Annotated in this window: 50 protein-coding genes and 7 tRNA genes; 31 read left to right on the forward strand and 26 right to left on the reverse strand. The window is 52.0% G+C overall.

From position 1 onward, the window contains the following. Positions 1 to 62 precede the first annotated feature (62 nt). From OGW44_RS10275 to OGW44_RS10290, 4 genes are all read right to left on the reverse strand, one after another. Positions 63 to 138, reverse strand: a tRNA-Lys gene (locus OGW44_RS10275). 4 nt (positions 139 to 142) lie between these two features. Beyond that, positions 143 to 218 (reverse strand) — tRNA-Val (locus tag OGW44_RS10280). 46 nt (positions 219 to 264) lie between these two features. Next, a tRNA-Val gene (locus OGW44_RS10285) sits at positions 265 to 340 on the reverse strand. A gap of 46 nt (positions 341 to 386) precedes the next feature. Beyond that, positions 387 to 462: transfer RNA gene (locus tag OGW44_RS10290), tRNA-Val, on the reverse strand. Positions 463 to 720: 258 nt separating this feature from the next. Between OGW44_RS10290 and gltX the strand changes: the two genes are divergently transcribed. Then, positions 721 to 2,136, forward strand: coding sequence for a glutamate--tRNA ligase (gene gltX, locus OGW44_RS10295; protein ID WP_005130009.1), 1,416 nt, complete (start codon positions 721 to 723; stop codon positions 2,134 to 2,136). 56 nt (positions 2,137 to 2,192) lie between these two features. On the opposite strand, the gene OGW44_RS10300 is transcribed toward gltX, so the two are convergent. Then, the gene (locus OGW44_RS10300) at positions 2,193 to 2,585 is read right to left on the reverse strand and encodes a MerR family transcriptional regulator (protein WP_016153914.1); all 393 of its coding nucleotides are present in this window, start codon (positions 2,583 to 2,585) and stop codon (positions 2,193 to 2,195) included. A gap of 1 nt (position 2,586) precedes the next feature. After that, positions 2,587 to 2,949 carry a YfeC-like transcriptional regulator gene (locus OGW44_RS10305; RefSeq protein ID WP_016153913.1) on the reverse strand — a complete coding sequence of 121 codons (363 nt, stop codon included), beginning with the start codon at positions 2,947 to 2,949 and terminating at the stop codon, positions 2,587 to 2,589. Between the two features lie 221 nt (positions 2,950 to 3,170). On the opposite strand from OGW44_RS10305, the gene OGW44_RS10310 reads away from it, so the two are divergent. Both OGW44_RS10310 and OGW44_RS10315 read left to right on the forward strand, forming a co-directional pair. Then, positions 3,171 to 3,246: transfer RNA gene (locus OGW44_RS10310), tRNA-Ala, on the forward strand. 42 nt (positions 3,247 to 3,288) lie between these two features. Beyond that, a tRNA-Ala gene (locus OGW44_RS10315) sits at positions 3,289 to 3,364 on the forward strand. Between the two features lie 153 nt (positions 3,365 to 3,517). On the opposite strand, the gene nupC is transcribed toward OGW44_RS10315, so the two are convergent. Next, entirely contained in the window at positions 3,518 to 4,720 is a 1,203-nt protein-coding gene (nupC, locus tag OGW44_RS10320; protein WP_016153912.1) for a nucleoside permease NupC, read from the reverse strand. A gap of 273 nt (positions 4,721 to 4,993) precedes the next feature. Here nupC and OGW44_RS25785 point away from each other — a divergent pair, with 273 nt between their 5' ends. The 3 genes from OGW44_RS25785 to OGW44_RS10330 all read left to right on the forward strand — a co-directional run bounded on the left by OGW44_RS25785 (position 4,994) and on the right by OGW44_RS10330 (position 7,934). Then, positions 4,994 to 5,068: a hypothetical protein gene (locus OGW44_RS25785; protein ID WP_423191516.1), complete on the forward strand. Its 75-nt coding sequence runs from the start codon at positions 4,994 to 4,996 to the stop codon at positions 5,066 to 5,068. Beyond that, positions 5,065 to 6,303 carry an Nramp family divalent metal transporter gene (locus OGW44_RS10325; RefSeq protein WP_016153911.1) on the forward strand — a complete coding sequence of 413 codons (1,239 nt, stop codon included), beginning with the start codon at positions 5,065 to 5,067 and terminating at the stop codon, positions 6,301 to 6,303. Before OGW44_RS25785 ends, OGW44_RS10325 begins: the two co-directional genes overlap by 4 nt. An 83-nt stretch (positions 6,304 to 6,386) precedes the next feature. Further along, entirely contained in the window at positions 6,387 to 7,934 is a 1,548-nt protein-coding gene (locus tag OGW44_RS10330) for a BglG family transcription antiterminator (RefSeq protein WP_185654981.1), read from the forward strand. Here OGW44_RS10330 and OGW44_RS10335 read toward each other — a convergent pair. The 5 genes from OGW44_RS10335 to mgrA form a co-directional block, all read right to left on the reverse strand. After that, entirely contained in the window at positions 7,927 to 9,138 is a 1,212-nt protein-coding gene (locus tag OGW44_RS10335) for an N-acetylglucosamine-6-phosphate deacetylase (protein ID WP_103284091.1), read from the reverse strand. The genes OGW44_RS10330 and OGW44_RS10335 overlap by 8 nt on opposite strands. After that, a complete protein-coding gene (locus OGW44_RS10340; RefSeq protein WP_049268933.1) occupies positions 9,131 to 10,483 on the reverse strand; it encodes a class-II fumarase/aspartase family protein in 1,353 nt (450 codons plus the stop codon). The genes OGW44_RS10335 and OGW44_RS10340 overlap by 8 nt, the downstream gene beginning before the upstream one ends. A gap of 16 nt (positions 10,484 to 10,499) precedes the next feature. Continuing rightward, complete coding sequence (locus OGW44_RS10345; protein ID WP_185654982.1) at positions 10,500 to 12,059, reverse strand: PTS transporter subunit EIIC; 1,560 nt, start codon at positions 12,057 to 12,059, stop codon at positions 10,500 to 10,502. 402 nt (positions 12,060 to 12,461) lie between these two features. After that, positions 12,462 to 12,791, reverse strand: a complete 330-nt coding sequence (ypeC, locus tag OGW44_RS10350) for a DUF2502 domain-containing protein YpeC (protein ID WP_016153906.1) — start codon at positions 12,789 to 12,791, stop codon at positions 12,462 to 12,464. A 128-nt stretch (positions 12,792 to 12,919) separates the two neighbouring features. Next, entirely contained in the window at positions 12,920 to 13,918 is a 999-nt protein-coding gene (mgrA, locus tag OGW44_RS10355) for an L-glyceraldehyde 3-phosphate reductase (RefSeq protein ID WP_016153905.1), read from the reverse strand. A 182-nt stretch (positions 13,919 to 14,100) separates the two neighbouring features. On the opposite strand from mgrA, the gene OGW44_RS10360 reads away from it, so the two are divergent. Continuing rightward, a complete protein-coding gene (locus tag OGW44_RS10360; protein WP_047358784.1) occupies positions 14,101 to 15,753 on the forward strand; it encodes an alpha-keto acid decarboxylase family protein in 1,653 nt (550 codons plus the stop codon). Here the strand turns inward: OGW44_RS10360 and OGW44_RS10365 are convergent, their stop codons facing one another. Next, positions 15,754 to 16,989 carry an ion channel protein gene (locus OGW44_RS10365; RefSeq protein WP_185654983.1) on the reverse strand — a complete coding sequence of 412 codons (1,236 nt, stop codon included), beginning with the start codon at positions 16,987 to 16,989 and terminating at the stop codon, positions 15,754 to 15,756. 204 nt (positions 16,990 to 17,193) lie between these two features. Here OGW44_RS10365 and glk point away from each other — a divergent pair, with 204 nt between their 5' ends. The 6 genes from glk to ptsP all read left to right on the forward strand — a co-directional run bounded on the left by glk (position 17,194) and on the right by ptsP (position 24,637). Beyond that, positions 17,194 to 18,159, forward strand: a complete 966-nt coding sequence (gene glk, locus OGW44_RS10370; RefSeq protein WP_016153902.1) for a glucokinase — start codon at positions 17,194 to 17,196, stop codon at positions 18,157 to 18,159. A gap of 221 nt (positions 18,160 to 18,380) precedes the next feature. After that, entirely contained in the window at positions 18,381 to 18,707 is a 327-nt protein-coding gene (locus OGW44_RS10375; RefSeq protein WP_003028254.1) for a PTS fructose transporter subunit IIB, read from the forward strand. A 20-nt stretch (positions 18,708 to 18,727) separates the two neighbouring features. Beyond that, entirely contained in the window at positions 18,728 to 19,975 is a 1,248-nt protein-coding gene (locus OGW44_RS10380) for a PTS fructose transporter subunit IIC (RefSeq protein ID WP_137380934.1), read from the forward strand. Positions 19,976 to 19,992: 17 nt separating this feature from the next. Then, entirely contained in the window at positions 19,993 to 21,078 is a 1,086-nt protein-coding gene (ypdF, locus tag OGW44_RS10385) for an aminopeptidase (RefSeq protein WP_278085780.1), read from the forward strand. After that, positions 21,078 to 22,118, forward strand: coding sequence for an aminopeptidase (ypdE, locus tag OGW44_RS10390; RefSeq protein WP_016153899.1), 1,041 nt, complete (start codon positions 21,078 to 21,080; stop codon positions 22,116 to 22,118). The genes ypdF and ypdE overlap by 1 nt, the downstream gene beginning before the upstream one ends. A 23-nt stretch (positions 22,119 to 22,141) precedes the next feature. After that, positions 22,142 to 24,637 carry a phosphoenolpyruvate--protein phosphotransferase gene (gene ptsP, locus OGW44_RS10395; RefSeq protein WP_053389664.1) on the forward strand — a complete coding sequence of 832 codons (2,496 nt, stop codon included), beginning with the start codon at positions 22,142 to 22,144 and terminating at the stop codon, positions 24,635 to 24,637. 77 nt (positions 24,638 to 24,714) lie between these two features. On the opposite strand, the gene OGW44_RS10400 is transcribed toward ptsP, so the two are convergent. The 4 genes from OGW44_RS10400 to OGW44_RS10415 all read right to left on the reverse strand — a co-directional run bounded on the left by OGW44_RS10400 (position 24,715) and on the right by OGW44_RS10415 (position 28,328). Further along, positions 24,715 to 24,903: a hypothetical protein gene (locus OGW44_RS10400; RefSeq protein ID WP_032931709.1), complete on the reverse strand. Its 189-nt coding sequence runs from the start codon at positions 24,901 to 24,903 to the stop codon at positions 24,715 to 24,717. A 99-nt stretch (positions 24,904 to 25,002) separates the two neighbouring features. Continuing rightward, positions 25,003 to 25,866 (reverse strand): AraC family transcriptional regulator, encoded by an 864-nt coding sequence (locus tag OGW44_RS10405; RefSeq protein WP_075847698.1) that lies wholly within the window; start codon positions 25,864 to 25,866, stop codon positions 25,003 to 25,005. A 15-nt stretch (positions 25,867 to 25,881) separates the two neighbouring features. After that, a complete protein-coding gene (gene ypdB / locus OGW44_RS10410; protein WP_016153896.1) occupies positions 25,882 to 26,616 on the reverse strand; it encodes a two-component system response regulator YpdB in 735 nt (244 codons plus the stop codon). Positions 26,617 to 26,630: 14 nt separating this feature from the next. After that, entirely contained in the window at positions 26,631 to 28,328 is a 1,698-nt protein-coding gene (locus OGW44_RS10415; RefSeq protein ID WP_029139619.1) for a sensor histidine kinase, read from the reverse strand. A 388-nt stretch (positions 28,329 to 28,716) separates the two neighbouring features. Between OGW44_RS10415 and alaC the strand changes: the two genes are divergently transcribed. Further along, entirely contained in the window at positions 28,717 to 29,955 is a 1,239-nt protein-coding gene (alaC, locus tag OGW44_RS10420; protein ID WP_016153894.1) for an alanine transaminase, read from the forward strand. Between the two features lie 65 nt (positions 29,956 to 30,020). On the opposite strand, the gene ypdK is transcribed toward alaC, so the two are convergent. After that, complete coding sequence (ypdK, locus tag OGW44_RS10425) at positions 30,021 to 30,092, reverse strand: membrane protein YpdK (RefSeq protein WP_010723117.1); 72 nt, start codon at positions 30,090 to 30,092, stop codon at positions 30,021 to 30,023. Positions 30,093 to 30,435: 343 nt separating this feature from the next. Here ypdK and OGW44_RS10430 point away from each other — a divergent pair, with 343 nt between their 5' ends. Then, entirely contained in the window at positions 30,436 to 31,050 is a 615-nt protein-coding gene (locus OGW44_RS10430; protein WP_104651192.1) for a lysozyme inhibitor LprI family protein, read from the forward strand. A 41-nt stretch (positions 31,051 to 31,091) separates the two neighbouring features. Here the strand turns inward: OGW44_RS10430 and lpxP are convergent, their stop codons facing one another. Beyond that, positions 31,092 to 32,012, reverse strand: a complete 921-nt coding sequence (gene lpxP, locus OGW44_RS10435; RefSeq protein WP_185654985.1) for a kdo(2)-lipid IV(A) palmitoleoyltransferase — start codon at positions 32,010 to 32,012, stop codon at positions 31,092 to 31,094. A 442-nt stretch (positions 32,013 to 32,454) separates the two neighbouring features. Between lpxP and OGW44_RS10440 the strand changes: the two genes are divergently transcribed. Then, positions 32,455 to 32,697 (forward strand): DUF2545 family protein, encoded by a 243-nt coding sequence (locus tag OGW44_RS10440; protein ID WP_019077325.1) that lies wholly within the window; start codon positions 32,455 to 32,457, stop codon positions 32,695 to 32,697. Between the two features lie 83 nt (positions 32,698 to 32,780). Here the strand turns inward: OGW44_RS10440 and pgtP are convergent, their stop codons facing one another. Continuing rightward, positions 32,781 to 34,172: a phosphoglycerate transporter PgtP gene (pgtP, locus tag OGW44_RS10445; protein WP_016153890.1), complete on the reverse strand. Its 1,392-nt coding sequence runs from the start codon at positions 34,170 to 34,172 to the stop codon at positions 32,781 to 32,783. 421 nt (positions 34,173 to 34,593) lie between these two features. Between pgtP and pgtC the strand changes: the two genes are divergently transcribed. The 3 genes from pgtC to pgtA are packed head-to-tail and all read left to right on the forward strand — an operon-like array spanning position 34,594 to position 39,030. Beyond that, complete coding sequence (pgtC, locus tag OGW44_RS10450; protein ID WP_369707203.1) at positions 34,594 to 35,787, forward strand: phosphoglycerate transport regulator PgtC; 1,194 nt, start codon at positions 34,594 to 34,596, stop codon at positions 35,785 to 35,787. A gap of 11 nt (positions 35,788 to 35,798) precedes the next feature. Then, positions 35,799 to 37,793, forward strand: a complete 1,995-nt coding sequence (pgtB, locus tag OGW44_RS10455) for a two-component system sensor histidine kinase PgtB (RefSeq protein ID WP_172452809.1) — start codon at positions 35,799 to 35,801, stop codon at positions 37,791 to 37,793. After that, positions 37,783 to 39,030, forward strand: coding sequence for a two-component system response regulator PgtA (gene pgtA / locus OGW44_RS10460; protein WP_185654986.1), 1,248 nt, complete (start codon positions 37,783 to 37,785; stop codon positions 39,028 to 39,030). The genes pgtB and pgtA overlap by 11 nt, the downstream gene beginning before the upstream one ends. A gap of 104 nt (positions 39,031 to 39,134) precedes the next feature. Here the strand turns inward: pgtA and OGW44_RS10465 are convergent, their stop codons facing one another. Then, positions 39,135 to 39,674, reverse strand: a complete 540-nt coding sequence (locus OGW44_RS10465) for a DUF2058 domain-containing protein (RefSeq protein WP_185654987.1) — start codon at positions 39,672 to 39,674, stop codon at positions 39,135 to 39,137. Positions 39,675 to 40,048: 374 nt separating this feature from the next. Between OGW44_RS10465 and OGW44_RS10470 the strand changes: the two genes are divergently transcribed. Continuing rightward, positions 40,049 to 41,947: a methyl-accepting chemotaxis protein gene (locus tag OGW44_RS10470; protein ID WP_185654988.1), complete on the forward strand. Its 1,899-nt coding sequence runs from the start codon at positions 40,049 to 40,051 to the stop codon at positions 41,945 to 41,947. 66 nt (positions 41,948 to 42,013) lie between these two features. On the opposite strand, the gene OGW44_RS10475 is transcribed toward OGW44_RS10470, so the two are convergent. Next, positions 42,014 to 43,045 (reverse strand): isoaspartyl peptidase/L-asparaginase family protein, encoded by a 1,032-nt coding sequence (locus tag OGW44_RS10475; RefSeq protein WP_065554069.1) that lies wholly within the window; start codon positions 43,043 to 43,045, stop codon positions 42,014 to 42,016. A gap of 317 nt (positions 43,046 to 43,362) precedes the next feature. On the opposite strand from OGW44_RS10475, the gene OGW44_RS10480 reads away from it, so the two are divergent. Beyond that, positions 43,363 to 43,995 carry an ECs1377 family protein gene (locus OGW44_RS10480; RefSeq protein ID WP_019077318.1) on the forward strand — a complete coding sequence of 211 codons (633 nt, stop codon included), beginning with the start codon at positions 43,363 to 43,365 and terminating at the stop codon, positions 43,993 to 43,995. Between the two features lie 47 nt (positions 43,996 to 44,042). Here OGW44_RS10480 and OGW44_RS10485 read toward each other — a convergent pair. Together OGW44_RS10485 and OGW44_RS10490 are read right to left on the reverse strand one after the other, a co-directional pair. Beyond that, positions 44,043 to 44,114, reverse strand: a tRNA-Arg gene (locus OGW44_RS10485). A 75-nt stretch (positions 44,115 to 44,189) separates the two neighbouring features. After that, the gene (locus OGW44_RS10490) at positions 44,190 to 45,131 is read right to left on the reverse strand and encodes a formate/nitrite transporter family protein (RefSeq protein ID WP_047416338.1); all 942 of its coding nucleotides are present in this window, start codon (positions 45,129 to 45,131) and stop codon (positions 44,190 to 44,192) included. A 288-nt stretch (positions 45,132 to 45,419) separates the two neighbouring features. Here OGW44_RS10490 and mlaA point away from each other — a divergent pair, with 288 nt between their 5' ends. Beyond that, entirely contained in the window at positions 45,420 to 46,175 is a 756-nt protein-coding gene (mlaA, locus tag OGW44_RS10495; RefSeq protein ID WP_003028190.1) for a phospholipid-binding lipoprotein MlaA, read from the forward strand. Positions 46,176 to 46,234: 59 nt separating this feature from the next. Here the strand turns inward: mlaA and fadL are convergent, their stop codons facing one another. Next, positions 46,235 to 47,515: a long-chain fatty acid transporter FadL gene (fadL, locus tag OGW44_RS10500; RefSeq protein WP_016157062.1), complete on the reverse strand. Its 1,281-nt coding sequence runs from the start codon at positions 47,513 to 47,515 to the stop codon at positions 46,235 to 46,237. A gap of 371 nt (positions 47,516 to 47,886) precedes the next feature. Between fadL and OGW44_RS10505 the strand changes: the two genes are divergently transcribed. The 4 genes from OGW44_RS10505 to sixA all read left to right on the forward strand — a co-directional run bounded on the left by OGW44_RS10505 (position 47,887) and on the right by sixA (position 52,499). Next, positions 47,887 to 48,171, forward strand: coding sequence for a YfcZ/YiiS family protein (locus OGW44_RS10505; protein WP_003834838.1), 285 nt, complete (start codon positions 47,887 to 47,889; stop codon positions 48,169 to 48,171). 176 nt (positions 48,172 to 48,347) lie between these two features. Further along, entirely contained in the window at positions 48,348 to 49,658 is a 1,311-nt protein-coding gene (gene fadI / locus OGW44_RS10510) for an acetyl-CoA C-acyltransferase FadI (protein WP_016153879.1), read from the forward strand. Next, complete coding sequence (gene fadJ / locus OGW44_RS10515) at positions 49,658 to 51,805, forward strand: fatty acid oxidation complex subunit alpha FadJ (RefSeq protein ID WP_047500864.1); 2,148 nt, start codon at positions 49,658 to 49,660, stop codon at positions 51,803 to 51,805. Before fadI ends, fadJ begins: the two co-directional genes overlap by 1 nt. A gap of 208 nt (positions 51,806 to 52,013) precedes the next feature. Beyond that, on the forward strand, positions 52,014 to 52,499 hold the full coding sequence (gene sixA / locus OGW44_RS10520) for a phosphohistidine phosphatase SixA (RefSeq protein ID WP_003028179.1): 486 nt from the start codon (positions 52,014 to 52,016) through the stop codon (positions 52,497 to 52,499). An 80-nt stretch (positions 52,500 to 52,579) separates the two neighbouring features. On the opposite strand, the gene smrB is transcribed toward sixA, so the two are convergent. Further along, entirely contained in the window at positions 52,580 to 53,131 is a 552-nt protein-coding gene (gene smrB, locus OGW44_RS10525) for an endonuclease SmrB (protein ID WP_016157059.1), read from the reverse strand. Between the two features lie 166 nt (positions 53,132 to 53,297). On the opposite strand from smrB, the gene prmB reads away from it, so the two are divergent. Genes prmB through OGW44_RS10550 form a run of 5 tightly spaced genes read left to right on the forward strand, consistent with a single transcriptional unit; the run spans position 53,298 to position 57,540 of the window. Then, a complete protein-coding gene (prmB, locus tag OGW44_RS10530; protein WP_003028173.1) occupies positions 53,298 to 54,230 on the forward strand; it encodes a 50S ribosomal protein L3 N(5)-glutamine methyltransferase in 933 nt (310 codons plus the stop codon). Between the two features lie 39 nt (positions 54,231 to 54,269). After that, positions 54,270 to 55,355 carry a chorismate synthase gene (aroC, locus tag OGW44_RS10535; protein ID WP_003028170.1) on the forward strand — a complete coding sequence of 362 codons (1,086 nt, stop codon included), beginning with the start codon at positions 54,270 to 54,272 and terminating at the stop codon, positions 55,353 to 55,355. A 3-nt stretch (positions 55,356 to 55,358) separates the two neighbouring features. Further along, complete coding sequence (mepA, locus tag OGW44_RS10540) at positions 55,359 to 56,183, forward strand: penicillin-insensitive murein endopeptidase (protein ID WP_016153875.1); 825 nt, start codon at positions 55,359 to 55,361, stop codon at positions 56,181 to 56,183. After that, positions 56,183 to 56,992 carry a sulfite exporter TauE/SafE family protein gene (locus tag OGW44_RS10545; RefSeq protein WP_016153874.1) on the forward strand — a complete coding sequence of 270 codons (810 nt, stop codon included), beginning with the start codon at positions 56,183 to 56,185 and terminating at the stop codon, positions 56,990 to 56,992. Before mepA ends, OGW44_RS10545 begins: the two co-directional genes overlap by 1 nt. After that, positions 56,992 to 57,540, forward strand: coding sequence for an elongation factor P hydroxylase (locus OGW44_RS10550; protein WP_016153873.1), 549 nt, complete (start codon positions 56,992 to 56,994; stop codon positions 57,538 to 57,540). Before OGW44_RS10545 ends, OGW44_RS10550 begins: the two co-directional genes overlap by 1 nt. Positions 57,541 to 57,543: the final 3 nt, after the last annotated feature.

Genomic DNA, 57,543 nt, shown 5'->3' on the forward strand with positions numbered 1-57,543 from the left:
GCAGGTTCGAATCTTATAAATTGCAGATAGCAAAAAGGCGCCTTTAGGGCGCCTTTTTACATTGGTGGGTCGTGCAGGATTCGAACCTGCGACCAATTGATTAAAAGTCAACTGCTCTACCAACTGAGCTAACGACCCGAAGTGGTGGGTGATGACGGGATCGAACCGCCGACCCCCTCCTTGTAAGGGAGGTGCTCTCCCAGCTGAGCTAATCACCCACTTCGGTACTTCATATTTTAACAAGAAATCCAGCTGGCGAGAAAGTGGTGGGTGATGACGGGATCGAACCGCCGACCCCCTCCTTGTAAGGGAGGTGCTCTCCCAGCTGAGCTAATCACCCACTTCTCAATTTCTTGTTTTACACGGCGGAGACTACATAAAGTAGTTGGTGGGTGATGACGGGTTCGAACCGCCGACCCCCTCCTTGTAAGGGAGGTGCTCTCCCAGCTGAGCTAATCACCCCCGCTGTGTGGAGTCGCATTATAGGGAGAGTTGAAAATGAGTCAACGCATTTTCTAAAGAAATTGTTCGTTCGTCGTAAATTTAAACAAAACGATCGCAAAACAATCCGTGCGGCATGATTTGTATACGAAAATGGCAAAGCGTAATGTTCCAACCTGAACAACATTGAGGAATCAGACCACGGTGATAGAATACGAGCCTGATAATCTTCCCTGGATTTGCCGGTTGTCGGCATCTTTATAAACGTAAGGCCATTTCATGAAAATCAAAACTCGCTTCGCGCCAAGCCCGACAGGCTACCTGCACGTCGGCGGTGCGCGTACTGCTCTTTATTCCTGGCTTTTTGCACGCAACCATGGCGGTGAGTTTGTGCTGCGTATTGAAGACACCGATCTCGAACGCTCCACTCCGGAAGCTATTGAAGCCATTATGGATGGCATGAATTGGCTGAATCTGGAATGGGATGAAGGCCCGTACTTCCAGACCAAACGTTTTGATCGCTACAACGCGGTGATTGATGAAATGCTGGAAGCAGGCACCGCATATAAATGCTACTGCTCTAAAGAGCGTCTGGACGCGCTGCGCGAAGAGCAGATGGCGAACGGTGAGAAGCCGCGTTACGACGGCCGCTGCCGCCACGGCCACGAGCATCATGCCGCTGATGAACCTTGCGTGGTACGTTTTGCCAACCCGCAGGACGGTTCCGTTATTTTTGACGACCAGATCCGTGGGCCGATCGAATTCAGCAACCAGGAGCTGGATGATTTGATCATTCGCCGTACCGACGGTTCCCCGACCTACAACTTCTGCGTTGTTGTCGACGACTGGGATATGGAAATCACCCACGTTATTCGTGGTGAAGACCATATCAACAACACTCCGCGTCAAATCAATATCCTGAAAGCGCTGAACGCGCCGGTGCCAGTTTACGCACACGTATCAATGATCAACGGTGACGATGGTAAAAAACTCTCCAAACGTCACGGTGCGGTCAGCGTTATGCAATACCGCGACGACGGTTACCTGCCGGAAGCGCTGCTGAACTATCTGGTGCGTCTGGGCTGGTCCAGTGGCGATCAGGAAATTTTCACCCGTGAAGAGATGATCAAACTGTTCTCCCTTGGTGCGGTGAGCAAGTCTGCGAGTGCGTTTAACACTGAAAAACTGCAGTGGCTGAACCATCACTATATTAATGCGCTGGCGCCGGAATATGTAGCAACCCATCTGCAATGGCACATTGAGCAGGAAAATATCGATACTCGCGTAGGCCCGCAGCTGTCAGAGCTGGTTAAACTGCTCGGTGAGCGCTGCAAAACGCTGAAAGAGATGGCGCAGAGCTGCCGCTACTTCTACGAAGACTTTGCCGAGTTCGACGCTGATGCAGCGAAGAAACACCTGCGTCCGGTTGCGCGTCAGCCGCTGGAAGTGGTTCGTGACAAGCTGGCTGCGATTAGCGAGTGGACGGCAGAAAACGTGCACCATGCGATTCAGGCAACGGCTGATGAGCTGGAAGTTGGTATGGGTAAAGTCGGGATGCCGCTGCGCGTAGCCGTTACCGGCGCGGGTCAGTCCCCGGCGTTAGACGTTACGGTGCATGCGATTGGTAAATCCCGCAGCATTGAGCGTATTAATAAAGCGCTGGCGTTTATTGCTGAGCGAGAAAGCCAGCAATAAGACTGATTGACCGATGAAATAACGGCAGGAGCGTATCCTGCCGTTTTTTTTGCCTGTTATTCAGACTCATCAATACCCAAACGAGTAAGAAAAGTGCGAATACCTTCGCGCGAAATATACATCGCCAGCTTTTCTTGTTCCGTTGGGGACATGTTGTCCAGTGCGCTAATTATCTGGCGACACGCGTGGCTGCGTACTACGTGGGTGTATTCTGCCAGCGGTTCTTCAGCCTGATAAACTTCAGGAACTTTGCGAAAAGCGGGAATATTGAGCAGAAACGCGCGGACGCTGGAGTCAATATGAATCAGTCTGGCACGACCACCTTTAACGCCGGGAAACTTTTCGGTAGTCCAGTTTTGTTCTCTGATCCAACGATTGACGGTTTGTTTGGCAACCCCGAGACATTCCGCCAGCTCTTCGGTCGTCATTTTGCTGCGTAATTTTTTCATATTATTTGTTTTCGCGGATCCCTAAACGCTGTAATAAACCCGTAATGCCTTCACGCAGGATCAGTGAGGTAAACATTTTCTGTTCTGTCGGCGTCATTTCTTTAGCGAGCCTAATCAGCAGCGCTTCAACAGAGGTATCGCCGGATAACGATAAGTTATCTGATAAACCTTCGGCTGAACGCTCAGCGCTGCGAATGTATTCACGAACTTGTTCGGTGACGTGAACCAGCCGGGCTTTACCGCCCTGAACGCCTGGTTTTGGTGATGTCGCCCAACCTTCTTTGCGTACCCATTTATTGATGGTCTGTCGGCTGTATCCGGTCAGATTAGCAAGTTCTTCTGGCGTCATCCGTTCCTTGAACATAACGATTCCCTGAATAGTCGTGGGGTTAATTAGTGGTTCATTTTATAGCACCATTTTAGTAGAAACCGTGACGCGTTTAACTACTGAATGCGAGTTGTTACGCAATGTTCTTCATTTGACTGCTTTTTCAGCGATTGAATTCTATGAGTTAATTTTGCCGTTGACACACGCGAAGGGAATTCATATGATGCCGCCCGTCAACTCGACAAGCTTTACGTAATGGGGCTATAGCTCAGCTGGGAGAGCGCTTGCATGGCATGCAAGAGGTCAGCGGTTCGATCCCGCTTAGCTCCACCAAATTTAATCCCAATGAATTTGGTACGTACGTAAAAGCATCGTGGGGCTATAGCTCAGCTGGGAGAGCGCTTGCATGGCATGCAAGAGGTCAGCGGTTCGATCCCGCTTAGCTCCACCAAAATTTAAACCCTCGCTGAAAAGCGGGGGTTTTTTGTTTCTGCATCCTGCCAGTTCTTACTCTTTATCTCTTTGGTTTGCTGAATCGCAGGCATAAAAAAACCGGGGAGAATATGAATCTCCCCGGTCTTATCACTGCGACGTTGTCTTACACTTACAGCACCAGTGCGGCGATAGATGCGGACAGTACGCTCACCAGCGTAGAGCCGTACACCAGCTTCAGACCAAAGCGAGAAACCACGTTACCTTGCTCTTCGTTCAGGCCTTTAATCGCACCGGCGATAATACCGATGGAAGAGAAGTTAGCGAAGGAAACCAGGAACACGGACAGGATGCCTTCTGCGCGCGGGGAGAGCGTAGCGGCGATTTTCTGCAGATCCATCATCGCAACGAATTCGTTGGAAACCAGTTTAGTCGCCATGATACTGCCCACCTGCAGCGCTTCGCTGGACGGCACACCCATTACCCATGCAACCGGGTAGAAGATGTAACCCAGGATGCCCTGGAAAGAGATGCTGTAGCCAAACCAACCGGTCACGGTGGCGAACAGGGCGTTCAGGGCAGCGATCAGTGCGATGAAACCAATCAGCATCGCCGCAACGATAATTGCCACTTTGAAACCAGCCAGAATGTATTCACCCAGCATTTCGAAGAAACTCTGGCCTTCGTGCAGGTTAGACATCTGGATATTTTCTTCGCTGGCATCAACGCGGTAAGGGTTGATCAGCGACAGCACGATAAAGGTGCTGAACATGTTCAGAACCAGCGCCGCAACCACGTATTTCGGCTCAAGCATGGTCATGTACGCGCCGACGATAGACATGGAAACGGTCGACATCGCCGTTGCAGCCATGGTGTACATACGGTTGCGAGACATTTTGCCGAGAATATCTTTATAGGCGATAAAGTTCTCAGACTGACCCAGGATCAGAGAGCTGACGGCGTTGAAGGATTCCAGTTTGCCCATACCGTTTACTTTGGATAACAGGAAACCAATCGCGCGGATGATTACCGGCAGTACGCGGATATGCTGCAAAATACCGATCAGGGCGGAGATGAAGACGATCGGGCAAAGCACTTTCAGGAAGAAGAATGCCAGGCCTTTATCGTTCATGCTACCAAAGACAAAGTTTGTCCCTTCATTAGCAAACCCGAGCAGTTTCTCAAACATCTCGGAGAAGCCTCTCACGAAGCCCAGACCGACATCAGAGTTCAGGAAGAACCATGCCAGTAACACTTCGATAACAAGCAATTGAATAACATAACGAATGCGGATTTTTTTACGGTCACTGCTTACCAGCAGTGCGAGTACCGCAACCACGGCAAGGGCCAGGACAAAATGAAGAACGCGGTCCATATTTGCTCCAAATATGAGGCAGGTTTAGTTTTCGTGCACATTCTATGTAACAACCATAAAGAAAACGAGATCAAACACACACTATAATAAGGACCTGTGACGAGATTCAAAATTAGTGATCGGTGATACACTTCCGTTATGTTTAGTATGGAAGTGAAAAGTTATGTCATTGTGCTATTCTCATAACAATAATTAAACATCTCGCCGGTATTTCCAGAATCCTTATCGATCCATAGACAAACGCTATCAGAGAAATCAACGTCACCCATCAAAATGAATTTGATAATCATTCTCAGGAGGCGTAGCTTGAAACATAGCAAAGGCTATGTTTCTGAGGCACTAAAATGACTAACGATCGCGTTGAGAGTAGCAGTGGGCGGGCAGCGCGCAAGTTGAAGCTCGCATTAATGGGACCTGCGTTCATCGCGGCGATCGGTTATATCGATCCGGGTAACTTCGCCACCAATATCCAGGCAGGGGCCAGCTTTGGTTATCAATTGCTGTGGGTGGTGGTCTGGGCAAACCTGATGGCGATGCTGATTCAGGTGCTGTCGGCAAAACTCGGCATTGCTACGGGGAAAAACCTGGCGGAGCAAATTCGCGATCATTATCCTCGCCCGGTGGTGTGGTTCTACTGGGTGCAGGCAGAAATTATCGCTATGGCAACAGACCTTGCTGAATTTATTGGCGCTGCTATTGGCTTCAAACTGATCCTCGGCGTTTCCTTATTGCAAGGGGCCGTACTCACCGGTATCGCGACGTTCTTAATTCTGATGCTGCAGCGTCGCGGTCAAAAACCGCTGGAAAAGGTGATTGGCGGCCTGCTGCTGTTTGTGGCCGCGGCTTACATTGTGGAGCTGGTTTTTTCCCAACCGAACTTCGCGCAGCTTAGTAAGGGAATGGTGATCCCAAGCCTGCCTAATTCCGAAGCGGTGTTCCTGGCCGCTGGGGTGCTCGGTGCGACTATCATGCCGCACGTCATTTATCTGCACTCTTCCTTAACTCAGCATTTGCACGGCGGAACACGCCAACAGCGCTATGCGGCCACTAAATGGGATGTGGCTATCGCCATGACGATTGCCGGATTTGTCAATCTGGCGATGATGGCGACGGCTGCCGCCGCATTTCATTTTAGCGGGCATACCGGTATTGCCGATCTCGATCAGGCGTATCTGACCCTTGAACCGTTGTTGAGTCACGCTGCAGCGACGGTGTTTGGTTTAAGCCTGGTGGCTGCGGGACTCTCTTCTACCGTGGTCGGTACGCTGGCGGGGCAGGTGGTGATGCAAGGGTTTATCCGTTTTCACATTCCGCTATGGGTACGCCGTACCGTCACCATGATGCCATCATTTATTGTGATTCTAATGGGATTGGATCCGACCCGTATTCTGGTGATGAGTCAGGTGTTGCTCAGTTTTGGTATCGCGCTGGCGCTGGTGCCGCTACTGATCTTCACCAGCGACAGTAAGCTGATGGGGGATCTGGTCAATCGTCGTTGCGTTAAACAGATTGGCTGGGTCATTGTGATACTGGTCGTGGCGCTCAATCTCTGGCTACTGGCAGGCACGGCGATGGGGCTATAATCAACCGTGACTCGCGACGGGTCACGGTTTTAATTGAGCTTTTCCTCTATTATGTGCACTGCATAATTAACTGGCAGGCGTTCATGAATCACTTTGATCTCTCTTTCCTGAAATATCTCCAGGACAACAGTCCGCTCCCCGTTGAAGAGGCTGTCGAGCGTTTCGGTAAAACGCTCTCCACGCTAAAACGGACAATGAAAGAGCTCAATGAACTTCTGCCAGAAAATGTCCAGCTACATCAGGATAATCAGTTTATTACCACCCGGATTGGCTACAGCGAATACCGACAGTTTTTAGCGCGCGTCCAGTTTAATCGCTATATCACTACGGCAGAAGAGAGGGTGAAGGATCTCTTTGTGGCGCTCTGTTTGCACGATGTGGTGAATAAAAATGATTATTACAAAAAATTTTATGTCAGTGCGGGAACGGTAAAAAATGATAATCCCGTCATGATGAGCCTGGTGCAGGAACGCGATCTGATTGTGCAAAGTATCCCGCGTAAGGGCTCCCGGCTTGCGGGGGATGAGTTCCAGCTGCGGCTGGCGGCGTGCATGACGATACTAAAAACGGTTGAAATTGGTGAGGATCACCGACTTATCGCCCACCAGGCCAATGAGCCGACAGGCCGTTCAATTGCCGAACAGTTTCTTCATGAGTGTGCTGCACAGATAAACCAGGCGGCAGACTATTACGAAGAGAAAATCAGTCCGGTCATCGCCCTGGGATATAACGGCAGAAAATACTTACTGGTCTATCTTAGCCTTGCTCTGCACCGTATCCGCAGGGGACACAGAATTACGGAGAGTTCGGCGGCTAAGTTTTTGACCACCTTTCCTTATGGCGTATTGCCTGATGCGGATGAAAATATCTGTCTGGATCTGCTGATTGCTTCACTGACGTTTACTCATCGCCCCTTCACATTATACGACGCCCGGCTGGTCTCTTACGTTAAGCGCACCTGTCACGCTTTAGCCGGATGTCTGGAGAACACCATTCACAATCAGCACGCCTGGTTTGCGGAGATTTATAATTTTATCTATGCCGCCATCATCCAGAATAAATTTCATCTCTGGTTCGATGATAAAAAGCTCCATGATGTCCAGCGACGCTATCCTGAGCTATGGGAACATGTCCAGTATGCGGTGAAAGAGATTGAACATCACTGGCAAACGACCTTTTCTGCTATTCATCTGGCAACGCTGGTGCTGATTATCAAAAAGTATGCGCTCAAAAATCGGGTTGTTGGCGATAAGAAAAAGCGGGTCATTATTGTGACGAACTCGTCAGAGAGTAAGGTCGGCTATTTTAAAGAGATGCTTTTCTCCCGCTTCCATATTGAAATCCCCGCCTGCATCAACATCAATGAGATTGCGCGGCTTCAGCAGCTCGAATTCGACCTGCTGATTACCTTTACAAACAAGATATCGAGTCATCTCCGCTACGCCGGGCTGGATTATGTCAAAGTGAATTTCTGGCTCACGCAGGACGATCTCCTGTTATTACGCGAAAATGGACTTCCCTCCGCGCGCAAAAAAATACCTGCTGAGGACTTTATTCAGCAGGTTCAGGGAATGAGCCAGGAGGCGTTAAAAATTTTTCTTGATACGCATTACAGTGATATTTTTATTTAGCCAGAGGTTGCGAAACGCCGCGACACCAGACGGCTTCCAGGTTTAACTCTGCACCCAACACGAGAATATCGGCATCTTTTCCTGACGTCAGGCTGCCTTTTCTCGCGTCAACACCCGCCAGGATAGCCGGATTAAGGCAGGCAATCTGCGCGGCTGAAACCCAGCCTTTTTCCAGCCTGTCGACCACATTTTTCACGGAGTCCAGAAAGCTCATCTCCAGTTTGCACACTTCGGACCACTCCGTGGGTGAAACCGTTCGGGTCTTTCCGCTGTGGTCAGTGATTTCAAGACAATGATTGTGAATGCGAAACGTCTCCTGGCGCAGGTAATGGTGGAATTCCGATCCTTCGGGAAAATCCACATATCCCAGACAATCGCTGACCATGACCAACCGGCGATCTTTTTTCAACCGATAGAGAATGTCGAACACTTCTGGTCGCAACGTAATCCCGCTCTGCTTTGCCACCTCGGCATACGTATTCTGATGGTACATCAGCGCCCCCACCACGCCAGGCTCCCGGTGATGCAGCCCGCGCATGGCGCTAAAGGCATGGGTAAAGTGGGTTAAACCGGCTTCAATGGCGAGGGTGGTTTCATCAAAGGTGGCGTCGGTATGACCGGCTGACACGGTGACGCCTGACTGGCGTAAATAGCGGATTAGCGCCAGGGCGCCCGGCAGTTCGGGTGCGAGCGTCATCAGACGGATATTTCCCCTCGCGGCGTGCTGATAGCGTTTGAACCCTTCGATATCGGGTGGTTGGATTGCGTCCTTGCTCTGCATTCCGCTGTATGCAGGGTTAATAAAGGGGCCTTCCATATGAATACCCACCGCTTCGGCACCATCTTCCGCTTTTGCGTCTGCAATCCAGTCCGCGGCGGTGGAAAGACTCTCCAGCAAGAACGTTTCCGGCTGGGTGGCTGATGTTGCAAGCCACGCGGTAACCCCGGCGTTAACCAGATCCCGGCTCATCGCCTGCAAAGAACGGCGTTCACCTCTCCAGGCAAACGACCCTCTCCCCCAGCCGTGAACGTGAATATCCACAAAACCGGGCATCAGGATGGCATGGCGATAATCGACGATTTTCCCTCGTGGCGTACTGTCGAGGCCAGAAATACGCCCGCTTTCAATATGCAGATAGCCGCTTTCGATTCCATTCGGGGTGACAATGCGTTCACTTGCCAGAGAAAGCAGGGGATCAGCCATTGTCTTTCTCCCATACGCGAGCGGCCGTTTCCTCGGCGATTTCTGCGCAAAGGCCGATGTAGTGAGCAGGATCCAGCAGCGTATTAATTTCTGAGTCGCTAAAGTGCTGGCGAATAAGAGGGTCATCACGCAGCACATCAGCGTAGGGGATGCCTTCATGCGTGCTGCGCATTGCCAGTTGGTAGACGCGTTCATGTGCGGCATCTTTGCCCAGCCTTTCCACCAGCTGCATCATGATTTTTTCGCTATTAATAAGACCATGCGTTAACTGCACATTCTGACGCATACGTCCAGGATTGATGACCAGCGTTCGCGTCAACTCTTCGGCTCGCATCACAATCTCAGCCATTAGCTCCATACTCTCCTGAATATTACCGTCAAAGATAAAGTAAGCGGAGCTGTCTGCTTCGAAGGGACGTGGGCTGACATACAGGCAGGAGGTCAATACTGAGTACAATTTCTGCGCGTTGGCGATGATCCCCTTCGCCAGTTTAGGATTCACTTTTTGCGGCATGGTGCTGCTGCCAACGGTGCCTTTAGTGAAGGCTTCTGAAACTTCGGCAAACTCTTCGCTTGAGGTCTGATAAACCTCTTCGGCTATTTTGTGTAACGTCGTCGCCAGCAGGCACAAATTACTGATGTATTCAGTGCGGTAAATGCGCGAGTTGCGGGAGGGAATCGCCATTGAATGCATTCCCAGCTTTTGGGCAACGCTATCCTGAACCCGGCGGCCGGTTTCACCGGTTGCGTGGAAGGCGCCCACTGCTCCCCCCATCATCACGGTAAAGACGCGTTTTTCCGCTTCCCGCATGCGCTGCTGGGCGCTCAGTAACTCATCAATCCACACGGCGGCTTTATAGCCCCAGGTGATGGGCAGCGCGTGCTTACCGTGGGTACGTCCGGCCATAATCGTTGCTTTATGGTCAGATGCCATCTTTGCCAGGTTACGCAGAATATCGTCCACAAAACCCTGCATGACGGTATCGAACTGCTTTGCCAGATAAAGCTGTGCGGTTTGCTGAATATTCTGCGTGGTGACGCCGTAATGCACGTATTTTCCGCTTTCACTGTCACAGGCTTTGACCAGCACTTTGATGACCGGAACGAAGCCGTGACCAATCTCGCGCAGCAGGCGTTCCATTTCCGTCAGGTCAATCTTATCCACGTGGCAGTTAGCGGTAATATTGACTGCGGCGCTGGCGGGGATCATGCCGTGTCCGGCCTGTGCCTGAGCCAGGGCGGCTTCAACATCGAGCCATGACTGTACCCGCGCTGGCTGTGCGAGCAGAGATTTCATTCCTCGATCGTCGATCGTTTTGCTTTTTGAATCATACAGTGCACGCATTACTATCTCCTTGAATTTATTTCGCACCGACGAGGCGGTCGTCTACCGCGTTACGGACAAATTCTACGTGTGGGCCGAATACCACATGAACATGGTTGCTGGAGGGGATAAAGGTTCCCAGCGAGCCAGATTCTTTAAGAATGGCCATGTCCATTTTTTTCTGATCTTTTAAATCAATACGTAACCGTGAAACGCAGTTTTCAACGCGTTTGATATTGTCTGTCCCGCCCAGCCCCTGAATCACCAGTTCGGCGACTTTGTCGTACTCTTTATTGTTCAGTAAGGTGCTGTCAGCGATTTCACTCTCTCGGCCTGGGGTCTTAATATCAAATTTACCGATCGCGAAGCGGAAGACGAAATAGAAGACAACAAAGTTAATCACGCCGAGGATAATTAAATTAATCCATTGGGTGTGTTCATACATCAAACCGAAAATACCAAAATCAAAAATGGTGCCGCGAATATAGCCGATGGAGACTTCCAGTAATTGCAGTGGAATGGTCAATAAGCCACAGAGTACCGCATAGACAATAAAGAGTTTTGGCGCGATAAACAGGAAGGAGAACTCCAGCGGTTCGGTAATATTCCCCAGCATGGCGGTCAGCACCACGGTCAGGATCATCCCTTTGGCAAATTTCTTATTCTTGAAATAGGCCATGTGGTACATCGCCAGACCAATCGCCGGAACGCGGAACAGCGTCGTGAGCATTTGTGATGAGGCAAGATAGCTGGTGAGCGTCGGCATATACTCTTTCCAGGCCGGATGGGTGGGACCAAGCTCAAACAGGATTTTATTGATAGCGGGCAAAATACCGACATAGGTCTGCCCGTCAATCAGGTACGTACCGCCTGCCGCGGTGAAACGCACGGTGGAACTGAGGACGTGGTGCAGGCCAAACGGGATCAGCAGGCGATTGAGCGTCATATAGATACCTGCACCAATGTTAGGTGCCATCATTATTGTTGATATGGCGCGCATACCTGCGGTAAACAGATCCCAGATAAAAGGAATGATCAAGCCGACGGGAATGGAAAAAGCAATGGCTAAGATCGCGACGGATTTTTTACCGCTGAAAAAGGCGAAAGCGAGAGGTAATTGCAGCCGGTAAAAACGGTCGGTTATTTTAGCTGCCAGCAGCCCGGCAATAATGCCGCCCAGCGCTTCGATTTTCAGCGTCTGAATACCTAATACCATTCCCTGTCCGACGAAAGCCATATCCTCTTTCGCCAGCGTATCTGCCAGCTTAAGATGCACATGCATGGCGATAAGCAGAGTCAGGTAAGCCACGACGGACGCAAATACAGCAATCCCTTTTTCTTTTTTAGACATACCGTAGGCGACACCCATCGCGAACAGTAAAGGAATATTATTAAAAACGACGCTGCTGATTAATCCCAGAGAAGAGAGAATTGCTCTGAAAATTTCATTGCCCAGAAAGGGGAGTTTATCAATCATATAGCTCTGCCCTAACGCAGCGCTAATTCCCATGACCATCCCCACAGGCGCCAGTACGGCGATCGGTAATAATAGCGATCGACCGAATGTCTGAATTTCATTCTTAAAATTAGCATTCATAAGTTAATCCTGACGTGAATTCTCTTGAGGATAAGATACGTTCAGGAGATTTTTGCTCAAGGGCAAATAGTGAAAAATAAAAAGCGCAGGATTTGACCATAAAAAAGCAGCCTGCAGGTTAATGCTGGTCACTTAAGGATTGATTAGCTGCAAAGGTATTTTTTATTAAAGCGAAACGGATTGAACTGAAAGTCAGCGTACTGAAGCGATCCGAAGGAAGACGACATAAGGCGAATGGATCACGAAGTGACGATTTTTCCTGCCGGAAGCCTGGGTGGCAAGGGAGACGGTGAGCCTCCCTTGCCCGTTACGGGAATGAGGGGTTCAGAGAAACAATGAACATACGGTGAACGGAACCCTTTGCCATTGTTAAAAATTCTCTGTTACCACAGGTTCCTTTTCTTAATGACGATGCCCGTGACCGCCGCGCCCACGACCGCGATGGTCGTCACGGTCATTCCAGCCTTCTCGGTAGCCGCGTTCATAAGCTTTGCGTTTATCCCAGCCACGATGGTAGCCGTTGTCATGACGCCACCAGCGATTTTTGCGCCACTCATAGTTATGGTGCCAGTAATCCCGGTCGCGCCAGCGGCCGCCATCCCAGTAGTTACCGTAATTATCGCGATCGCCAATTTGCAATTTTATTGATGGCAGCAGGGTGATTTCGCCAGCGTTCGCGGCCAGCGGTGTAAAAGCCATTAAGACTGCCGCCAGAATCAGTGACCTGAACATGTTTTCTCTCCTTCACGATCGAGCCGTAGCCGGCCTGTTAACGTAATATTACGGGGCAGTAAAGCCCCGTTTCATCGCCACAACTCTTAAATCGCAAGTGAGAGCACTTTTTGTTAATAAATGTGTCTTTATTTCAACCGACTCAGAATGGCATCAATCTCCGCGCACTCTTCAGGCGTAAAGTGACGGTTTGCCAGCATGCCGACGGCATCTTCAATTTGCGCCGGTTTACTGGCGCCAATCAGCACAGACGTGACCTTGTCTTCCCGGAGAACCCACGCGAGCGCCATCTGAGACAGCTTTTGTCCCCGTCGCTCTGCCAGTGCGTTCAGCGCTCGAACTTTTTCCAGTTTTTGTGGGGTGATCTGGTCCGGATTCAGAAAACGGCTGGTGCTTGCGGCGCGAGAATCCGCCGGAATACCGTTCAGATAGCGGTCGGTTAACTGCCCGCCAGCCAGCGGTGAGAAGGCGATACTACCGACGCCTTTTTCCTGTAAAAGCGACAGCAGGCTCTCTTCGACCCAACGCTCAAACATAGAATATTTGGGCTGATGAATAAGGCATGGCGTACCTAAATCGTCGAGTATTTCAATCGCTTGCCGGGCAAGTTCAGCCGGATAGTTAGAGAGGCCTACGTACAGCGCTTTGCCCTGACGGACGATATGATCCAGTGCGCGCATGGTTTCTCTGAGCGGTGTTTCAGGGTCGGGGCGATGGTGGTAGAAGATATCGACATACTCCAGCCCCAGGCGCTTCAGGCTTTGATCAAGGCTGGCAATCAGGTATTTGCGTGAGCCCCAGTCCCCGTAAGGGCCTTCCCACATGGTGTAACCTGCTTTGGTGGAGATGATCAGCTCATCTCGCCACGGTAAAAAATCTTCCTGCAGGATGCGACCAAAATTTCGCTCCGCTGAACCCGGCGGTGGACCATAGTTATTCGCCAGATCAAAATGGGTGATCCCCAGATCGAATGCACGCTGTAACAGCGCCCGACTGTTTTCGACCTGCGTGGTATCACCAAAATTGTGCCACAACCCCAGTGATACAATCGGGAGCTTGAGGCCGCTCTGACCGCAGCGGCGGTACTCCATTGTCTGATAACGATTTTCAGCAGCCTGATAAGCCATATAGCCTCCTGTCAGATAAGGTGTGACTTTGAGTGTATACGTTTACACAAGGCCAGCTGCAATTAAATTTAGGGATGAAAACTGTACATCTTGCTTTCCACCCCCTTCACAGCGACTTTCCTGGACAGTCATCACAGTTCTTCGATACTCAACATGAGGTTACCGTCAGAAGGAAAGCTGTCATGCAAACCCCGTATTCCGTTGCTGATTATCTGCTGGACAGGCTGGCAGGCTGTGGTGTTGGCCATCTCTTTGGTGTGCCTGGCGATTATAATTTGCAGTTTCTTGACCACGTGATTGAACATCCCAGCGTACGTTGGGTCGGGTGTGCGAACGAGTTGAATGCGGCTTATGCTGCGGATGGCTATGCCCGGGTATCCGGGGTGGGGGCGCTGCTCACCACGTTTGGCGTAGGTGAGTTAAGCGCGATTAACGGTATCGCGGGAAGCTATGCGGAATATGTTCCTGTTTTGCATATTGTTGGCGCGCCCTGTCGTGGTGCCCAACGTCGCGGGGAGTTGATGCATCACACCCTTGGGGACGGTGATTTTCAGCATTTTTATCGTATGCAGCAGGCGGTGACGACGGCCAGCGCAGTGCTGGATGAACAAAACGCCTGTTATGAAATTGACCGCGTGCTGCGAACAATGCTCATCGAACGCAGACCGGGCTATCTGATGTTACCTGCTGATGTGGCAAAACAGCGGACCACGCCGCCGAATGACATCCTGATTGTTCCTCTGAGCGAGCCGGAAAGCAGCGTGGCAGAAGCGTTTCGCTACCATGCCCGCGAGCGGTTACTGGACAGCCCGCGCGTAGCGCTTCTGGCAGACGTTCTCGCGCAGCGCTTTGGCCTGCAGCCGGTATTGCAACGCTGGATGGCGGAAACGCCGATGGCCCACGCCACGTTGTTGATGGGCAAAGGGCTATTCGATGAGCGTCATCCGGCGTTTGTCGGCACCTACAGCGCTGGAGCCAGCAGCGACTATGTACGTCAGGCGATAGAAGATGCCGACACGATAGTATGTGTTGGCACACAATTTGTTGACACTTTGACCGCCGGGTTTACGCAACAGTTACCACAGGAGCGCACGATTGAGGTGCAGCCACATGCCTCACGGATTGGAAACCGTTGGTTTAACGTCCCGATGGAGCAGGCGGTAACCACCTTGCGGGAGCTGTGTCTGGAGATGTCCTTTTCACTGCCGCCAGAACGCCCGCCAGTTAGGCGTATTCAGGTTGAGAAGGGACCTCTGACGCAGGAAAATTTCTGGCATACGGTGCAGCAGTATCTGGCGCCCAATGACATTATCCTCGTCGACCAGGGGACCGCTGCATTTGGCGCGGCTGCGCTCACGCTACCCGGTGGAGCGGAGGTGCTGGTTCAGCCGCTGTGGGGGTCTATCGGCTACGCGCTCCCGGCTGCATTTGGCGCGCAAACCGCCTGCCCGGACCGCCGGGTGATCCTGATTATTGGCGATGGTGCGGCGCAGCTCACCATTCAGGAACTGGGCTCTATGCTCAGAGACGGGCAATCTCCCGTTATTTTGCTGCTAAATAATGACGGCTATACCGTGGAGCGGGCTATACATGGGGCAAATCAGCGCTATAACGATATCGCTGCCTGGAACTGGACGCAGGTGCCGCAGGCGTTTCGTCGTGAATGTCAGGCGGAGTGCTGGCGTGTGGAGCAGGCGGTACAACTGGAAGAAGTGCTGGCCCGTTTGTCCCATCCGCAACGATTGTCGTTAATTGAGGTGGTACTACCGAAAGCCGATCTTCCTGAGCTATTGCGCACGGTGACCCGTGCGCTGGAAACGCGTAACGGAGGCTAACTACTTATCGGTACGCTCGGCGATCATCATCGGTTTGCCCGCCAGCAGCAGCCAGGCGGGCAGCATGACGATGCACAGCAGCGGCAGCAGGGTGGAATCTGGCACCACCACTGCTGCCATAAACAGGCTCAGCCAGGCGTCACGGGTGACGACCAGCACCAGTCCAAGAATCGCGCAGGAGACGGTAATGGCCGCTGGCACCGCTTCAACGTGGGCGTGCAGCATCAGGCCAAGCGCGACCCCAACGAATACTGCCGGGAAAATTCGCCCGCCCCGAAAACCACTCGCAGCTGCAACCACTAATGCCGCCAATTTGATCACGGCGAGCATGAAATAATCCGATGCTCCCAGCGTCTGGCTAAATGCCATTTGCTGCATTTCGTCCAGTCCTTTAAACAAGGTAAGCGGTCCGCCGAAAACGCCTAAAATGCCGAGGATTAAGCCGCCAGCCCCAAGAATCAGGACCGGGTGTTTCAATCGATGTATTAAATGGTGTAAACGCGGCAGACACCAGACAGCCACCATCCCGGCGGCAATGGCGATGGCGGCAACGACCGCACCGCTGAGGATATCGATCACATGCATCTGCGTGTAGTGCGCGATGGGCAGTGAAAAATGGGGGTGAAAAAACAGACTGGTGGTCAGCGAGCCCGCGGCGGCGGCCATTAACGGTGCAAACAGGCGATCCCACAAAGGAACATTGTCCGAGCTATTCAGCGTTTGTGAAAAGACCAGCGCGGCGGCAACGGGGGTGCCAAATAGCGCGCCGATGGTGCCGGCAGAGGCGAGGATGGTCCAGTCCAGCTTAGCAATGCGGGGAAACATACGGCTGCCGAGCGCCACAGCCAGTGCGATATTCACGGTCATGATCGGGTGTTCCGGACCCAAACTGACGCCACCTGCCAGGCCGAGGATGAGCGCTGCCAGCAAGCCCGGAATTGCTGAGGTGGGGACCGGCATTCCAATTAACGGCTCACAGGCAGGATCCGGTCCCGCGTGACCCTGGCTGTAGCGAATAACTAACCCGACCATGATCCCCGTGAGCGTCAGCATGCCGATAATCCACAGCGGAGAGTCCTGGGCAATACCGATGCTAACGGGCAGGCGTTCCCACAAAAATTGCTGTAAAACGGACGCCACTTTCATCACAACGATCAACACCAGGCTGGAGGCAATACCAATAATTAGCGCAGGAGTTGATAGCAAGAGCATCGTTCTGGCTCGTGGATGAAGCATATTCTATTCCTTAAAACAGAGTCATAGACATAGTTTGCACAGCCTGCGCAACCGCATCGCTGCAAATGGTGCTGAAACGATAAAGTAATTATGTGATCTGGATCGATTTTCCACGGGCATCAGCCTTCAGGGCGTTGTTGTTATGCCCCCATGAATTTACAGTGTGGCAAAGATTTATTCTGACTTTAGCGGAGCAGTGGAAGAATGACAAAATATGCTTTAGTAGGTGATGTTGGCGGCACCAACGCGCGTCTTGCTCTGTGCGACATTGCCAGCGGCGAGATTTCGCAGGCAAAAACCTATTCCGGGCTGGATTACCCAAGCCTCGAGGCGGTAGTACGCGTATACCTGGATGAGCATAGCGTCAGCGTTGAGGATGGTTGTATTGCCATTGCCTGTCCGATTACCGGTGACTGGGTGGCAATGACCAACCATACCTGGGCATTCTCTATTGCTGAGATGAAAAAAAATCTGGGCTTCAGCCATCTGGAAATCATCAATGATTTCACCGCCGTGTCGATGGCGATCCCGATGCTGAAGAAAGAGCATTTGATCCAGTTTGGCGGTGCGGAACCTGTTGAAGGCAAACCGATTGCTGTCTATGGCGCAGGTACCGGACTCGGCGTGGCGCATTTGGTGCATGTAGATAAACGCTGGGTGAGCTTGCCTGGTGAAGGCGGTCACGTGGATTTTGCGCCTAACAGCGAAGAAGAAGGGATTATCCTTGAGGTCCTGCGTGCGGAAATTGGTCACGTTTCCGCAGAGCGCGTACTGTCAGGTCCGGGGCTGGTTAATCTGTATCGCGCCATCGTCAAATCAGACGGGCGCCTGCCGGAAAATCTGCAGCCGAAGGATATCACCGGGCGTGCGCTGGCTGATTCCTGTATCGACTGTCGTCGCGCGCTGTCGCTGTTCTGCGTCATCATGGGGCGTTTTGGCGGCGATCTGGCGTTAACGCTGGGCACGTTTGGCGGTGTGTACATCGCTGGCGGCATCGTACCGCGCTTCCTCGACTTCTTTAAAGCTTCGGGTTTCCGTGGTGGTTTTGAAGATAAGGGGCGTTTTAAAGCCTACGTACAGGATATTCCGGTATATCTGATCGTGCATGATAACCCGGGCCTGCTTGGTTCCGGTGCGCATCTGCGCCAGACGCTGGGCCATATTTTGTAAGACCAACGCCGGACGGTGCACAGCGCTTATCCGGCTTACATATATCCCGCAAAACCGCGTTTATTACGCGGTTTTTTTATGCCTGCCGCCCGCCTTTCCGACCTTCGTCACATTTCCGAATGGCGGGATTATTTGTCCAGTAAAAGCATTATTTGTCTGATAACGGTCGTTACTTTCCCCGGACCATAATTTCACTCGTTAACTATTACGAGGAAATGATTATGAGCAAAAAACTGATTGCCGTTTGCGCGTGCCCAATGGGGCTGGCCCATACCTTTATGGCGGCTCAGGCGCTGGAAGAAGCCGCGGTTGAAGCGGGTTATGAAGTGAAAATTGAAACCCAGGGTGCGGACGGAATTCAAAATCGCCTGACGGCGCAGGATATCGCAGAGGCAACGTTGATCATCCATTCTGTTGCCGTTACTCCGGAAGATAACGAGCGTTTTGAGTCGCGTGACGTCTACGAAATTACGTTACAGGACGCGATAAAAAATGCAGCCGGCATCATCAAAGAGATCGAAGAGATGGTTGCCGCTGAACAACAATAATCATCGACAGGGAATTACGTATGGCCATTAAAAAACGCAGTGCAACCGTTGTGCCTGGCGCATCTGGTGCGGCAGCGGCAATAAAAAATCCACCGGCCTCCCACAATAGCTTCTGGGGCGAACTTCCGCAGCATGTGATGTCGGGTATTTCGCGCATGGTACCGACGTTAATTATGGGCGGGGTAATTCTCGCCTTCTCGCAACTGATCGCCTATAGCTGGCTCGATATACCTGCTGACACCGGCATCATGGATGCACTGAACAGCGGAAAATTCAGCGGTTTTAATCTCTCATTACTGAAGTTTGCCTGGCTGTCGCAATCTTTTGGCGGCGTGCTGTTTGGTTTTGCTATTCCGATGTTTGCCGCGTTTGTCGCCAACTCTATCGGCGGTAAGCTGGCGTTTCCGGCGGGGTTCATTGGTGGACTGATGTCCACTCAGCCCACGCAGATACTGAATTTTGACCCAGCGACGCTGCAATGGGCAACCAGTGCCCCCGTCCCGTCAACCTTTATTGGCGCGCTGATTATCTCGATTGTCGCCGGGTATCTGGTGAAGTGGATGAACCAAAAAATCCAGTTGCCTGATTTCCTGCTGGCATTCAAAACCACCTTTTTACTGCCCATTCTTTCCGCGATCTTCGTCATGTTGGCGATGTATTACGTGATAACGCCGTTTGGCGGGTGGATCAACGGCGGAATTCGTTCTCTGCTGATGGCGGCTGGAGAGAAAGGCACGCTGATGTACGCGATGGGGATTTCTGCGGCAACGGCGATTGACCTCGGCGGTCCGATTAATAAAGCCGCAGGATTTGTCGCCTTCAGCTTTACTACCGATCACGTTCTGCCGGTAACCGCACGCTCTATTGCCATCGTGATTCCTCCAATTGGCCTCGGGTTGGCTACGCTTCTCGACCGGCGCTTAACCGGCAAACGCCTGTTCAACGCACAGCTCTACCCGCAAGGGAAAACGGCAATGTTCCTCGCGTTTATGGGCATCAGCGAAGGGGCGATCCCGTTCGCACTGGAAAGCCCCATCACGGCAATTCCATCCTATATGGTTGGCGCTATTGTCGGATCGACGGCTGCCGTCTGGCTGGGGGCGGTGCAGTGGTTCCCGGAATCGGCTATCTGGGCATGGCCGCTGGTCACTAACCTCGGCGTCTATATGGCGGGGATCCTGTTAGGTGCGGTGATTACGGCGCTGATGGTGGTGTTCCTGCGCAACATGATGTACCGCAAAGGTAAATTGCTGATTGAAAGCCTCTGATTAAAAGGATTGTGACCATGAGCTTACTTGCCTCGCTGCGTGACTGGCTAACGGCGCAACATCTCGATGCGGTGCTGCTGTCATCGCGGCAGAATAAACAGCCGCATATGGGGATCTCCAGCGGTTCAGGGTTTGTGTTTATCAGCCATCAAAGCGCGCATATCCTGGTCGACGCCCGTTACTACACCGATGTCGCTACACGTACTCAGGGCTATCAGATCCATCTACTTGATGGCGCGCAGACGCTGTATTCACGGGTGAATCACATTATTGCTGACGAAAGGATGCAGACGGTGGGATTTGAAGGCGAGCAGGTAAGCTGGAATACGGCGAATGGATGGTCGGGCAAACTGCGTGCCCGACTAGTGAGAGCCGTGCCGGATGTGCTCCGGCAGGTAAAAACGGCGCAGGAGATAGCCTGCATTCGCGAAGCCTGCCGGATAGCTGACCTTAGTGCTGAACATATTCGCCGCTTTATTCAACCCGGCCTCAGTGAGCGCGAAATCGCCGCTGAACTGGAGTGGTACATGCGCACGCGCGGTGCAGACAAACCCTCTTTTGACACCATTGTCGCCAGCGGCTGGCGCGGCGCGCTGCCGCACGGTAAAGCCAGCGACAAGCGTGTCGAGGCGGGTGAGTTCATCACGCTGGATTTTGGCGCGCAGTATCAGGGCTATTGTTCGGATATGACGAGAACCTTTCGCATCCCAGACGCAAACCAGCCAGCGCAAGAAAGCCCGCTGTTTTCCGTGTATCAGATTGTCCTGGCGGCGCAGCGTGCGGCGGTGGCGGCAATTCGACCAGGTCGGCGTTGCCATGAGGTTGACGCCGCAGCCAGGCGGGTCATTACGCAGGCGGGCTATGGTGATGAGTTTGGTCACAATACCGGACACGCTATCGGCATTGAGGTGCATGAAAATCCCCGTTTTTCCCCCACCGACGCGACGCCTCTGGCGGCTGGCATGCTGCTCACCGTTGAGCCGGGTATTTATCTGCCGGGGCAGGGAGGCGTGCGTATTGAGGATGTGGTGCTGGTTACGCCAGACGGCGGCGAGGTGCTCTACACCATGGCGAAAACATTGTTACACACGGGAGAGGCGTAATGGACTTATCGCTACTGAAGGCGCTGAGCGAGGCGGACGCGATCGCCTCTTCAGAACAGGAAGTGCGTCAGATCCTGCTTGAAGAGGCGGATCGTCTGCATAAAGAGGTGCGCTTTGACGGCCTGGGATCGGTGCTGATCCGTCTGAATGAATCAACCGGTCCGAAGGTAATGATCTGCGCGCATATGGATGAAGTGGGATTTATTGTGCGCAGTATTTCCAGCGAAGGGGCGATCGATGTATTGCCGGTGGGAAATGTGCGTATGGCGGCCAGGCAATTGCAGCCGGTGCGGATCACCACCCGTGAAGAGAGCAAAATTCCCGGTCTGCTCGACGGAGTGCGCAGCGGTAATGACGTCAGTGCGCTGCAGGTGGACATTGGCGCGCGGTCTTATGACGAGGTACTTCAGGCCGGCGTACGCCCTGGCGATCGCGTCACCTTTGACACGACGTTTCAGGTTTTGCCGCACCAGCGAGTCATGGGCAAAGCCTTTGATGATCGACTTGGATGTTATTTGCTGGTGGCGCTGCTGCGCGAATGGCATAACGCCATTCTCCCATGTGAGGTCTGGCTGGTGGCCAGTTCCAGTGAAGAAGTGGGACTGCGCGGAGGACAAACAGCAGCACGTGCGGTCGCCCCGGATGTGGCGATCGTGCTGGATACCGCCTGCTGGGCCAAAAACTTTGATCATGGTGCGGCCAACCATCGGCAGATTGGTAATGGCCCGATGCTGGTGTTAAGCGATAAATCGCTGATTGCCTCGCCAAAGCTGACCGCGTGGGTTGAAAGCGTGGCCACCGATGCGGGCATTACCCTGCAGCTTGACATGTTCAGTAACGGCGGCACTGACGGCGGGGCGGTGCACGTAAGCGGCACGGGGATCCCCACGGTTGTCATGGGGCCAGCTACGCGGCATGGACACTGCGCGGCGTCGATTGCCGACTGCCGTGACATCATCCAGACGCAGCAGTTGTTGTCGGCTCTTCTTTCACATCTTACGTGCGAAACCGTGGTTCATCTGACGGATTTCAGGTGCTGATTTCGCGCTAATCAGGAGTTGTTATGCTAACGATTCAATTTCTTTGCCCGCTACCCAATGGCCTGCATGCGCGTCCGGCGTGGGAGCTGAAAGAGCAGTGCAGCCAGTGGCAAAGTGAGGTGATATTTCTTAACCATCGCCAGAACGCCAGAGCAGATGCGAAAAGTTCGCTGGCGCTGATTGGCACCGGGACGCTGTTTAATGACAGTTGTAGCTTAACCATCACCGGTCGCGATGAAGAACAGGCCCGACGAGCGCTAGAGGAGTACCTCCTGCACCGGTTTATTGACAGCGACAGCGTTCAGCCGACGCCAGCGGAACTGGCGGCGCATCCGTTGCCACGTTCGCTGATTCGCCTCAACCCAGACCTTCTTTATGGCACCGTGCTGGCAGGAGGCGTGGGGGCAGGTTCGCTCACGCTTTGGCAGAGCGATAATCTGGAAAGCTATCGCGCGATTGCGCCGAGTGCGGAAGACAATACCCGGCTGGAGCATAGTCTGGCGACGCTTGCCGAACAGCTCAATCAACAACTGCGCGAGCGTGAGGGTGAGAGTAAAACCATCCTCAGCGCCCATCTGTCTCTGATTCAGGACGACGAGTTTGCCGGGAATATTCGTCGCTTAATGCTGGAGCAGCATCTGGGGTTAGGGGCGGCGATTATCGCCAATATGGAGCAGGTGTGCGACAAGCTGTCGGCCTCCGGTAGCGATTACCTGCGCGAGCGCGTTAGCGATATCCGTGATATCAGCGAACAGCTGCTGCACATCACCTGGCCTGAAAGACGTCCGCGCAATGCGCTGGTGCTGAATAAGCCGACGATTCTGGTCGCTGAGGATTTGACGCCCAGCCAGTTTTTAAGCCTCAATTTGCAGCATCTGTCAGGCATGATCCTGGAGAAAACAGGGCGCACATCGCACACCCTGATCCTTGCTCGCGCGTCGGCTATACCGGTGCTTAGCGGCTTGCCGCTGGAGGCCATTAGCCGCTATGCAGGCCAGCATGCGGTACTGGATGCCCGCTGTGGGGTACTGGCCATCAATCCAGACGATGCGGTTCGCGGTTATTACGCGATTGCGCAGAAGCTGGCCGATGAATGCCAGCGGCGGCAGGCGCTGGATGCCGCTCAGCCCGCGCTGACCAAAGATAATCAGCGTATTGACGTTGCAGCGAATATCGGTACCGCGCTGGAAGCGCCGGGGGCGTTTGCCAATGGCGCGGAAGGGATTGGGCTGTTTCGTACTGAAATGCTGTTTATGGACCGCGACAGCGCTCCCGACGAGCAGGAACAGTTTGAAGCCTACCAGCAGGTTTTATTGGCCGCGGGCGACAAGCCGGTTATCTTTCGCACCATGGATATTGGGGGGGATAAAAATATCCGTTACCTCAATATTCCGCAGGAAGAGAATCCGTTCCTGGGCTACCGCGCGGTGCGAATTTATCCAGAGTTTGCTGGATTGTTTCGCACGCAGCTGCGCGCCATCTTACGTGCGGCAACCTTCGGCAATGCGCAACTGATGATCCCAATGGTGCACAGCCTTGACCAGATTTTGTGGGTAAAAAGCGAACTGCAAAAAGCGCTGGTGGCACTGAAAGCCGACGGTTTACGCCATGCTCCGACAATTTCATTGGGGATTATGGTTGAAGTGCCGTCGGTGTGTTACATCATCGACCATTTCTGCGATGAGGTGGATTTCTTCAGTATTGGTTCAAACGACATGACCCAGTACCTGTACGCCGTCGATCGTAATAACCCGCGCGTTTCGCCGTTGTACAACCCGATTACGCCGTCGTTCCTGCGAATGTTGCAGCAGATTGTCCGCGTGGCGCACGAACGCGGTAAATGGGTGGGCATTTGCGGCGAACTGGGGGGCGAAGGACGCTATTTACCGCTGCTACTGGGCTTAGGACTCGACGAGCTGAGCATGAGCAGTCCACGTATTCCGGCGGTGAAAAGTCAGCTTCGTCAACTGGAGGGCCAGGCATGCCGTGAACTTGCCATACGGGCCTGTGAGTGCCGTAGCGCTCAAGAGATAGAAGATCTGCTCAACCAGTTTGCACCGCAGAAAGACGTGCGTCCGCTACTGGCGCGGGAGAACATCTTTGTTGGTGAATCTCTGAGTAACAAAGAGCAGGTGATTCAGTTTCTGTGCGGCAATCTGGGTGTTAATGGGCGAACTGAACATCCGTTTGAACTGGAGGAAGATATCTGGCAGCGCGAAGAGATAGTCACCACTGCTGTCGGTTTTGGTGTGGCTATTCCGCACACTAAGTCCCAGTGGATCCGCCATTCCAGTATCAGTATTGCCCGGCTTGCTCATCCCGTTGACTGGCAGTCAGAGATGGGCGAAGTGGAACTGGTTATCATGCTGACGCTGGGGGCTGATGAAGGCATTAACCACGTGAAGGTCTTCTCGCAGCTGGCGCGTAAGCTGGTGAACAAGCCGTTCCGCCAGTCGTTGTTTGCCGCTGAAAATGCCGACAGTATTCTCGCGTTGCTGGAGGCGGAACTGACGTTTTAAGCTTCACTGAAAGAGCGCTCCCCAGCCTGCGACGATCTGGTTGCAGGCTGGATGAACGCGACCGGAAAGCGACATCATCAATGCGGCGCGTTTGGCACCGGCAGTTTCCCGGCTCTTAAGAGCGTCATTTCTTGCTTGCAGAGCAGAACCACCGCCTGGCGAGCTTTAACACGGCGGGAGGTAAGGGCTCTTTTCACGGTCTGACGATCCGCACCTGATTCCAGCATCTGAAAACACATCAGGGAGAGCGCACGTCTGTTTTTCATCGCATATTCACTTTATTGAGTAAGCCTGCAGGGGGAGCTACATGCCGTTATTTTACAACGATGCAAACGGATATTACTAACCTGTTGGTGTTGTCTCACTTAACGTGCTGACTGAAAACGTACGCTGTACTCTCCCGGAGTCAGGCCAAACTGACGTCGGAACAGGCGGCAGAAATAATTACTGTCCTGATACCCGCACCGCTGTGCGACTTCGCTAATCGACAGATGGTATTTCTGTAAGATGATGCGCGCCTTCGCCATTCTGACCCACCGCAGGTACTCGACGAACCCCATGGTGCCGTGCTGGGCAAACACTTTTGACAGGTGGTTGGGCGTGATATTAAAAAACTGCGCTACGCTTTCCCGGGTCAGCGGTTGGGCATAGTTATCCTGCACCCAGTTACACATACTGTGATAGAGAAATTCAGCGCGCGGACGCTCTGTGTCAGGGCGGGTATTCACCACGCTACGACACAGATGCAGCAGGCTAAGCACCAGCGGCTGAATAATATCCTGGGCCTGAGGAGAGCGGCTTAAATGGGTTAATGCGGTGAGCATCGCCTCGCCTTCGCCGCGCTGCGGATGTGGTAACTCAATACGGCGGATCGGACGTAACAGCGATGCCGTTCGATTATCGTAAAAAGAGAGCCCCAGCCAGGCCGGAGAAAACACCAGACTCAATAGCATCACGGGTTTATCGCTACCGGGCAAATTCGCCGCTTTCGCCGGGATAAACAGCATGTCGCCTTCAGGCAGGCTATGCTGCTGTTTTTCCAGTTGATTACTGTATTCGCCACGCAGCACGATATCGAGGCGCGGAAGGTCAATACATAAACTGCCGGACGGAAACGTGGGGGGCTGGGTCGCGAACCACACGCGGCCAAGACGCTGCGGGTTCAATACCAGGCCGCTGAACAGATCGGCGAAAAACTGTTGGTCTGCGGGGAGGCCTGGCTCTTTCATCGCTCTTTCTCTGCGCTATAAGTGCATTAACTGCCTGAACTCTTTCACTTTACTCCGACTCACCGGGATTTCAAATTCCAGATCTTTTAAGCGCAAAATGTAGGTGTTGTTAAACCAGGGTTCGATCTCGCGGATTTTATTCAGATTCACACAGAACGAGCGGTGGCAGCGGAAGAAATGCGAAGCAGGCAATTTGCTGCAAAATTCAGTGATGTTCATTGGCATCACATACGATTCGCGCCGGGTGTAGACAAACGTCATCTTTTCATGGGCTTCTGCGTAGTAGATGTCGTTGATCGGGGTCACGATGATCCGCTCATCTTTGATCAGATTGATCGTATCGTTTTCGCGGGTCACCGGACTGGCAGGCGAGGTTCCCGTTTGCTGTTGCTGCCAGGCGGCTTCCAGCTTTTGCAGCATGCCGACGATGCGTGATTCCTGATACGGCTTCAGGATGTAGTCAAAGGCCTCCAGTTCAAAGGCTTCAACAGCGTGCTCTTTCCACGCGGTAATAAAGACAATAAAGGGCTTGTGCGCGAACTGGCTGATGTTTTGCGCCAACAGGACGCCATCCAGCGAGGGAATATTGATATCCAGAAAAATGGCGTCAACGCGGTTGTGCTGGAGGTATTTCAGCACGTCCAGACCGTCGTCAAATGTGCCGACAATCTCCATCTGGCTGTGCTCTTTTATCAGCCAGCTAAGTTCCTGTTGGGCCAGGAATTCATCTTCAACAATGATGACTTTCACGACTTCACTCCTGGTTAAAGCAACAATGTGGCCGGTGCGGCTGCGGGCGAGTGCTGATTAGGCACATAAAAGGCAATCTCAGTGCCTGGCTCCAGACGGCGGATATGGAGGCCCTCGCCGTAGAGCAGCTTAACGCGATGATGCACATTCAACAGACCAATTTTATTGCCCGGCATTTCATTGGATTCGACCCGTTCAATCACTTTTGGATCGATGCCGTGGCCCGTATCCCGCACGGCAATCCGTACCCGATTACCGCACTCCGCAACGCTGATGGTGACCACCCCTTTTCCTTTGCAGGGCTGAATCCCATGGACGATAGCGTTCTCTACCAGCGGCTGAATCAGCAGGCTGGGAATATAACAGCTTACCTCTTCATCGATATCATAAATAACCGTCAGCTTGTCGCCAAAACGGGCCTGTTCGATGGCGATGTAATCCTTGATTTGATACAGCTCTTTTTTGATGTCGATCTGCTCATCGTCTTTTAATTCAATATTATAGCGAAGATAGCGCGATAAATTAAAAATCAGCTGGCGCGCAGTGTCTGGATTCAGCCGCACCGACGATGAAATTGCGTTCAGGGCGTTAAACAGGAAATGGGGATTTATTTTACTTTGTAGCGCACGCAGCTCTGCCTTATTTGCCATTTCGCGTAGCTGCTCCGCCCGGGAGACTTCCAACTGAGTCGAGATAATTTGCGACAGGCCGATGGCCATTTCTTGTAGCGAGGAGGTTATCTGGTGGGCGTGACAGTAGTAGATTTTTAGCGTACCGGTGACAACACCTTTCTCCCAAAGCGGAATCACCAGCATGGAGTGTATTTCCGGCGTACGGTGCGCTTCATCATTGTTTTTAATGATGATTTTTCCGTAATTGATCGCCTGTTGCGTAGTCGGACTGACGAAATCATCATTATCGCGGTAGTTAAGTTCACCCACGCCAACGTAGGCCAGCACGTGCTGGGTGTTGGTAATAGCGACGGCATCAGCATGGATATCATGGCGAATAATTTCGCACACCTGGCGAAGCGATTCGCTATTGACCTGGCGAAAAAGCGGCAGAGTTTTGTTGGCGATATCCAGAGCCAGCTTAGCCTGCTTCGCGGCGCTGGCTTCTTTCTCGCCTTCCACGCTTTGCACCAGCATGACGATAAAACCAATGCAGACACTACCAAGAATCATTGGGATGCCGATCTTCGAGACGATATCCAGCCCCAGTTCGGTGGTGGGCGCCCAGGCGACGACGAGGATCATGGTCAGAGATTCGCACAGCATTCCGCCTAAAATACCCGCACGCCAGTGCTGCGCTTTGGGGATCCTACGGTTGATCCAGCCGGCAATGCAGCCTGCCAGAATGCTGGTGATAAAGCAGGGCAGGGCGGTTACGCCGCCGATGTCGATCAGGTAGCGGTGGGTGCCCGCGATCAGGCCTGTAATGATACCGACCCAGGGACCGAACAGAATTCCCCCTGACATGACGGCGATAATACGTACGTTAACCAGTGAGCCTTCAACCGGTACGCCGGACCAGGTACTGAACAGGGCAAACATTGAGAAAATCGCGGTAACGGCGAGCAGCTCTTTCGGGGAGTGGGCAGACTTGTGCAACAGTTCGCGAAACAGGCGGATACGAATCAGGAAAAACAGACAGAACAGCATCAGCGCTGCCCGGTCGAATACCGCCAGCAGCATATTGAATATTTCGTGCACGGGTGACTCTTGCGCAAGGGTTAAACCTCTATGATAGGTAACCTGAGGCTGGATGACCAGCACCCGCGCAGCCTGTGGCTAATGGGGAAAAACCTTAATCTTAAAAGGGGATTGTTGCATGATTGTTGTATTTACAATGCCTGTCCTGTCAACGGAGCGCGAAAAGTAATATGTTTAACAATAAAATGTTAAATGGTGGTAATTTTAAGCGGAGTGTGAAAAAATTTTATTTCCTCATTTTTTCTGGCTATTCCTCTTTTATCTCAATAAAAAATATTTTGTTTTGCCTCTCGACAGAAGGAAATTATTCAGGCTATTTTCTAAACGTGCCACCATCGTGGCAGCGTCGCTCGGACGGTCCGGGCGCTAACGTTAATCTGAGGATATTATGGCTGACTCCCGCCCTGAACGTCGCTTTACGCGTATTGATCGTCTTCCCCCTTACGTTTTTAACATTACTGCTGAACTGAAGATGGCTGCGCGTCGGCGCGGCGAAGATATTATCGATTTCAGCATGGGGAACCCGGATGGGGCCACGCCTCCTCACATCGTCGAAAAACTCTGTACCGTGGCGCAGCGCCCGGATACGCACGGTTACTCAACCTCGCGCGGCATTCCGCGTCTGCGTCGGGCGATTTCCCGTTGGTACCAGGAACGCTATGACGTTGAGATCGATCCGGAATCCGAAGCGATTGTGACGATTGGCTCGAAAGAAGGATTGGCGCACCTGATGCTGGCCACGCTGGATCACGGCGATACGGTCCTCGTACCGAACCCGAGTTATCCGATCCATATTTATGGCGCGGTGATTGCCGGCGCGCAGGTACGCTCAGTGCCGCTGGTCGAAGGCGTCGATTTCTTTAATGAGCTGGAGCGAGCGATTCGCGAAAGCTACCCGAAACCGAAGATGATGATCTTAGGTTTTCCTTCCAACCCGACTGCGCAGTGCGTCGAGCTGGAGTTCTTCGAAAAAGTTGTGGCCCTGGCTAAACGCTATGACGTGCTGGTGGTTCATGACCTGGCCTATGCCGATATCGTCTACGATGGCTGGAAAGCGCCGTCGATTATGGAGGTACCGGGCGCTCGTGATGTCGCGGTGGAGTTTTTCACCCTATCGAAAAGCTACAACATGGCGGGCTGGCGTATCGGTTTTATGGTAGGTAACAAAACGCTGGTGAACGCGCTGGCTCGAATTAAGAGCTATCACGATTACGGAACCTTTACTCCGTTGCAGGTTGCAGCAATCGCCGCGCTGGAAGGCGATCAGCAGTGCGTGCGGGATATTGCTGAGCAATATAAACGTCGTCGAGATGTGCTGGTTAAGGGGCTGCATGAAGCCGGGTGGATGGTCGAGATGCCCAAGGCCTCGATGTACGTTTGGGCGAAAATCCCAGAGCAATACGCCGCGATGGGCTCACTTGAATTTGCCAAGAAACTGCTGAACGAGGCGAAGGTATGCGTTTCGCCGGGGATTGGTTTTGGTGATTATGGTGATACGCACGTGCGCTTTGCGTTAATTGAAAACCGCGACCGTACCCGCCAGGCGATCCGTGGCATCAAAGCAATGTTCCGCGCCGATGGCTTACTGCCTGCCAGTGCAAAATCGGCCACTGAAAGTACCGACTAACAACACGTTTCCCCAAAAGCAAACAGGAGCCATCAGGCTCCTGTTTTTTTGCTGCGTCTTTTAATTTAGATCATCAGGGCGAAAGTACCGGCCCAAACGATGACCATAAAAGAAATGCCCATAAAGAAATATTTCACTTTTCATCTCTCCGCGTACCTGAGGTACGTCTAAATGAACATATGCTAACCTGACAGAGAGCTGATGCACGCGTAAACGAAATGGAGAATTCCCTTCGTTTGCTTGTCTGCATCACCTCAGAATTCTGAGCTTTTATGCTCCAGACGGCGCTAATGTACGCCTAAAAATGAGGTGAGACAAGAGGCATTTTTTTATTTAATTTTAATAACTTACAAGTGTCGTGATTCGGCGACAGTTTAATTTCTGTCGGTAATAAATTGCTATTGAGCGACGAAATGTTTACTCGGAGAATTCTCATATCTCCATGATGTTAATGCGGTTAATTTTTCGCGGAATGAGATTATGAAAAGGTTAAAAATGACCAGATTAATGATGTTAGCACTCGTTCTTACGCCAGTGACGTCGATGGCGGCCTCGCCGATGGCATTCAATTTCAGCTGCGCAAGTATTGGTGGTGTGAATAGTGATGGTAAAGGCAATATCTGGATTGATGGCACTAAGGCGACGGTAAAGGCCTTCAATGAAAATTACTGGGAAGCAAAAAGCGGTAACAATACCGTGTCTATCTCCCGTAAAGATGACGGGAATCCGGACGTTTCCTGGACCGGGCCTAATCGTAAGCACGGGATTTGCCTGCCTGAAGACAATATCGACTTTTCAGGGGCAAAGAAATCGACCAGCAACGGGCCTTCTTTTTCCTGTTCTGCGGTAGCAAAGGGCAGTATCGAAGAGGTTATCTGTCAAAGTCCTTCGCTCTCAGCCATGGATTTGGCATTGAACGGGGCCTACAAGCAGGCGCTGGTAAAATCGAGTAATAACCCGACGCTCAAAGCAGAGCAACGCGGCTGGGTGAAAGGGCGTAACGAATGCTGGAAAGATCAGGATAAGCCAGCGTGTATAGCCCGTAACTACAATGAGCGAATGGCTGAATTACAGAACAAGTGGGGCGTGAAGTAATTCAGGCGCAGAAAAAAAGAAAGGCCTTTCGGCCTTTCTTTTTAGATGTACAACGAGGCTTCACCCATCGGGCGAGTTTTGAAGCGACGGTGGATCCAGAGATACTGCTCGGGCGCGCGCATGATCTCTTTTTCGATAATTTTGTTCATATACGCCGCTGCCTGGCTTTCATCTGTTGGATAACCTTCCATTTCTGGCGTGATGAACAGGCGGTAACCGGAGTTATCTGCTTTTCTCACCATGGTTACGGTCAGCATCGCTGCGCCCGATAACCGTGACAGCACGTAAGTACCGTTGGTGGTCGCGACGTTTTTGACTGCGAAGAAGGGGGCGAATGAACTCCCTTTACGACCGTAGTCCTGATCGGGGGCAAACCATACCGCTTCCCCTTTTTTCAGGGCGCCGACAATACCGCGCAGATTATTTCTGCCGATCATGGCCTTGTTGGAGCGCATACGACCGCGGGTTTGGATCCACTCCATCAACTTATTGTTGTGCGGGCGATAGGTTGCCATCATCGGTTGGCAAAGTCCCATTACGCGACCACCCAATTCGAGTGACATAAAGTGTACGCCTACCACCATCACGCCACGGTTTTGCATCTGTGCGCGTTTCAGGTTGTCCAGCCCTTCTACATCAAACCATTTGCGTACCCGGCGATCCGGCCAGAACCAGGCCATACCCGTTTCAAGCAGCGCCATGCCGAGTGAACGGAAGTTCTCATCGACCAGTTTGTCTCTTTCTTCTTGCGACAGATTTGGGAAACAGAGTTCGAGATTTTTATGAGCAATAGATTCACGGCGTTTTAAAAATGGACGAGCCAGCGTTCCTGTACGGGTACCAAGACAACACAATACGGGATAGGGAAGTTGTACCAGTAACCAGAGCACACCGACGCCAAACCATGTGAGCCAGTAGCGCGGATGCAAAAACGCGCGTGAAAATTTACATTGGGGGAACATAAGCACCTGTTGTTGATACGAAATAGGTGTATCGCGAAGATTCTTTAGTCTGCCGCTTTACAGTCTGTACTGATCGTTAGGCCGCCATGAACGACATTGGTTCCTGTAAAGAGTGTAAAACTGAGTCAGGACAAAACCAGGAAGGGGCATGAATGATCGGACGCTCAATGTACACCCGAATATTAATGTCAGCCAGAAATAATTACTCAAGATGCGTAAATGTTTTTACGGCGATTAAGGTCAAAAATGAGTCGATATATAATGCGTTGTTTTTATGACGATTAAATAAACGGCTGTCGAATAAATTAGTAGTCAGCGATTGAGTGATTTTTGTAACGAAAATGTTGCTTAAATTGCGAACCATTGGGAATTGTCTTAGAATATAAACTCAAGGGAGTGTAAGGACTTACGTAAATTTTTACGGCAAACAGGAGGTATCGCTATGTTCTATTTTTGGATCTTTCTCGCGTTGAGCATTCTGAGCGTCAGTTGCTATATCTGGCAGGTTATGGGGACTGCGGCGTCAATAAGTGCTTTTATCGGCATGGCCATACTCACGGCATTAATTTACGTTTTTACTATGCAGTTGACCAATGGTAACGAGATGGTTACCGGATTATTCCTTTTTCTTGCCCCAGCATGCGGTTTGATCATCCGCTTTATGGTGGGTTACGGTAAGCAATAAATTATCACGTTGAGCTATTTATTCTTTATCTGAATGTATTGAAGTGCCAGCATCGCTGGCACTTTTTGCGAGACTCAAATCGGTTACCGGGCATCAGCCAACTGGAGTGACGCTTCCTCTTGCTGAGCGTTTTTCCGTTGTTGTTCGAGTTCCAGCGCGCCGCGATGGGAGAGGTAGCAGAACAGGATGCAGCAGACAATCCCGCCCATCAACAGATAGAAGCCGCCATGCCATCCCATTTTATCGACCATCACGCCAAACAGGCTGGTTCCCAGCGATGCGCCAAAAATGTAGCTCATGAATCCGCGTAACCCTACCGCAGAACCTACTGCGAAGCTGGGGACGATTTCCATGGTCTGAACGGAGGCCAGGAACTGCGGAACATAAATCAGGCAACCCACGATGGCGGCAAAAATAGTGACCATCAGCAGCGATTCACTTTTCCAGTAACCGATCAGGCAGACGAAAATCAGCGCCATACAGATCATGGCCAGCGGCATGCGACGGCCTTTAAACAGTTTATCGGTGAGCCAACCCGCCAGTAATGTGGAAGGAATTGCCGCCCATTCGAAAAACAGAAAAGCTATGCTCATTTGCTCTTTCGAGAAATGTTTTTCGGTTAATAAATAAATTGGCAGCCAGCTAATCATACCAAAACGCACCATATAGACAAAAACGTCTACCAGTGAAACATACCAGGCATTTTTATTACGCAATACATAGGTGCAGAAGATCTGGAAGGCACTCATATTTTCTGGCGCCTGGACAGCGTGTCGGGAATTTAATACGACTTTTTCTTCCGGCATCATTTGTTCCAGAGCCGGCAAACCCTCCTGGCGTGGTGAACCTTTCCCCAGCATCAGCACAATAAAAGCAAACAGTACGGCAACACAGGCCGGAACAATATAGCTGGCGCTTTGCCAGTGTTCGCTCCCCAAAATGGCAAACGCGGCGCCAACAATCGGGGCGACAATACCACCGCCAACGTTGTGTGAGATATTCCAGAATGCGCCAACGCGTCCACGTTCTTTACGTGGAAACCAGTTAGCGATGGTAATAAATGAAGGGCCAACGCCCATCCCCTGAAACAAACCGTTGAAAACGACCAACGCGGCGAATATCCAGAATCCGGTACTGAACCCCAGGCCTACGTTGACGATAGCGCACAGGATCAGGCCGCATGCCATGAAGACTTTCGGGCTGGCTTTGTCTGCCAGACTGCTCATAATGCCTTTACTGATCCCATAGGCAATAAGCATGCAGCTGCTGAGTAAACCAATCTGCGTAGCGCTGAGATCCAGGTGCTCCTTCAGATATGGAGTCGAGAGCGTGAAGTTATTGCGCACAATATAGTACGCAAGATAGCCAAGAAATACGCTGAGTAATGCCTGAATGCGGTATCGGCCATAAGTTGCCTGGACTTTCTCCGCCGGGACTTTATTCGCCGCTGGTCCTGCCTTAAATATTGATAACATATCATCACCTAATTTTTTATTGATGTGAATATCAGGATTTTTCGCAGTGAAGAGTGAAATAGACGGCAAAGAAACTCAAGTTGATGAAATGTGTCACTATTGACTCAATTTTCGGGCGGCGTGGCAGATTTTGACTCTTTTTTAATAATGGATTTTCAATTCTATTCTTTCACGGACATTTTTATCATCGGCGTGTGCGGGTATTAACAAATTCAGGCTGCATTTTCGGGTATTCTTTACTGATGTCGTCACTTTCCGTTTGGTTATTCTACGAATAACCTTATTCTTCCCCCCAGCGGTGATAAACGGGTAAGTTTTGTCTCAATATTATTTTTTGTACATGTTGGTATTTATGAACGGGATCACAAACAGACTGTTGGGCCGGGGGCGTTTTTGGGCATTCTTGCTCTGTTTTATGTCGCTGTCGGCGAGCTGCCAGGTCCTGGGTAAAGAGCTGGTGATGGCGACCACCTTTTCCCCAGGGGCCACGGCCTGGATTATCCAGCGCTGGCAGACGGAGCCAGGGTCAGTGATGATTCGCACGTTAAACCGGACCAGCGGTTCGCTGGAACAGTTGCTGGATACTGCGAATGCGGAAAACGTCGATCTGATTTTGACCTCATCACCCATGCTGTTGCAGCATCTTCAGGAGCACCAGAAGCTGGCACCTTTCGATAATGCGCTGCCTGAAAGCCAGCGGCTGGTGCCAGACTCGATTCGCTCGACCTCCGTGGCTGTGGCGATATCAGGGTTTGGCCTGTTGATTAATCGTTCTGCGCTGGCGGCGCGGCATCTTCCGCCGCCTGCCGACTGGGGGGATTTAACGCAGCCTAAATATCAGAACGCGCTGTTGATGAGTAGCCCGTCGCGTTCCGATACCAACCACCTGATGGTTGAGTCGCTGCTGCAACAGAAAGGGTGGGAAGAGGGCTGGGCGACGCTGTTGGCCAGCGCCGGTAATCTGGTAACGATTTCATCACGCAGTTTTGGCGTGGCCGACAAAATTAAGAGCGGTCTGGGCGTGGCGGGGCCGGTTATTGATAACTATGCCAACCTGTTGCTTAACGATCCGCACCTTACTTTTACCTATTTCCCTCGCTCGGCGGTGTCACCCACCTATGTTGCCGTACTCAAGAATAGCCAGCACCCCAACGAAGCGCGTCGCTTTATCCGCTATCTGTTAAGCCCGGAAGGACAGCGGATCCTTGCGGATGCGAACACGGGGAAATATCCGGTCACGCAGCTCGCGCCTGATAACCCACGCGCCGCTCAGCAGGCTATTTTGATGAGCCAGCCCGCGCTTAATTATCGGCTGATCCTTAAGCGGCAACAGTTGGTGCAGCGGATGTTTGATACCGCCATCAGTTTTCGACTCGCGCAGCTGAAAGATGCCTGGCGGGCGCTATACAGTGCGGAAGCGCGCCTGAAACGCCCGCTACCCGAAATCAGAGCATTACTGACCAGCGTCCCGATAGACGCCAGAAGTAGTGAGGATGAGGCCTGGCTTGCGCAATTTGAGAATAAAAGCGTAGCCGAACAGCAGATGATGGAGTGGCAGCTCTGGTTTCTTAAAAATCAGCGTCAGGCGATATCCAAACTGGAAGAGTTAAAATGAAAGGTGGTTCGATACTGCAACGCCTGCGCCAGCTCAGCATCAGCAGCAGCCTGCGGGGAGCGTTTCTGACGGGCGCATTACTGACGTTGAGCGTAAGCTGCGTCAGTTTGTACTCCTGGCATGAGCAGAGCTCGCAGATACGCTATTCACTTGATGATTACTTCCCGCGCGTACATTCCGCTTTTTTGATAGAAGGAAATCTCAACCTGGTTGTGGATCAGCTTAATGAATTCCTGTTGGCCCCCAACACCACGGTGAGGCTGCAACTGCGCAATCAAATTATTTCTCATCTGGACAAAATTGAGGTGCTGAGCCGGGGATTACAATCGGCAGAACAACAGCAGTTGGCGGTGATTTTGCAAGACAGTCGGGCGCTGATGGCGGAGCTGGACCGGGTGCTCTACAACATGTTCCTCGTGCGCGAAAAGGTGAGTGAACTCTCCGCGCGCATCGACTGGCTACATGATGATTTTACTACTGAGCTGAATTCGCTGGTGCAGGATTTTACCTGGCAGCAGGGGACGTTGCTGGATCAAATTGAGGCCAAAAACGGCGATGCAGCGCAGTATCTCAAACGTGCCAGAGAGGTACAAAACGAGCAGCAGCAGGTTTACACCCTGGCAAGAATTGAAAATCAGATCGTGGATGATTTACGCGACAGGCTCAATGAACTGAAGTCGGGTAGCGACGACGGAATGCTGGTGGAGAATCATATCCGCTATCTGGAGAACCTGAAGAAAACGGCGGATGAAAATATCCGTACCCTCGATGACTGGCCCAGTACTATCACCCTGCGGCAAACCATTGATGAGTTACTGGAAATCGGGATGATGAAAAATAAAATGCCCGATACCATGCGCGATTATGTCGCCGCGCAAAAAGCGCTCGTTGATGCTAACCATGCCAGAGAGGCAACGCTCGGGCGCTTTCGAACACTGCTTGAGGCGCAGTTGGGGAGTAGCCATCAGCAAATGCAGATGTTTAACCAGCGGCTGGAACAAATTGTTCGCGTCAGCGGTGGACTTATTCTGCTGGCGACGCTGCTGGCGCTACTTCTCGCCTGGGGGCTCAACCATTACTTTATTCGTTCGCGTCTGGTGAAGCGTTTTACCGCACTCAACCAGGCCGTGGTGCAAATTGGTCTTGGCAGAACGGATGCCACCATCCCGGTTTATGGGCGCGATGAGCTCGGGCGCATCGCAGGATTGCTGCGCCATACTCTGGGCCAGTTGAGTGCGCAAAAAAATCAGCTGGAGCAGGAAGTGACAGAGCGCAAGGAGATAGAATCCGATCTCCGGGCAACGCAGGATGAACTGATCCAGACGGCAAAACTGGCAGTGGTTGGACAGACCATGACCACGCTGGCGCACGAGATTAACCAACCGCTGAATGCGCTGTCGATGTACCTGTTTACGGCGGGAAGGGCAATTGAACAAGGACAATCCGCTCAGGCCAGAAGTACGTTAACCAAAGCGGAGGGGCTGATTATCCGTATTGATGCCATTATCCGTTCGCTGCGTCAGTTTGCACGTCGGGCCGAGCCGGGCGCGCCTTTGCATCCGGTCGATCTGCGACAAACATTCAGCGCCGCCTGGGAACTGTTGGCCATGCGGCATAAGCCTCAGCAGGGTACGCTGACGCTTCCAGCCCAGAGTGTATGGGTGACAGGTGATGAAGTGCGTATTCAGCAGGTGCTGGTAAACGTACTGGCAAATGCGCTGGATGCCAGTCCGACTGGCGCGCAAATAGAGGTTCACTGGCAGGCTGAGGGCAGCCGATTGTGCGTCTTTGTCTGCGATAACGGCCCCGGCTGGCCGGAGGCGTTATTGCCATCACTATTAAAGCCGTTTACCACCAGTAAGGATGTGGGGCTCGGTATTGGCTTATCGATTTGTGTATCGTTAATGGGGCAAATGAACGGCGAGCTGCGCCTGGCGTCGACACCGGGGCGTAATGCCTGCGTCGTTCTGCAATTTAATCTGACGGATGTAAACGATGTTGTGTGATGACTATTCTGTTCTGCTGATTGATGATGATGCCGATGTTCTCGACGCTTACACTCTGTTGCTTGAACAAGAGGGGTACCGTGTCTATGCATGCAATAACCCTTTTGATGCCCGAAACTGGCTGCAAGCCGACTGGCCGGGGATTGTTCTGAGCGATGTGTGTATGCCTGGCTGCAATGGAATAGACCTGATGACGTTGTTTCATCAGGATGATAATCAGCTACCTATCCTGCTAATCACCGGGCATGGCGATGTCCCGATGGCGGTGGAGGCAGTAAAGAAAGGCGCATGGGACTTTCTGCAAAAACCGGTCGACCCCAGCAAACTGCTGTCGCTGGTAGAGGATGCGCTGCGTCAGAGAAAATCCGTGATTGCCCGTCGCCATTATTGCCAGCAAAAGCTTCAGGTTGAACTGCTCGGCTACAGTGACTGGGTCAATCAGTATCGTCAACGTCTGCAACACCTGGCGGAAACGGATATTGCCGTCTGGTTTTATGGCGAGCCGGGAACGGGACGTATGACCGGAGCCCGGTATTTGCATCAGCTTGGGCGCAGCGCTGATGGGCCGTTTATCCGCAGTGAACTAACGCCCGGGAACGCGGGACTACTCAATGACCTTATTGCACAGGCGCAAGGAGGAACGCTGGTCCTGAGCCATATTGAGTGCCTGACACGTGAACAGCAGCACCATCTGGTGCATCTGCAAAGTCAGGAGCGGCGTCCGTTTCGTCTGATAGGCATTGGTGACACATCGTTAGTGGAACTGGCGGCAACCAACCAGATTGTGGCCGAACTCTACTACTGTTTTGCGATGACGCAAATCGGTTGCCAGCCGTTGTCACAGCGTCCGGATGATATTGAGCCGCTGTTTCGTCATTACCTGCAGAAAGCCTGTCTGCGCCTGAACCATCCCGTGCCCGAGGTTGAAGGGGAGTTACTGAAAGGCATGCGGCGTCGCGTGTGGTTAAGTAATGTCCGGGAACTGGCGAATGCCGCCGAGCTTTTTGCCGTTGGGCTACTCCCGCTGGCTGAAACCGCGAATCCGCAGCTGCATCTGCCTGAACCGACACCGCTCGATCGGCGGGTTGAAGAGTACGAGCGACAGATCATTACTGAAGCGCTAAATATTCATCAGGGGCGCATTAATGAAGTGGCGGAGTATTTACAAATCCCGCGTAAAAAATTGTATTTACGCATGAGAAAATACGGGCTGAGCAAAGAACACTATAAGTTTTAGTCGCCAGGATTGGGGGAGAAGGGACGTCGAGAGTATTTCGGTGGCGGCGTTGGCGTTCACCGAAATAGGCAACGGAAGTCCAGGTGATTATCTGGTTGTCTTTCTTACCACATCAAATCATCAGGGATGACAAAATCAGCATACGGATCGTCTTCGTCCTTCGCTTCCTGGCTCAGCTCGCAATTTAAAACAATATAACTTGCATCGCGCTGCGTAATCTTGTCGGCGACGACAGCCGGGATAATGGCGTATTCGCTATCGTTGCCGCTTTCAGCCGTCAGTCGGGCAATGGCCAGACGGCCCTTGATCAGCTGAGACTGAGTCACCTTGTCAACATAGACTTTTTTGATCAGGTTATTATCAGTAAAGTTGTAACCAATATCGCCACGGGTAATGGTGATTTTATTCATTTCAATCAGTTGCTTGATCTGGGCTTTATATTCTTTAGACAGCGCGGCCTGTTTCTGCTGTTCGCTGAGCTGCTTGTCGCGCTCAATTTGCGCTTTTTTATTCTCTTCAACCGCTTCTCTGGCTTCGCGAGCCTGAACGCGCGATTTCTTCGCCGTTCTTTGCACTTTGGCCACTTTTTTGCTGCTGACCAGACCTGCCTTAAGCATCTGTTCTTGTAGGGTAAGTTTTGTCATCGTCGCTTCTAATCCAATAAAATCGTTGTCAGGATTATAACCTTAACGTTCGGCGGGATGCCAGAAAATGGCCGTGCCACGACGGTTATCTCCAGTAGGCGTCACTGTTCTGTGTCTTACTCCCTTTCCGAATCGTGTTGATAGTTAACCCGTTTTTTAATAAGAAATAATATGCTGAATGATTTAACTAACTTGAGAATAGATATCATAAATATAAATATTCCAGTGATTTATCCTGATTGTCGTAATCAAATAGAGTTATTTTGGCAGGTATTTAATCTAAAAAACAATCAGTTGTCTCTTGATCAAATTTAAAGTGCAGCCTCATTGCGCCGATAACCATAATGAAAATATGGACAATGGAGGGAAGTGGCATGTGGTGGGTTTATCGAATGCCGATGAAAATGAAGTTAATAATCGCGCTACAACCACTATTATTGGCGTTATGTTGGTTTGCTGGTTCAGGAATATTGACGCGCATTGAGACAGAACGGCAGATGGAAAATATTGCTCAACTGACAGCGCTCGCGCGTAGTGCCGGAAATGTGGTGCATGAGCTGCAAAAAGAACGGGGAATGAGCGTCGGATTTCTGGGGGCTGAAGGGAAGACGTTCAAAGATGAGTTAACCGCGCAGCGGGCTTTAACCGATCGCGAGATCGAGGTCTTTGTGCGTTCACTGTCCGATACTGCATTACCAGAAGGGGATGCCGCCAATTCTGTCGCCACGTTTAAGAAAAACATTCTGTCGCTTGCCACCATCCGGGAAAACGTCACGCGATTGGGGCTTCCGGCCTCAGATGTCGTTAAGTTTTATACTAATGTCATTGCTGATGTGCTGAGTTTTGTGGGCAGGTTGGGACAGTTGACGGATTCAGGCGAGATGGCGAACGCATTCGCCGCCTACTACAACTTGCTGAATTTGAAAGAACAAGCAGGTATTGAACGCGCGCTGCTGTCAAATATCTTTTCCTCCGGTCATTTCGCCGAGGGGCAGTTACATCAACTCAGTGATGTCGTCAGTAAACAGAACGTCTGGCTGGCACAATCGTTGCGTCTGAGCCCTCCGGAACAGGCGACCATGCTGGAAAGCCGCTTACAGTCCACAGAAGCGTCAAAAGCCCTCTCATTTCGCGAAACCGCGTTTAGTCATGCCGCGAACGGTGGATTTGATGTCGATCCTACTGTCTGGTTCAAGGTTCAAACCCAGCGTATTGAAGTGATGCGGCAGATAGAAGATGTGACGGCGAATCTTCTGTTAGCGAATGCGGAAAAACTCGCGCAGGATGCACGAAAAAACTGGCAAATATATATGATTGTCAGCTTGTTAGCGCTCCTGGCATCATTGGCGTTCGCAGGGGCAATCGCTATCAATATGCATCGTCAATTTAGTGACACGCTCCGCAAGATTGCGGGTATGAACGGCGATCTGACTCAACGACTGGCGACCCCAGGGAAAGATGAGCTTTCCTCACTTAATCGCGCCTATAACACGATGCTGGAAAGTATTCAGCATATCGTCCAGGAGATTAAACAAGGCTCCGTGGTTTTATCCGATGCCAGCAGCAGTATTACGGCGGGTAATCAGGACCTGGCCCAACGCACGGATGAACAGGCAGCATCAATAGTACAAGCGGTGGCCAGTATGGAACAGCTCTCCACGACGATTACGCAAACGGCGGACAATGCCCGCGAAGCGGAGCATCTGACAATCAGGCTGGAAAAAGAGGTCCGCCAGGCCAGTAACGTCGCCAGTGCGGCAAATCAGAGCATGGGGGATATTCGCTCTTCCAGTGAGAAAATCTCGAATATTGTGACCTCGATAGACGATATTTCGTTTCAGACTAACTTGCTGGCGCTGAATGCGGCAGTGGAAGCTGCACGGGCAGGAGAGATGGGCAGGGGGTTTGCGGTTGTCGCCAGTGAAGTGCGGAATCTTTCGCAGCGTTGTGCCAAAGAAGCTAATCAGATCCGCGAGCTGGTCGCGCAGAATATGGTAAAAATTAGTGAGGGTGTTGAGCGGGTTACGGCGTCCGCTACCGCGCTAGAAGCCGCGGCGGACAATACCACCAGCATGAAGCAATATATTGCGGATATCGCTCGTGTAGCGACGGAACAATCGCAAGGGGTAACTCAGATTAACCTGGCACTGCGACCTATGGAGCAGGTCACGCAGCAAAACGCGGCGTTGGTTTCTCAGGCCGCAAGCGACAGCCAGCGCCTGGACAATCTGTCTGTCACTATGAAGGATCTGGTCAATCGTTTTGTTGTCTGACCTGACGCCGTTTAACCGACCCGGACAACATACCGGGTCGGTTCATCCCCTGGCGGGGAAATAGTATTAACGATAAATTGCTACAACGGGTTTTCCGTCATCGCCTATGGTTCCCCGATACATACCTTCAGAGTTGAAGGACATGGTGTAATTACCGGCTTTATCAAGCACAATTACTCCACCGCTGCCATTCAGCGCCTTAACTTCATCCAGAGCATTCTGCGCTGCGTCTTTTAAAGGAGTATTGCGGTATTTCACCTGGGCTGCAATGTTATACGCGGTCAGCGTGCGGATAAACATTTCTCCTGAGCCGGTTGCGGATACCGCCACGGTTTCATTGTCGGCATAATTTCCTGCGCCAATGATAGGTGAATCCCCCACACGTCCGTAACGTTTGTTGGTCATTCCGCCTGTAGACGTTCCGGCAGCGAGATTACCGTCTTTATCCAGAGCAACAGCGCCGACAGTGCCATATTTATAGTCATACATCATCGGGTCAGCGAACAGGGCAGCGCTCTTTCCATCGTGATCAAGGAGCACTTTTTCTTTTTGGATTGCATTCTGTAATTGCTGCCAGCGAAAATCTGTTTTGAAATAAGCAGGATCAACGGTTGCGAGTCCCTGTTCTTTTGCAAAGGTATCCGCGCCTGTCGAGACCATGAGTACGTGCGGGCTTTGAGTCATAACGGCATACGCCGCATTAATTGGGTTTTTAACCGTGGTTACACCGGCAACGGCACCGGCTTTTCGGGTTTTCCCATCCATAATGGACGCATCCAGTTCATTGCGGCCATCGTGGGTAAACACGGCACCTTTACCTGCATTGAAGAGAGGAGAATCTTCCATCACATTAATCGCTTTCTGAACGGCTTCCAGGCTGCTACCGCCTTTATTCAGAACCGCATAACCTGCATTCAGAGCTTCAGTGAGTTTTTCTGTATACTGCTTTTCCTGTTCTGGTGTGATGGTATCTTTTGTAATGGTACCGGCACCACCATGGATCACCAGCCTTATCGGCGATTGCGCGTCTCCCCATGCGGGAGCTGTCAGTAAGGTACAAAGGGTCAAAGTAGCGATACTGGTCTTGATTCTGAACATATGAATAAATTCCTTTTTTCTGAGTGATGAATCATTTCCGATAATGTTTCTCATTATCGGTATTAATCAGCCTGTTTATGGAGAACTTATTCCTGACAAACTGGCTAAAGATTAATCATGGCTATACTTCAATAACCATAATTTTGGTTAATTGATTTTAGTCAAAATATATTTTTAATGATTGATTTATCAATAAATGAAGCGTTTCCGCAGAAGTTTCTATCATTCCACTGACCATACTCACAGGCTTCCGGTTGCAGTCTGTCGCTGGTAAAGTGAGCAACCAATACCGAGATGTGGCCAGAAGGGAATTCCGAGTGACCGAACGTATTGATTATCAGACTGAAAAATACAGCTTTACTGAGGCGACTGAAAGTTCCCGTCTGGCTGGCCAGTGGGCTGATGTTATTGCTGAATGTCGGGAAATGAAGGCGGGTCCGCAAGAGCGTCTGCGTATTGCTTTATTGAATGTGGACTATGTGACCAGCTTTGAGCTGCCTTTCCGCTTGTTATTACTCCGTACCCCGCAACTGATTGCCAGCGTTCGTGAAGAGCTGCAGCTTAGTCAGAAAAACGTAATCTTTAACGGCAAACGCTTTGGTTGTGTTTACAGCCTGAAAGCGAGTCTCGGCGGGATACCGGATGAATTTCAGTACCGCCTGTCGCATCGTATTCGACGCATTAATCGTGCAGGTTCAAGCGAAGCGCCATATCAGCAAATTGCTAAAACGGTGAAAGCACCGCGTGAGCGTCTGAAGCTGGCACTGGAATCAGGCCTTGATGTCACTGCTTTGGACGGGCTTTTCTGGTTTGGCAGCCAACGTATTGCTGCTGACGTACTGAGGCTGAGAAAATCAGGGATGCGGATAGCTACTGAGCAGACAATGGTGTCCGACAATCTTACTGCAACGGTGAGGAATGTGCCGTTTTATCGCCTGGCTCAGGGATGAACTGACAGGTAAATGAAAGGATTTAGCCGGATGCATTTAATTAAAAGTGTCCCCTGCAGGAATCGAACCTGCAACTAGCCCTTAGGAGGGGCTCGTTATATCCATTTAACTAAGGGGACGAAGCGGCACGAGTATAGCGTTTTTTACTCACAACGGTAAGCCTCAGGCCACCCAACTGCTCAAACCGTCACCATTCACGCCTGTTTTTTCTGGTTTTTCTGCTTTTGCTCATCCCGCCTGGCTTGCAACCTGGCTTCTTCTTTGCGTTTATTGCTCATATCATTGCGGATCTGCGCGTGGCTCATCAGCGCGAAGATAAACGTCCCGCCACAGATATTCCCGGCGAGCGTTGGTAGCGCAAAGGGCCAGAAGAAATCACTCCAGTGCAGCGTACCATTAAAGACCAGATAGAGAATTTCCACCGAACCGACGACGATGTGCGTGGTATCGCCCAGCGCAATCAGCCAGGTCATCAGAATAATAACCACAATCTTTGCCGCACCGGCGGCGGGAAACATCCATACCATAGTGGCAATTAACCAGCCAGAAATGATGGCGTTGGAAAACATCTCCGTTGGCGTATTTTTCATCACATCCATGCCGATTTTGACAAAAGCATCGCGGGTTTCTTCATCAAAAATCGGCATATGCTCAAACGCCCAGGCGGCAACCCCGGTGCCAATAATATTACCTAGCAGAACCACACTCCACAGGCGCATCAGCAGGCCAAAATTGCCGAGCGTAGGGTTTTGCATTACCGGCAGGACGGCGGTGACGGTATTTTCGGTAAACAGTTGCTGGCGAGCCATAATGACAATTATAAAGCCGAAGGTATAACCGAGGTTCTCCAGCAAAAATCCTCCAGGCACACCTTCCAGTTGCACATGAAAAATTCCTTTAGCCAGTAGCGAGGCGCCCATCGAGAGTCCCGCAGCGATGGCTGACCACAGTAGCGCCATCGCGTCGCGCTCCATTTCTTTCTCCCCATCCTGGCGGATATGTTCATGGATCGCCATGGCGCGGGAGGGGAGTCTGTCCTCATCGACCTCAATCTTTTTACCCTCTAGCTTTTCGTCACTGTCGACCTGAAGTTCGTCGCTGTGCCGATCAATCTTTTCGTTCTCAATGTCATTCATAGCCGAATCCTGAATTAGCACGTATTGCTAAAGCGTAGCGGCTTTTGTCCGAAAATCAGCGGGAGAAAGTCTGAGATAGCAAAAATGGTAACGTTTGTTTTTATTGGGGTAGCTAGAATAGAGCCGCCGCGGAGTACGCATTACCAGGCTATGATCAAATCAGCAACACAGGGTATATAGACATCATTTGACGTGCTGTTACAATCGCTCACATCTAAACAGGCGGATACGTCATCGTTCCGTCATGGATGGCAATCAGCGATAGCCATAATACACAGGGAGACACTTATGAAGCTTCGCCTGTCGGCGCTTGCGCTGGGAACCACACTTTTGGTGGGGTGTGCGAGCTCTGGTACTGAACAGCAGGGGCGTTCGGACCCATTTGAAGGGTTCAACCGCACCATGTACAACTTCAACTTTAATGTTTTAGATCCATACGTTGTTCGACCGGTGGCAGTTGCCTGGCGTGATTATGTCCCGCAGCCGGCGCGTAACGGTTTGAGCAATTTTACCGGCAACCTTGAAGAGCCGGCCGTTATGGTCAACTATTTCCTGCAAGGCGACCCCTATCAGGGGATGGTGCACTTCACCCGTTTCTTCCTGAACACCCTGTTAGGTATGGGCGGATTTATCGACGTGGCGGGTATGGCTAATCCGAAGTTACAGCGCGTTGAACCACACCGTTTTGGTAGTACGTTAGGCCACTATGACGTTGGTTACGGACCGTATATGCAGCTTCCATTCTACGGCAGCTTCACGCTGCGTGATGATGGCGGCGACATGGTGGATACGCTGTATCCGGTACTGTCCTGGCTGACCTGGCCGTTGTCGATAGGTAAATGGACGGTTGAAGGGATTGAAACCCGCGCGCAACTGCTTGATTCCGACGGTCTGCTGCGTCAGTCTTCCGACCCTTACATCATGGTGCGAGAAGCTTACTTCCAGCGTCATGACTTTATTGCGAACGGTGGGAAACTCAAACCAGAAGAAAACCCGAACGCGAAAGATATTCAGGACGATTTAAAAGAGATCGATTCCGAGTAAGGAAGGTTGAAAATAAAAAGGTGAGCTAAAAAGCTCACCTTTTTTATATCTGAAGAAAATCAGAATGCGTAGTTGAAGTTGGTACCGAACAGCCAGGCTTTACCTTCAGAATCGAAAGTATACGGGCCTTCTTTGACGGTCACTTTCTGGCCGTGCATATAAGAAACGCCTACGTCAATGGATGCGTCATCATTGAAGGCGTAAGTGGTACCCGCACTCAACCACAGACGGTCCTGGTCCGGAATGGAGATGGAACGCTTGCTCGCAGGAACCGGGCTATCGTCATAGGCGATACCGGTACGGAAGGTCCAGCTTTTATCCATGTAATAAGTCGTACCCAGCGCGATGCGGTAAGAATCTTTGAAGCCTTCTTCTTTATAGAACAGCGTCTGCCCGTTGGTGCCGGTTGCTTTCAGTTCCTGGAACTGACTCCAGCTGGTGTAAGCCATGCTGTAGTGAATAGCCCACTGTGGTGCAACGCGGTTGTAACCCGACAGTTCCCACATTTCCGGCAGGTTAAGCGTCAGAGAACCTGGGACGGTGGCGTTGGTGGTTCCCCAAGGGAACGCCGTGCCTGCGCCAGGTAACGCGTTGGCCTGGGTGCGGATGCCGCTCTTGTAATCGCCATCGAAGTCGATTTTGACTTCAGACCGATACGTTAAACCGTAGCGGTTATTTTTATCCAGCTCGTACAAAATTCCGGCGTTCCAGCCGTAACCCCATTCGTCACCTTTCAGGCTGGCAATTTTCTGGCTGACTTTTGGCAATGCAGCAGTTTGTTCACCGGAATAACGCTCAATTTTTGCATCGGCATAGACGGCATTAAAACCAACGCCAAAGCTCCAGCTATCATTCAGACGGTAGGCACCGCTCAGGTTCAGGTTGACCGTTTTAAGATCGGTCTTCCCGCCGTATTCGCCGACGATGTAGTTATCGTTAAATTCGGTTGCCAGGCCATAGTTTGACGTGACAGAAGCCCCCCAACCAAACTGTTCGTTGATCGGCATTACGAAGTGAGCATTGGGAACCCACGCCGTAGGCGCGATGTTGTCCGCATCGGTGCTGCGTCCGGTGTATGGCGATTTACCGGAAATATTCACGTCTGGATCGATATACACCGCACCCGCTGAAAAAGTAGGGCGGTCAAACATCATAATCAGCGCCGGGTTACGACTGGCGTTACCTGCATCATCTGCAATAGCGCCTTCACCCGAATATGCCCGGCCAAGGCCAGAGGAAGAAAATTCGTTTAACTGAAAGCCTGCAGACCAGGCCTGTGTGGAGATAATTGCCACTGCGACTGCGAGAGCAGACTTTGTAAACAGGGTTTTCTGGCTCATGACCATAACCTCATTGATTTATTTTTATACAAACAATGTTACATACCGTAACAGGAGCGCGAAGTGTAGGGTCTGAGGTACAACTTAGAAATCAGACCAGTGCCGAGAGTATAGGTCTGACCAGCTGAAATGTTGCAAGTATGTTTATAAATATTTTCAATTCTGATCTCGGAAACGCGATCCAGCTGGCAAAATTGCGGGTATGCACACTCACCTGTTTGGGTGATTTTTGTTTTAGATCATTTTTAAGTGTGATTTCGGTCACTTATCCCATTTCATACAATTAACGACTGGAGAGGCGAATAATGGGAGCGTAAAATATCCCCATCGTTTATCTGGCACCACAGGTGCGAATACAGAGGAAATCTACAATGAGTAAATGCAGTGCTGATGAAACCCCGGTTTGCTGCTGTATGGATGTTGGCACCATCATGGACAACTCCGATTGCACCGCGTCATACAGCCGTGTGTTCGCGAATCGTGCAGAGGCAGAAGAAACGCTGGCCGCTCTGACTGAGAAGGCGCGTGGCGTGGAATCTGAGCCTTGCCAAATCACCTCGACCTTTACTGAAGAGTCTGAAGGTGTGCGTCTGGATATCGACTTTGTTTTTGCCTGTGAAGCTGAAACGCTGATCTTCCAACTGGGTCTGCGTTAATCCCTTCTTTAAAAGCCCTTGTTACCCGGTAGCAAGGGCTTTTTCGTCACTGTCAGTGATTATTCACTGTGTCTTAGCTCCCACTTTCTTTTCTCCCTGCTTGGCTAAATGTAAAAAATTGGTTAAGACTGTGATCAGGTCAGACCACTTATTTTTATTTTTTACAGGGGAGTGTTATGAGTCAGGCTTTACCGCTGGTTACCCGCCAGGGCGATCGCATCGCCATCGTAAGCGGATTGCGTACGCCATTTGCCCGCCAGGCAACCGCGTTTCATGGCATTCCCGCCGTAGATTTGGGGAAAATGGTCGTTGGCGAGCTGCTGGCGCGCAGCGAAATTTCTGCTGATGTGATTGAGCAACTGGTCTTTGGCCAGGTGGTGCAAATGCCCGAAGCCCCAAATATTGCTCGTGAAATCGTGCTGGGAACCGGGATGAATGTGCACACCGATGCCTACAGCGTAAGCAGAGCCTGCGCCACCAGCTTCCAGGCGGTGGCGAATGTCGCGGAAAGCCTGATGGCGGGGACTATTCGTGCAGGAATTGCCGGCGGTGCGGACTCCTCGTCAGTTCTGCCTATTGGCGTTAGCAAAAAGCTGGCTCGGGTGCTGGTGGATGTCAATAAGGCCCGGACCACCGGTCAGCGTCTTAAACTTTTCTCCCGACTGCGCTTACGTGACCTGATGCCCGTACCGCCAGCCGTCGCCGAGTATTCCACCGGTTTACGCATGGGGGATACGGCCGAGCAAATGGCCAAAACTTATGGGATTACGCGAGAGCAACAGGATGCCCTGGCGCACCGTTCTCATCAGCGCGCCGCTCAGGCGTGGTCTGAAGGCAAACTGGCAGATGAGGTGATGACCACCTACGCGCCACCTTTCAAAGATCCTTTTTCAGAAGATAACAATATTCGCGGCAACTCTACGCTGGCCGATTACGCCAAACTGCGTCCGGCCTTTGACCGAAAGCACGGCACCGTTACCGCGGCGAACAGTACCCCGCTAACGGACGGCGCAGCCGCCGTGATTATGATGACGGAATCGCGTGCGAAAGAGTTGGGGCTGGTGCCGCTGGGATACCTGCGTAGTTTTGCCTTTACCGCCATCGATGTCTGGCAGGACATGCTGTTGGGGCCGGCGTGGTCAACGCCGCTTGCCCTGGAGAGAGCGGGTCTGACCATGGCTGATTTAACCCTGATCGATATGCATGAAGCATTTGCCGCACAAACGCTGGCGAATCTTCAACTGCTGGGTAGCGAACGTTTTGCCCGCGAAGTGCTCGGCAGGGCGCATGCCACGGGCGAGGTTGATGACAGTAAATTTAACGTGCTGGGCGGATCGATTGCCTATGGACACCCCTTCGCCGCCACCGGTGCTCGCATGATAACCCAAACCCTCCATGAGTTACGACGTCGTGGTGGTGGTTTTGGTTTAGTGACAGCCTGTGCAGCAGGTGGTCTGGGTGCGGCAATGGTTCTGGAGGCGGAATAATGGAAATGACATCGGCTTTTACGCTAAACGTACGTCTGGATAACGTCGCTGTTGTCACCATTGATGTGCCCGGAGAGAAAATGAATACCCTGAAGGCGGAATTTGCCTCCCAGGTTCGGGTCATTCTGAAACAAATTCGCGATAACAAAGCATTACGCGGCGTGGTGTTCATTTCGGCGAAACCCGATAACTTCATTGCCGGGGCGGATATCAACATGATTGGTCGCTGTCGCAGCGCGCAGGAAGCTGAAACGCTGGCACGCCAGGGGCAGCAGATTATGGCGGAAATTAATGCCTTGCCGATCCCCGTTATCGCCGCAATTCATGGCGCCTGTCTCGGCGGTGGCCTGGAGATGGCGCTGGCGTGCCACAATCGTATTTGTACCGATGATGCTAAAACCGTACTGGGTTTACCGGAAGTGCAGCTTGGTCTGCTGCCCGGCTCTGGCGGTACCCAGCGGTTGCCCCGTCTGATTGGCGTCAGTACCGCGCTGGATATGATCCTCACCGGAAAACAACTACGCGCAAAACAGGCGCTGAAAGTGGGTTTAGTGGATGAAGTTGTACCGCATACCATTTTGCTGGAAGCGGCCGTAGAACTGGCCAAAAAGGACAGTCCCGCACACCGAACTCTGCCGGTGCGAGAGCGTGTGCTAGCGGGGCCGCTGGGGCGGGCGCTGTTATTCCGCATGGCCAGTAAAAAGACGGCGCAAAAAACGCAGGGCAACTACCCTGCAACAGAACGTATCCTTGAGGTCATCGAAACCGGCCTGGCGCAAGGCAGCAGCAGCGGTTACGACGCCGAAGCCCGCGCGTTTGGCGAACTGGCGATGACATCTCAGTCTCAGGCGCTGCGGCACATCTTTTTTGCCAACACCGACGTGAAAAAGGATCCCGGAAGTGATGTGAAGCCCGGCCCGCTAAACAGTGTAGGCATTTTGGGCGGCGGTCTGATGGGGGGCGGTATTGCCTATGTGACGGCCTGTAAAGGCGGCTTGCCAGTGCGTATCAAAGATATAAATGCCAAGGGAATCAACCACGCGCTGAAGTACAGCTGGGATCAGCTTGAAACGAAGGTTCGCCGCCGTCATATCAAAGCCAGCGAGCGTGATAAACAGCTGGCGCTGATTTCGGGATCAACCGATTACCGTGGCTTCGCTCATCGCGACCTGGTTATTGAAGCCGTATTTGAAGATCTGGCGTTAAAACAACAGATGGTGGCAGAAGTTGAGCAAAATTGCGCATCTCATACCATTTTTGCCTCTAACACCTCATCTTTGCCGATTGGCGATATTGCGGCGAACGCTGCCAGGCCTCAACAAGTAATTGGTTTGCACTTCTTTAGCCCGGTGGAAAAAATGCCGCTGGTCGAGGTTATCCCGCATGCCACGACCTCTGAGCAGACAATTGCCACAACCGTTAAACTGGCGAAAAAGCAGGGCAAAACGCCGATAGTGGTCAGAGATAAGGCCGGATTTTATGTTAACCGCATTTTAGCGCCATACATTAACGAAGCTATTCGTATGCTGACCGAAGGCGAGCGGGTTGAAGCCATTGACGCCGCGCTGGTTAAGTTTGGTTTTCCGGTCGGGCCAATCCAACTTTTGGATGAGGTCGGAATTGATACGGGCACTAAAATTATACCAGTGCTTGAGGCTGCATATGGAGAACGTTTTAGCGCGCCTGCAAATGTTGTTGCTTCAATTTTGAATGACGATCGCAAAGGTAGAAAAAATGGTCGGGGTTTCTATCTTTATGGAGCGAAAGGGCGTAAAAGCAAAAAACAGGTCGACCCTGCAATTTATACGCTTATTGGCGTCCAGGGGCAGGGCCGACTCACCGCCGCGCAGATCGCCGAGCGGTGCGTCATGTTAATGCTCAATGAAGCAGCACGCTGTTTCGATGAGAAGATTATCCGCAGCGCGCGTGATGGCGATATCGGCGCTGTATTTGGTATTGGTTTTCCGCCCTTCCTCGGCGGCCCGTTCCGGTATATGGATTCGCTCGGCGCGGGTGAAGTGGTTGCTGCTCTGCAACGACTGACCACGCAATACGGCTCGCGGTTTACGCCGTGTGAGCAGTTATTGCAGATGGCGGAACGCGGTGAAAGATTCTGGAGTAATGGGGAAACTGACCTGAATTCATGAGGTCAAAGGTAGGATGAATCCGCACTGAATGTATGGGTCGCGCTCAAAATGTAAACAGAGATTGACTATACTTACGCCGTTGAGGTAAAAAACAGCGTTTCATTCGGTGAATGGATAAGGCACAATGCCGGCCACCACATCGTTACCACGGTCAATAGGGGCTGTGGATAAAGGTGTCGGTGATTCTGGTTAACAAAAGCGGTGCAATATGCAAGTTTTTATCATGCGTCACGGCGACGCAGCCCTCGATGCCGCCAGTGATTCGGTTCGTCCCTTAACCTCCTGTGGTTGTGACGAATCTCGCCTGATGGCGAACTGGCTGAAAGGTCAAAAAGTGGATATCGAACGTGTTCTGGTGAGCCCGTTCCTACGAGCCGAACAAACGCTGGATGTGGTGGGGGAGTGTATGAACCTGCCAACCGGTGTGGATGTTTTGCCGGAGCTGACCCCCTGCGGCGATGTCGGTCTGGTCAGCGCCTATTTACAGGCTCTGGCCAATGAAGGTATCGCCACGGCGCTGGTCATCTCTCACTTACCTTTAGTGGGGTATCTGGTGTCTGAACTTTGCCCAGGCGAAACACCGCCGATGTTTACCACATCAGCGATTGCCAGCGTAACGCTTGATGAGAGCGGGAAGGGTACTTTTAACTGGCAGATGAGCCCGTGTAACCTGAAAATGGCAAAAGCGATTTAAAAAGCCTGGAATCGGATAAGGCACAGCCGTCATCCGGAAAATCAAAGAGCCGCAAAAGCGGCTCTTTCTGTTTTTCTGCATCAGGGAAGTTCGGGTGGTTGCCACTCTTCCACTTCAATCAGCAGCAGCAGCGCGGCGTCGCCACCGTACTCTTTTGGCGCTTGATGAAAGGCCATCACGTGCGGATGCTGCGCCAACCAGAGCGGTGTTTGCTGCTTAAGAATATGTTTTCCGTGGCCATGCATCACGCAGGCGCAAAACACATGCTCACGACGACAGGCGGCAATCAGCGCGCCTAACTCCTGTTTGGCCTGCTGCTGGGTCAGCCCGTGCAGATCGAGAAACAGCTCCGGGGAGTAATCGCCACGGCGCATTTTCTTCAGTTCGAAATGGCTGACGTCGGCACGCAGATATCTTACCGGGCCGTCCGTATTTAGCAGCGGCTGAAACTCGTCCGAGAAATAGTGACTGGCATCAGCTTGTTCCTGCAGCAGCCTTTTAACCGGAACCTCGGTAATTTTTTTACGTAGCGGTCGGTGAACAATGGTGTCCTGTTTAATTTTACGCGTGCCGGTCATCAGCTGGCGAAACAGCGTCTGATCCTCCTCGCTGAGCGATGTTTTCTTTTTCATTCGAGAGTCTCATCTTTTATTTTTCGTTAGTTTAACCCGACTCGGCGGGCATCCGATCGCTTAAAACGCAATTTTCGCGCTCAGGCCCTGTGTGAATGCTGATTTATCGCCGTCTTCGTGGCAAACTAGCCGCCGAAATTAATACGAGCATGCCCTGGAGGAATACGTGGATAAAATTTTCGTCGATGAAGCAGTGAGTGAACTGCATACCATTCAGGACATGTTGCGTTGGGCGGTCAGCCGTTTTAGCGCGGCGAACATCTGGTATGGCCATGGCACGGATAACCCATGGGACGAGGCCGTACAACTGGTGCTGCCGTCACTTTATCTGCCGCTGGATATTCCAGAAGATATGCGTACCGCGCGTCTGACTTCCAGCGAGCGCCATCGCATTGTTGAACGCGTGATTCGCCGCGTCAACGAGCGCATTCCGGTCGCTTATTTGACCAACAAAGCCTGGTTCTGCGGGCATGAGTTTTATGTTGATGAGCGCGTGTTGGTACCACGTTCGCCGATTGGCGAGCTTATTAATAACCGCTTTGCGGGCCTTATTAATGAGCAGCCGCAGCATATCCTGGATATGTGTACCGGCAGCGGCTGTATTGCCATTGCCTGCGCCTATGCTTTCCCGGAGGCCGAAGTGGATGCGGTGGATATTTCCACCGACGCGCTGGCGGTGACCGAACACAATATTGAAGAGCACGGCCTGATCCATCATGTTACGCCGATCCGTTCCGATCTGTTCCGCGATCTGCTGAAAGTCCAGTATGACCTGATTGTGACCAATCCGCCGTATGTCGATGCGGAAGATATGTCCGATCTGCCAAACGAATATCGTCATGAACCTGAGCTGGGTCTGGCGTCCGGCAGCGATGGACTAAAACTTACCCGTCGCATTCTGGGTAACGCTCCGGACTACCTGTCAGATAACGGTATTCTGATTTGTGAAGTCGGAAACAGCATGGTACATCTGATAGAGCAATACCCGGATGTACCGTTCACCTGGCTGGAGTTCGACAACGGCGGTGACGGTGTATTCATGCTGACCAAAGAGCAGTTAGTTGCTGCTCGCGAGCACTTCAGCATTTATAAAGACTAAATACACGCGCACATACACAACACTCATAACGGAGCCGTGATGGCAGGAAACACAATTGGGCAACTCTTTCGCGTAACCACTTTCGGTGAATCACACGGGCTGGCGCTCGGTTGTATTGTCGATGGTGTTCCGCCGGGCATTTCTCTGACAGAAGCTGACCTGCAGCACGATCTCGACAGACGCCGTCCGGGCACATCGCGCTACACTACGCAGCGTCGTGAGCCGGATCAGGTGAAAATCCTCTCCGGCGTGTTCGAGGGCGTTACCACCGGCACCAGCATTGGCCTGTTGATCGAAAATACCGATCAGCGTTCACAGGATTACGGTGCGATTAAGGACGTTTTTCGTCCAGGACACGCCGACTATACCTATGAGCAGAAGTATGGCCTGCGTGACTACCGTGGCGGCGGACGCTCATCCGCACGTGAAACGGCGATGCGCGTTGCGGCCGGAGCGATTGCCAAAAAATATCTGGCGGAAAAATTCGGCGTTGAAATTCGCGGCTGTCTGACGCAGATGGGTGATATTCCGCTGGAGATCAAAGACTGGTCCCAGGTGGAGCTTAACCCGTTCTTTTGTCCAGATCCGGATAAACTCGAGGCGCTGGACGAACTGATGCGTGGGCTGAAGAAAGAGGGCGACTCCATCGGGGCGAAGGTGACCGTGGTTGCAAGCGGCGTACCAGCGGGTCTCGGCGAACCTGTATTTGACCGCCTGGATGCTGATATCGCTCACGCGCTGATGAGCATTAACGCCGTTAAAGGTGTTGAGATTGGCGACGGTTTTGACGTTGTTGCACTGCGCGGCAGCCAGAACCGTGATGAAATCACCAAAGAAGGTTTCCAGAGTAATCATGCGGGCGGCATTCTTGGTGGGATCAGCAGTGGGCAACAAATCATTGCTCATATGGCGCTGAAACCGACCTCGAGTATTACCGTTCCAGGGCGCACTATTAATCGCTTTGGTGAAGAAGTCGAAATGATCACCAAAGGTCGTCACGATCCGTGTGTTGGGATCCGCGCCGTGCCAATCGCCGAAGCGATGCTGGCGATCGTGTTGATGGATCACCTGCTGCGTCAGCGGGCGCAAAATGCGGACGTGAAGACCGATATTCCACGCTGGTAAGAGATGAAAAAAACGGCACTTGCGGCGCTGGCTCTGTTTGCCAGCACCGCCTGTCTGGCGGCGACGCCCTGGCAGAAAATTACCCATCCGGTTGCAGGCAGCGCGCAGTCTATCGGCGCGTTCTCCAATGGCTGTATTGTTGGCGCAGATACGCTGCCTGTACAGTCAGAACACTATCAGGTGATGCGCACCGATCAGCGCCGTTACTTTGGCCATCCGGATCTGGTGATGTTTATCCAGCGTCTGAGTAATCAGGCCAACAATCTGGGGCTGGGTACGGTGTTAATCGGCGATATGGGCATGCCGGCCGGTGGGCGATTCAATGGCGGTCACGCCAGCCACCAGACGGGACTGGATGTAGATATTTTCCTGCAATTGCCGAAAACCCGCTGGACCCAGTCGCAACTGCTGCGGCCGCAGGCGTTAGATCTGGTCTCACAGGATGGCAAACGTGTCGTGCCGTCACTCTGGAAGCCGGAGATTTTCAGCCTGATCAGGCTGGCGGCAAAAGATAATGAAGTCACGCGTATTTTCGTGAATCCGGCGATTAAGCAGCAACTTTGTCTGGATGCAGGGACCGACAGGGACTGGTTGCGTAAAGTGCGGCCATGGTTCCAGCATCGTGCGCATATGCACGTACGGTTGCGTTGTCCTGCCGACAGTCTTGAGTGCGAAGATCAACCGTTACCACCACCGGGTGACGGCTGCGGCGCGGAGCTGCAAAGCTGGTTCGAACCTCCGAAACCTGGAACCACCAAGCCTGAGAAGAAGACACCGCCGCCGTTGCCGCCTTCCTGCCAGGCGCTACTGGACGAGCATGTACTCTAATGGATCATTTTGCCTCTCTGTTTATGGTGTCGCCACTGCTGTTAGGTGTGCTTTTTTTCGTGGCGATGCTGGCAGGTTTTATTGATTCTCTGGCCGGAGGCGGTGGTTTACTCACTATCCCGGCATTGATGGCGGCCGGGATGCCACCCGCGCAAGCGCTGGCCACCAATAAGCTACAGGCCTGTGGAGGATCTATCTCTTCCTCCCTCTATTTTATTCGCCGGGGCGTGGTTAATCTGGCGGATCAGAAGCTCAATATCTTCATGACTTTTATCGGCTCAATGAGCGGCGCGCTGTTGGTTCAGCACGTGCAGTCAGATATTCTGCGCCAGATCCTGCCGGTTCTGGTTATCTGTATTGGCCTTTACTTTCTGTTGATGCCGAAAGTGGGGGAAGAGGACCGACAGCGTCGGTTGCATGGGTTGCCTTTCGCGCTGGTGGCCGGGGGCTGCGTCGGCTTTTACGATGGCTTTTTTGGTCCGGCTGCGGGGTCGTTCTACGCGCTGGCTTTTGTCATGCTGTGCGGCTACAACCTGGCGAAATCGACGGCCCACGCCAAAGTATTAAATGCCACATCGAATATCGGCGGGCTGTTGCTGTTTGCCCTCGGCGGCAAAGTGATTTGGGCGACCGGATTTGTGATGCTCATTGGCCAGTTTATTGGCGCACGGATGGGCTCACGGCTGGTGCTCAGTAAAGGACAAAAACTCATTCGGCCAATGATCGTCATTGTCTCCGCCGTGATGAGCGCCAAGCTACTTTATGATAATCATGGACAGGAGATTCTCCACTGGCTGGGGATGAACTAATGAATAATACCCATCACTACGAACAGTTAATTGAGATTTTTAACGGCTGCTTTGCCGATGAATTTAATACCCGTCTGATTAAAGGCGATGACGAACCGATCTATCTTCCTGCGGATGCGGAATTACCGTATCACCGTATCGTTTTTGCGCATGGTTATTACGCCAGCGCGTTACACGAAATTTCACACTGGTGCATCGCCGGTAAGGCGCGGCGTGAACTGGTCGACTTCGGTTACTGGTACTGTCCGGACGGACGCGACGCGAAGACGCAATGCCAGTTTGAAGACGTGGAAGTGAAGCCGCAGGCGTTTGACTGGCTGTTTTGCATGGCGGCGGGCTACCCGTTTAACGTCAGTTGCGACAACCTTGAAGGGGACTTTGAACCGGATCGCGTGGTATTCCAGCGCCGTGTTCATGCTCAGGTGATGGAGTACCTGGAAAAGGGGATCCCTGAACGTCCGGCGCGCTTCATTAACGCGTTACAGAATTATTATCACACGCCTGAACTTAAGGCGGAACAATTCCCGTGGCCCGAGGCGCTCAACTGAAGT

The organism is Citrobacter sp. Cb023 (genome assembly GCF_030336805.1).
GTDB classification, from domain to species: Bacteria; Pseudomonadota; Gammaproteobacteria; order Enterobacterales; family Enterobacteriaceae; genus Citrobacter; species Citrobacter braakii.

What these genes read in the sequence shown, in the direction of transcription:
- gltX (WP_005130009.1), top strand. Translation starts at nt 721, where the DNA reads ATGAAAATCAAAACTCGCTTCGCGCCAAGCCCGACAGGCTACCTGCAC.
- OGW44_RS10300 (WP_016153914.1), bottom strand. Translation starts at nt 2,585, where the DNA reads ATGAAAAAATTACGCAGCAAAATGACGACCGAAGAGCTGGCGGAATGT.
- OGW44_RS10305 (WP_016153913.1), bottom strand. Translation starts at nt 2,949, where the DNA reads ATGTTCAAGGAACGGATGACGCCAGAAGAACTTGCTAATCTGACCGGA.
- nupC (WP_016153912.1), bottom strand. Translation starts at nt 4,720, where the DNA reads ATGGACCGCGTTCTTCATTTTGTCCTGGCCCTTGCCGTGGTTGCGGTA.
- OGW44_RS10325 (WP_016153911.1), top strand. Translation starts at nt 5,065, where the DNA reads ATGACTAACGATCGCGTTGAGAGTAGCAGTGGGCGGGCAGCGCGCAAG.
- OGW44_RS10330 (WP_185654981.1), top strand. Translation starts at nt 6,387, where the DNA reads ATGAATCACTTTGATCTCTCTTTCCTGAAATATCTCCAGGACAACAGT.
- OGW44_RS10335 (WP_103284091.1), bottom strand. Translation starts at nt 9,138, where the DNA reads ATGGCTGATCCCCTGCTTTCTCTGGCAAGTGAACGCATTGTCACCCCG.
- OGW44_RS10340 (WP_049268933.1), bottom strand. Translation starts at nt 10,483, where the DNA reads ATGCGTGCACTGTATGATTCAAAAAGCAAAACGATCGACGATCGAGGA.
- OGW44_RS10345 (WP_185654982.1), bottom strand. Translation starts at nt 12,059, where the DNA reads ATGAATGCTAATTTTAAGAATGAAATTCAGACATTCGGTCGATCGCTA.
- ypeC (WP_016153906.1), bottom strand. Translation starts at nt 12,791, where the DNA reads ATGTTCAGGTCACTGATTCTGGCGGCAGTCTTAATGGCTTTTACACCG.
- mgrA (WP_016153905.1), bottom strand. Translation starts at nt 13,918, where the DNA reads ATGGCTTATCAGGCTGCTGAAAATCGTTATCAGACAATGGAGTACCGC.
- OGW44_RS10360 (WP_047358784.1), top strand. Translation starts at nt 14,101, where the DNA reads ATGCAAACCCCGTATTCCGTTGCTGATTATCTGCTGGACAGGCTGGCA.
- OGW44_RS10365 (WP_185654983.1), bottom strand. Translation starts at nt 16,989, where the DNA reads ATGCTTCATCCACGAGCCAGAACGATGCTCTTGCTATCAACTCCTGCG.
- glk (WP_016153902.1), top strand. Translation starts at nt 17,194, where the DNA reads ATGACAAAATATGCTTTAGTAGGTGATGTTGGCGGCACCAACGCGCGT.
- OGW44_RS10375 (WP_003028254.1), top strand. Translation starts at nt 18,381, where the DNA reads ATGAGCAAAAAACTGATTGCCGTTTGCGCGTGCCCAATGGGGCTGGCC.
- OGW44_RS10380 (WP_137380934.1), top strand. Translation starts at nt 18,728, where the DNA reads ATGGCCATTAAAAAACGCAGTGCAACCGTTGTGCCTGGCGCATCTGGT.
- ypdF (WP_278085780.1), top strand. Translation starts at nt 19,993, where the DNA reads ATGAGCTTACTTGCCTCGCTGCGTGACTGGCTAACGGCGCAACATCTC.
- ypdE (WP_016153899.1), top strand. Translation starts at nt 21,078, where the DNA reads ATGGACTTATCGCTACTGAAGGCGCTGAGCGAGGCGGACGCGATCGCC.
- ptsP (WP_053389664.1), top strand. Translation starts at nt 22,142, where the DNA reads ATGCTAACGATTCAATTTCTTTGCCCGCTACCCAATGGCCTGCATGCG.
- OGW44_RS10400 (WP_032931709.1), bottom strand. Translation starts at nt 24,903, where the DNA reads ATGAAAAACAGACGTGCGCTCTCCCTGATGTGTTTTCAGATGCTGGAA.
- OGW44_RS10405 (WP_075847698.1), bottom strand. Translation starts at nt 25,866, where the DNA reads ATGAAAGAGCCAGGCCTCCCCGCAGACCAACAGTTTTTCGCCGATCTG.
- alaC (WP_016153894.1), top strand. Translation starts at nt 28,717, where the DNA reads ATGGCTGACTCCCGCCCTGAACGTCGCTTTACGCGTATTGATCGTCTT.
- OGW44_RS10430 (WP_104651192.1), top strand. Translation starts at nt 30,436, where the DNA reads ATGAAAAGGTTAAAAATGACCAGATTAATGATGTTAGCACTCGTTCTT.
- lpxP (WP_185654985.1), bottom strand. Translation starts at nt 32,012, where the DNA reads ATGTTCCCCCAATGTAAATTTTCACGCGCGTTTTTGCATCCGCGCTAC.
- OGW44_RS10440 (WP_019077325.1), top strand. Translation starts at nt 32,455, where the DNA reads ATGTTCTATTTTTGGATCTTTCTCGCGTTGAGCATTCTGAGCGTCAGT.
- pgtP (WP_016153890.1), bottom strand. Translation starts at nt 34,172, where the DNA reads ATGTTATCAATATTTAAGGCAGGACCAGCGGCGAATAAAGTCCCGGCG.
- pgtA (WP_185654986.1), top strand. Translation starts at nt 37,783, where the DNA reads ATGTTGTGTGATGACTATTCTGTTCTGCTGATTGATGATGATGCCGAT.
- OGW44_RS10465 (WP_185654987.1), bottom strand. Translation starts at nt 39,674, where the DNA reads ATGACAAAACTTACCCTACAAGAACAGATGCTTAAGGCAGGTCTGGTC.
- OGW44_RS10470 (WP_185654988.1), top strand. Translation starts at nt 40,049, where the DNA reads ATGTGGTGGGTTTATCGAATGCCGATGAAAATGAAGTTAATAATCGCG.
- OGW44_RS10475 (WP_065554069.1), bottom strand. Translation starts at nt 43,045, where the DNA reads ATGTTCAGAATCAAGACCAGTATCGCTACTTTGACCCTTTGTACCTTA.
- OGW44_RS10490 (WP_047416338.1), bottom strand. Translation starts at nt 45,131, where the DNA reads ATGAATGACATTGAGAACGAAAAGATTGATCGGCACAGCGACGAACTT.
- mlaA (WP_003028190.1), top strand. Translation starts at nt 45,420, where the DNA reads ATGAAGCTTCGCCTGTCGGCGCTTGCGCTGGGAACCACACTTTTGGTG.
- fadL (WP_016157062.1), bottom strand. Translation starts at nt 47,515, where the DNA reads ATGAGCCAGAAAACCCTGTTTACAAAGTCTGCTCTCGCAGTCGCAGTG.
- OGW44_RS10505 (WP_003834838.1), top strand. Translation starts at nt 47,887, where the DNA reads ATGAGTAAATGCAGTGCTGATGAAACCCCGGTTTGCTGCTGTATGGAT.
- fadI (WP_016153879.1), top strand. Translation starts at nt 48,348, where the DNA reads ATGAGTCAGGCTTTACCGCTGGTTACCCGCCAGGGCGATCGCATCGCC.
- fadJ (WP_047500864.1), top strand. Translation starts at nt 49,658, where the DNA reads ATGGAAATGACATCGGCTTTTACGCTAAACGTACGTCTGGATAACGTC.
- sixA (WP_003028179.1), top strand. Translation starts at nt 52,014, where the DNA reads ATGCAAGTTTTTATCATGCGTCACGGCGACGCAGCCCTCGATGCCGCC.
- smrB (WP_016157059.1), bottom strand. Translation starts at nt 53,131, where the DNA reads ATGAAAAAGAAAACATCGCTCAGCGAGGAGGATCAGACGCTGTTTCGC.
- aroC (WP_003028170.1), top strand. Translation starts at nt 54,270, where the DNA reads ATGGCAGGAAACACAATTGGGCAACTCTTTCGCGTAACCACTTTCGGT.
- mepA (WP_016153875.1), top strand. Translation starts at nt 55,359, where the DNA reads ATGAAAAAAACGGCACTTGCGGCGCTGGCTCTGTTTGCCAGCACCGCC.
- OGW44_RS10545 (WP_016153874.1), top strand. Translation starts at nt 56,183, where the DNA reads ATGGATCATTTTGCCTCTCTGTTTATGGTGTCGCCACTGCTGTTAGGT.
- OGW44_RS10550 (WP_016153873.1), top strand. Translation starts at nt 56,992, where the DNA reads ATGAATAATACCCATCACTACGAACAGTTAATTGAGATTTTTAACGGC.